Origin of the sequence: Pseudomonas vranovensis DSM 16006 (assembly GCF_000425805.1) — a bacterium.
In the GTDB taxonomy this organism is placed as follows: Bacteria; Pseudomonadota; Gammaproteobacteria; order Pseudomonadales; family Pseudomonadaceae; genus Aquipseudomonas; species Aquipseudomonas vranovensis.
The window spans coordinates 112,973-157,539 of record NZ_KE384455.1; the positions used below are offsets into that span (position 1 = coordinate 112,973).

Consider the following 44,567-nt stretch of genomic DNA (forward strand, 5'->3'; position numbering starts at 1 on the left):
CCGGGATCGAGAACATGATCAGCTTGGTCAGGCCCAGGTTGGAAATCAGCAGCGAAAAGCCGCAGAGGATCACCACCAGGGTGCGGTACGACAGCGGCAGTACCTGGCTGAAGTACTCGGCACAGGCGCAGGTCAGGCCAACCGCCGTGACCAGGCACGCCAGGGCAATCAGCACCGCAAGAAAGCCGCTGCCCAGGGAGCCGAAGGTGTGCTGTACATACGCATGCAACACCGCTGCACCATTGGTCGCGCCAGCGGCGATTTCATGGCTGCTGGCACCCAGCCGGAACAGGCTGATGTACACCAGTGCCAGGCCGACACCAGCGATCAGGCCGGCGATGATGGCATAGCGGGTGATCAGCCTAGGCGACTCGACGCCGCGGGAACGGATGGCGTTGACGATAACGATGCCGAATACCAGGGCACCCAGGGTGTCCATGGTCAGGTAACCATTGATGAAACCTTGGGAGAACGCCGAGGCCTGGTAGGCCGGCTCAGCGTCACCGCTGGTGCCGGCTGGCAGCATGAAGGCGGCAATGCCCAGCGCAGCCAGGGCAATGATCTTTAGCGGCGCCAGGAAGCGCCCCACGGTGTCCAGCAGCTTGCCGGGGTACATCGACACCGCCAGCACAATCACGAAGTACACCAGGCTGTAGAGGAACAGCGCTGTCGGGCTTTCACCCGTCAGTGGGGCCACACCTACTTCAAAGGAGACCGTCGCCGTGCGCGGGGTGGCGAACAACGGGCCGACCGACAGATAGCAGACTGCAGCCAACAGGCCGCCAGCGACTTTGCCGATAGGACTGCTCAATGCGTCCATGCCACCGCCGACCTTGGCCAGGGCGACCACGGTGATGACCGGCAGGCCTACCGCCGTGATCAGAAAGCCCAGTGCCGCCATCCATACATGAGGACCGGACTGCAGGCCGACGATCGGCGGGAAGATGATATTGCCCGCACCGACGAACAACGCGAACGTCATAAAACCAAGCGCCAGGATGTCCTGGCCTTTCAACACTTTCATTAAGGAAATACCACACTTCTGAAATCGGGATTTAGAGAGGGATTTCCCCTTGGGTGAGGGAAAATGTAGCCCGTCCGATGAGACCGGCCCTTTAAAGCATGCCCGAACCCTTTTGGGGTGCGGACACGAAAGTGGAGACAGTGTAACCAAGTTGCACCGGCTACGCACCGCAGACTGACGAGGTGTCCGATGTGCGCATGTGATTGTCGCGAAAGTGACACGACAAAAAGGTACTACCTGGTACAACCACTGGAAGTAGCGGCCTTGTCCCGCGATCAGCGATCCAGAAAGCACAAAGGCCACCCGAAGGTGGCCTTTGTGGCTGGAGCGAAGTGTCAGCCGAAGCTTACTTCTTCACTTCCCAGCCAGTCAGCTCGGCCAGGGCCTTGCCGATGTCTGCCAGCGAACGCACGGTTTTCACACCAGCGTCTTGCAGCGCAGCGAATTTCTCGTCTGCAGTGCCTTTGCCGCCGGAGATGATGGCACCAGCGTGGCCCATACGCTTGCCCGCAGGAGCGGTCACACCAGCGATGTAGGAAACCACAGGCTTGGTAACGTGTGCTTTGATGTAGGCAGCCGCTTCTTCTTCAGCCGAACCGCCGATCTCACCGATCATGACGATCGCTTCGGTCTTCGGGTCTTCCTGGAACAGCTTCAGGATGTCGATGAAGTTGGAGCCTGGAATTGGGTCACCGCCGATACCAACGCAGGTGGACTGACCGAAACCGGCGTCAGTGGTCTGCTTGACGGCTTCATAGGTCAGGGTGCCGGAACGCGAAACGATACCGACCTTGCCTGGCAAGTGGATGTGACCTGGCATGATGCCGATCTTGCACTCGCCCGGAGTGATGACGCCTGGGCAGTTAGGGCCGATCAGGGTAACACCCAGCTCGTCGCACTTGACCTTGGCATCCAGCATGTCCAGGGTAGGAATGCCTTCGGTGATGCAGACGATCAGCTTGATACCGCCGAAAGCAGCTTCCAGGATCGAGTCTTTGCAGAAAGGAGCCGGAACGTAGATGACCGAAGCGTCAGCACCGGTAGCCGCAACGGCTTCTTTGACGGTGTTGAACACTGGCAGGCCCAGGTGAGTGGTACCGCCTTTGCCTGGGGTCACGCCGCCAACCATCTTGGTGCCGTAGGCGATGGCTTGTTCGGAGTGGAAAGTGCCCTGCGAGCCGGTGAAGCCCTGGCAGATGACTTTGGTGTCTTTATTGATCAGGACGCTCATTACTTGCCCTCCGCAGCTTTGACAACTTGTTGAGCAGCGTCGGTCAGGCTGGTTGCCGCAATGATGTTCAAACCGCTTTCTGCCAGTACTTTAGCACCCAGTTCAGCGTTGTTGCCTTCCAGGCGAACAACAACCGGTACCTTAACGCCGACTTCTTTCACAGCGCCGATGATGCCTTCGGCAATCATGTCGCAGCGAACGATGCCGCCGAAGATGTTGACCAGAACGGCCGCAACATTGCTGTCGGACAGGATGATCTTGAAGGCTTCGGTAACGCGCTCTTTGGTAGCACCACCACCTACGTCGAGGAAGTTGGCTGGCTTGCCGCCGTGCAGGTTGACGATGTCCATGGTACCCATGGCCAGGCCAGCACCGTTGACCATGCAGCCGATGTTACCTTCCAGGGCCACGTAGTTCAGCTCGAAGCTGGCAGCGTGGGCTTCACGAGGATCGTCCTGGGACGGGTCGTGGAAGGTTTTCAGCTTAGGCTGACGGTACATTGCGTTGGCGTCGATGTTGATCTTGGCATCGAGGCAGTGCAGGTCGCCGTCGGCCTTGATGACCAGCGGGTTGACTTCCAGCAGGGCCAGGTCGTGTTCCTGGAACAGCTTGGCCAGACCTACGAAAATCTTGGCGAACTGTGCAACTTGCTTGCCTTCCAGACCCAGCTGGAAAGCCAGTTCACGACCCTGGAATGGCTGAGCGCCAACCAGTGGATCGATAGTAGCCTTGATGATCTTCTCAGGAGTGTCGTGAGCGACTTTCTCGATGTCCACGCCACCTTCGGTGGAGGCCATGAACACGATGCGACGGCTCGAACGGTCGACTACAGCGCCCAGGTACAGCTCTTTGGCGATGTCAGTGCAGGATTCGACCAGGATCTTGGTCACTGGCTGACCGTTGGCGTCAGTCTGGTAGGTCACCAGACGCTTGCCCAACCACTGCGCAGCGAACGCCTTGGCGTCTTCCTTGCTGCGAACCAGCTTGACGCCGCCCGCTTTACCGCGACCACCGGCGTGAACCTGGGCTTTGACAACCCACTCGGTGCCACCGATCTTGTCGCAGGCTTCTGCTGCAGCTTCAGGGGTGTCGACTGCGAAACCCTTGGATACTGGCAGGCCGTATTCAGCGAACAGCTGCTTACCCTGATACTCGTGAAGATTCATGCTTTTTACCGTCTTCGTTAGGTACTGCGCTTCGGCGCTGCGCTCTTTCAGAGTGCCGCGCCACCTGTGACCACTTGCCCCCGGTATGCTCCGGGAGTTCGAGTCCGGCGGACGTTCCGCGGTGAGTCATGCACGCAAGACTCACGACGGGCTGCCCGCCGTGGTTTCTTATTGTTTAACGCTTCTTACGGTTGGCTACGTGGATGGCACCGCCATTCACAGCCAGCGCGGCTTCATGCAGCGCTTCGGACAGGGTCGGATGGGAGAAAACCATCATGCCCAAGTCTTCGGCGCTGGTGCCGAATTCCATTGCGATTGCACCCTGCTGCACGAGTTCTGCAGCCGATGGGCCAATCACGTGTACACCCAGGACGCGGTCGGTCTTGGCATCGGCGATGACCTTGACGAAACCACCGGTGTCGTTGGCCGCCATCGCACGGCCGCTGGCCGCGAACGGGAAGGTGCCCACGTTAACCTCAACGCCTTCAGCCTTCAAGGTCTGTTCGGTTTTGCCGACCCACGCGATCTCTGGGTGGGTGTAGATAACCGATGGGATCAGATCGTAGTTCATCTGGGCTTTGTGACCCTTGATGCGCTCGACGACCATGATGCCCTCTTCCGAGGCCTTGTGAGCCAGCATCATGCCACGAACCACGTCACCGATGGCGTAAACGCCCGGTACGCTGGTCGCGCAATGATCGTCGACGAAGATGAAGCCACGCTCGTCGATGGTCACGCCGCTGTCGGCAGCCAGCAGATCAGTGGTCACTGGACGACGGCCGACCGCAACGATCAGCTTGTCGAAGGTGATTTTCTGTTCGCCGTTGGCGTCGGTGTAGGTCACTTCGACTTCAGCGCCGTTGACCTTGGAACCGGTGACGCGAGCGCCCAGCTTGATGTCCAGACCTTGTTTGGTCAGGGTCTTCAGGGCTTCCTTGGAGACAGCAGCGTCAGCGGCCATCAGGAAGGTGTCCAGGGCTTCCAGAACGGTGACTTCAGCACCCAGGCGAGCCCAGACCGAACCCAGTTCCAGACCGATGACGCCAGCACCGATAACGCCCAGGCGCTTAGGTACCGATTGGAATTCCAGGGCGCCTGTGGAATCGACGATGACGTTCTGGTCGACCGGAGCCGGAGGAATGTCGATCGGACGCGAGCCGGAAGCCAGAATCACATTCTCGGCTTCGATGATTTCGGTGGTGCCGTCAGCCTTGGTGACTTCGACTTTCTTGCCAGCCAGCAGTTTGCCGTGGCCCTGGATCGAAGTAACGCCGTTGGCCTTGAACAGGGTGGCAACGCCGCCGGTCAGATTCTTGACGATACCAGCCTTGCGGCCAACCATCGCAGCGACGTCCATCTTGACTTCGCCGGTGGAGATACCGTGGACGTTGAAGCTCTCTTTGGCTTCCTTGTACTTCCAGGAGCTGTCCAGCAGCGCCTTGGATGGAATGCAACCCACGTTCAGGCAGGTACCGCCGAGGGCCAGTTTGCCTTCGCCGTCAACATACTTCTCGATACAGGCAGTCTTCAGACCGAGCTGCGCAGCCTTGATAGCAGCTACGTAGCCGCCAGGACCTGCGCCAATCACTACCACGTCGAATTTCTGGGTCATAAAAGATTCCTTTTAGCTTCAAGCCACAAGCTGCAAGCGGCAAGACGACCGGCTTCTGAGGTGAAGCCTGTCGCTTGCAGCTTGCAGCTGTTTTTTAGATGTCCAGCAGCAGACGAGCCGGGTCTTCCAGCAGGTTCTTGATGGTCACCAGGAAGGTCACGGCCTCTTTACCGTCGATCAGACGGTGATCGTAGGACAGCGCCAGGTACATCATTGGGCGGATCACGACCTGACCGTTAACGGCCATAGGGCGCTGGATGATGTTGTGCATGCCCAGGATAGCGGCCTGTGGCGGGTTGACGATCGGGGTCGACATCATCGAACCGAAGGTACCACCGTTGGTGATGGTGAAAGTACCGCCGGTCATTTCGTCGATCGACAGTTTGCCGTCACGGGCTTTCTTGCCGAAGGTGGCGATGCCGTTCTCGATTTCGGCCAGGCTCATCAGCTCGGCGTTACGCAGAACAGGCACGACCAGACCACGGTCGCTGGAAACGGCAACGCCGATGTCCGCGTAGCCGTGGTAGACGATATCCGAACCGTCGATCGAGGCGTTGACAGCCGGGAAGCGCTTCAGTGCTTCGGTGGCCGCCTTGACGAAGAACGACATGAAGCCCAGGCGTACGCCGTTGTGGGTCTTCTCGAACAGGTCCTTGTACTTCGAACGCAGGGCCATGACTTCGGTCATGTCGACTTCGTTGAAGGTGGTCAACATGGCCATGTTCGACTGTGCTTCGACCAGACGCTTGGCAACGGTGGCACGTACGCGAGTCATCGGTACACGCTTCTCGGTGCGGTCACCAGTGGCGACAACAGGAGCGGCGGCAGCAGCGGTAGGTTTGGCGGCTGGAGCGGCAGCCGGAGCGGATTTCTTCGCTTCGATGGCAGCTACAACGTCTTCCTTGGTGATGCGACCGTCTTTACCGGTGCCCTTGATGCTGTTCAGGGCGATGCCGTTCTCTTCAGCCAGCTTGCGGGCAGCTGGCGCGCCAATGGCGTCTTCGTCCGAAGCAGCAGCGGCTGGAGCAGCAGCGGCAGCCGGAGCGGCGGCAGCGGCTGGAGCGGCGGCAGCAACACCGCCCTCCTCGATCGAACCCAGGACTTCGTCGGACAGGACAGTTTCGCCCTCGCCCTTGACGATTGCGCCCAGCACGCCGTCAGCGGTAGCCAGTACTTCCAGGACAACCTTGTCGGTCTCGATGTCGACGATCAGTTCGTCACGCTTGACGGCTTCGCCCGGTTGCTTGTGCCAGGTGGCAACGGTGCCATCGGCAACCGATTCCGGGAAAGTAGGGGCTTTGATCTCGATAGCCATTATCAGTGGTTCCTTAAATTCGGTTTCTAGTGCGCGATGGCATTAAACAGTGAAGGCATCTTGCAGCAGTTTTTCCTGCTGCTCGGCGTGCATCGAAGCGTAGCCACAAGCAGGTGCTGCCGAGGCATCACGGCCCGCGTACTCCAGAACCAGTTCTTTATTGTGGCGGGTCAGGATACGGCGCATGTGGTGCTGGCTGCTGTACCAGGCGCCCTGGTTCATCGGCTCTTCCTGGCACCACACCACATCCTTGAGATTGGTGTACGGCGCGAGGATCTCGACCAGATCGTCCTCAGGGAATGGATACAGCTGCTCGATACGCACGATGGCGATGTCTTCGCGGCCTTCGGCACGGCGTTTTTCCAGCAGATCGTAGTAGACCTTGCCGCTGCACAGGACCAGGCGAGTGACCTTTTTCGGATCGAGGGTATCGATTTCCGGGATCACGGTCTGGAACGAGCCTTCGGCCAGTTCTTCCAGGGTCGAGATGGCCAGCTTGTGGCGCAGCAGCGACTTCGGTGTCAGTACGATCAGCGGCTTACGCAGCGGACGGATGACCTGGCGACGCAACAGGTGGTAGATCTGAGCCGGCGTGGTCGGTACGCAGACCTGGACGTTGTGCTCGGCGCACAGCTGCAGGTAACGCTCCAGACGTGCCGAGGAGTGCTCAGGCCCCTGCCCTTCATAACCGTGTGGCAGCAGCATGGTCAGACCGCACAGACGGCCCCACTTGTGCTCACCGCTGGTGATGAACTGGTCGACAACCACCTGGGCACCGTTGGCGAAGTCGCCGAACTGGGCTTCCCAGATCACCAGCGCGTTTGGCTGGGTGGTCGAGTAACCGTACTCGAATGCCAGTACCGCTTCTTCGGACAGGAACGAATCGTACAGGTCGAAACGTGGCTGACCTTTATAGAGGTTCTGCAGCGGGATGTAGGTGCTGGCGTCTTTCTGGTTGTGCAACACCGCATGGCGGTGAGAGAACGTGCCGCGACCGATATCCTGACCCGTCATACGAATCGGGTGACCTTCGAATGCCAGGGTGGCGTACGCCATGGTTTCGGCGTAACCCCAGTTGATCGGCAAGCCACCGGCCTGCATCTTCTGGCGGTCTTCGTAGATCTTGGAGACCTGACGCTGAACCACGAAGCCTTCCGGCAACTCCAGCAGCTTGGCCGACAGTTCCTGCAGGGTCTTCAGGTCGAAGCGGGTGTCATGACGCGCGGTCCAGGCATGACCCAGGTACGGACGCCAGTCCACGAACAGCTCTTTGTTCGGCTCTTTGACCAGGCTCTTCACTACGTGCAGGCCGTTGTCCAGCGCATTGCGGTACTCGTCGACCTTGGCCTGGACGCGGTCCAGATCAAGACGGCCGGCCTGGATCAGGCTGTCGGCGTACAGCTCGCGCGTGGTGCGCTGCTTGGAGATCTGCTGGTACATCAACGGCTGGGTGCCATTCGGCTCGTCGGCCTCGTTGTGGCCGCGACGACGGTAGCAGACCAGGTCGATAACCACGTCACGCTTGAACTGCATGCGGTAGTCGACGGCCAGCTGGGTCACGAACAGAACGGCCTCAGGGTCGTCACCGTTAACGTGCAGGATCGGCGCCTGGATCATCTTGGCGACGTCGGTGCAGTACTCGGTGGAGCGCGAGTCCAGCGGGTTGCTGATGGTGAAACCAACCTGGTTGTTGATCACGATGTGCACGGTACCGCCGGTCTTGAAACCGCGGGTCTGCGACATCTGGAAGGTTTCCATCACCACGCCCTGACCTGCGAATGCAGCGTCACCGTGGATGGAGATCGGCAGCACCTTGTCACCAACGGAATCGTTGCGACGGTCCTGACGGGCACGTACCGAACCCTCTACCACTGGCGAGACAATTTCCAGGTGCGAAGGGTTGAACGCCATGGCCAGGTGGACTTCGCCGCCGGCAGTCATCACGTTGGACGAGAAGCCCTGGTGATATTTAACGTCACCGGAACCCAGCTCGACCTTCTTCTTACCTTCGAACTCGTCGAACAGGTCGCGCGGGTTCTTGCCGAAGGTGTTGACCAGCACGTTCAGACGGCCACGGTGGGCCATGCCGATCACAACTTCCTTGGTGCCATAGGAACCGGAACGCTGAATCAGCTCGTCCAGCATCGGAATCAGGCTTTCGCCGCCTTCCAGGCCGAAACGCTTGGTGCCCGGGTATTTGGTACCCAGGTACTTCTCCAGGCCTTCTGCTGCGGTCACACGCTCGAGCAGGTGGCTCTGGATATCTGCCGAGAAAGCCGGGCGCCCACGAACGCTCTCCAGACGCTGCTGGAACCAGCTGCGTTGCTCGGAGTCGACGATGTGGGTGAATTCGGCGCCAATGGTGCGGCAATATGTCTGCTGCAAAGCGTCGAAGATTTCGCGTAGGCTCGCTTCCTCTTTGCCGATGAACAGGTCGCCGGCACGGAAGGTCGTATCAAGATCGGCATTGGTCAAGCCGTAGTGATTGATCGACAGGTCTACTGGCGCAGGGCGCTGCCACAACCCCAGGGGGTCGAGCTTAGCGGCTTGGTGGCCGCGCATACGGTAGGCCTGGATCAGACGCAATACTTCAACCTGCTTCTTCTCGTGTTCACTGCTCACGCTCCCGGCGGAAACCGGTTGGGCGCGGCGCTGGTTCTTTGCCAGCAGTACGAAATGGTCGCGGATTGTAGAGTGCGATACATCGGTAGCGGTGCTGCCTTCGGCGGGCAACTTCTGGAAGTAAGTGCGCCACTCTTCTGGCACAGCGTTAGGGTCGTGCAGGTAGAGCTCGTAGAGCTCTTCCACATATGCAGCGTTACCACCTGAAAGGTGGGCGCTTTCCCACATGCGCTGCATCACGCTTTCTTGCATGCTTGGTCACCCTCGGTTAGGGGACGGATCGGCGAGAGCCACAGCAAGCCTGGAAAAGTCCTAATGCAGCGACCGAACCAAGCCACCAAGGATCCCACAGATTTTCCGGGTACCAGCCCGGAAGCCCCTGCTGGTCTCATATCTTCATAGGTAAAAGCTCGGGCTTTATGAGCCCTTGCTCGAGTTTCACCTTGGTGCGGGCAAAGGCCCGCACCTCGGCGTGCTACGGGTACAACACTTTTGAATCAGGTACCGCTTTGCAGCAGCATGTTACGTACGTGACCGATTGCCTTGGTCGGGTTCAGACCTTTAGGGCAAACGTTTACGCAGTTCATGATTCCGCGGCAGCGGAACACGCTGAACGGGTCGTCCAGCGAAGCCAGACGCTCCTGGGTCTTGGTGTCACGGCTGTCGGCCAGGAAGCGATAGGCCTGCAACAGTGCAGCTGGACCCAGGAACTTGTCAGGGTTCCACCAGAACGATGGGCAAGACGTCGAGCAGCAAGCACACAGGATGCACTCGTACAGACCGTCCAGCTTCTCACGCTCTTCAGGCGACTGCAGACGCTCGATGGCCGGAGCCGGCGTGTCGTTCTGCAGGAATGGCTTCACCTTCTCGTACTGCTTGTAGAAGATGCTCATATCGACGACCAGGTCACGAATCACCGGCAATCCAGGCAATGGACGGATGACCAGCTTGTTGCGCTTGACCACTGCCGACAGCGGCGTGATGCAGGCCAGACCGTTCTTGCCGTTGATGTTCATACCGTCGGAACCGCAAACACCTTCGCGGCAAGAACGACGATACGAGAAACCTTCATCCTGTTCTTTGATCAGCGCCAACACATCCAGCACCATCAGGTCTTTGCCACCGGTATCGACCTGGAACGTCTGCATTTTCGGCGCAGAGTCGGTATCGGGGTTGTAACGATAGACTTCGACTTGCAACATAGCGACCACCCCTTAGTAAGTCCGGACTTTTGGCTCGAAAGCCGGTACGGTTTTCGGCGCGAAGTTGACAGCGCGCTTGGCAACCCGCTTCTCGCCCGGGAAGTACAGGGTATGGCACAGCCAGTTTTCGTCGTCACGGTCTTCGAAGTCTTCACGGGCGTGAGCACCGCGGGACTCTTTACGGACTTCTGCAGCAATTGCAGTGGCTTCAGCGACTTCCAGCAGGTTCTGCAGCTCCAGCGCTTCGATACGCGCGGTGTTGAAGGCCTGGGACTTGTCGTTGATTTTGACGTTGGCGATACGCTCGCGCAGCTGGGCCAGCTGCTCGATACCCTTCTGCATGTATTCGCCAGTACGGAATACACCGAAGTAGTTCTGCATGCAGCTTTGCAGCTCGCGACGCAGGGTAGCCACGTCTTCGCCGGTGTTGCGCTCGTTGAGCTTGTTCAGGCGGCTCAGGGCAACATCGATGTCGGTGTCGCTGGCGTCGAGGTATTCGATACCGTCGGTCAGCGCCTTTTCCAGGTGCAGGCCGGCAGCGCGACCGAAGACCACCAGGTCGAGCAGCGAGTTGCCGCCCAGGCGGTTGGCACCGTGAACCGATACGCACGCCACTTCACCTACCGCGAACAGACCTGGAATGATCTGGTCTTCGCCATTGGCGTCCTGGGTCATTGCCTGGCCATGAATGTTGGTGGCAACGCCGCCCATCATGTAGTGGCAGGTTGGAACGACTGGCACCGGGGCGACGACAGGGTCGACGTGAGCGAAGGTCTTGGACAGTTCACAGATACCTGGCAGGCGGCTGTGCAGTACCTCTTCACCCAAGTGGTCGAGCTTGAGCATCACGTGGTCGCCATCAGGGCCACAGCCGTTGCCGGCAATGATCTCTTTAACCATGGAGCGGGCCACAACGTCACGACCCGCGAGGTCCTTGGCGTTAGGCGCATAGCGCTCCATGAAACGCTCGCCGTGCTTGTTGATGAGGTAACCACCCTCACCACGACAACCTTCGGTAACCAGTACACCCGCGCCGGCGATGCCGGTTGGGTGGAACTGCCACATTTCGATGTCTTGCACCGGGACGCCTGCACGCAGCGCCATGCCGACGCCGTCACCGGTGTTGATCAGGGCATTGGTGGTGGATGCGTAGATACGACCTGCACCGCCGGTGGCCAGTACGGTGGCCTTGGACTTGATGTACAGGGTTTCGCCGGTTTCGATGCAGATGGCGATCACACCGACGAACGCGCCTTCCTGGTTCTTCACCAGGTCAACAGCGTAGTACTCGTTCAGGAAGGTGGTGCCTGCCTTCAGGTTGCCCTGGTACAGGGTGTGCAGCAGCGCGTGACCGGTACGGTCGGAAGCTGCACAGGTACGGGCGGCCTGACCACCTTTACCGTAGTCCTTGGACTGACCACCGAATGGACGCTGGTAGATACGGCCGGTTTCGGTACGCGAGAACGGCAGACCCATGTGGTCCAGCTCGAATACGGCTGCAGGGCCTTCTTGACACATATATTCGATAGCGTCCTGGTCACCGATGTAGTCGGAACCCTTGACGGTATCGTACATGTGCCAGCGCCAGTCATCGTTCGGGTCGGCCGAAGCGATGGCGCAGGTGATGCCACCCTGGGCCGATACGGTGTGCGAACGGGTCGGGAAAACCTTGGTGATCACGGCAGTCTTGTGACCGCCCTGGGCCAGCTGCAGCGCAGCGCGCATGCCGGCACCGCCACCACCGATGATGATGGCGTCGAATGAAATCGTTGGAATGTTAGCCATGAATCAGATACCCCAGAGAATCTGCACACCCCAGACGAAGTACGCGAACATCGCGACACCACATACCGCCTGGAACAGGAAACGTACGGCAGTCGCCGACTTGCCCAGCGCCATCGGCGTCAGGTAGTCGGTGGCAATGGTCCACATGCCGACCCAGGCGTGAGCGCCCAGGGCAACCAGTGCCAGCAGACTGAAGATACGCATCGCGTTGTTGGAGAACAGAGCGTGCCACTGGGCAAACTCGATGCCCGGGTGCGCGACCAGGTATCCGATCAGGAAAATGAAATAAGCCGCGAGAACGACCGCAGAAACGCGCTGCGCCATCCAGTCATAGAGGCCCGAACGCGAGAGGTTCGTGACGTTGGTTACCATATCCAAACTCCTGCCAGCACGATCACCACCACAGAGACGGCGATGATAATTTTCGAGCCCAGTCTTCCGCCTTCCAGCGTTTCACCGATGCCCATGTCCATGATCAAGTGGCGCACACCGGCTACCAAGTGATACAGCAAGGCGGACAGGAGGCCCCATGCCACGAACTTGGCCAGCGGACTGGTCAAGCATGCCTTCACCTCGGCGAAACCTTCCTCCGAACCCAGGGATTTGCCCAATGCATAAAGCATGATGCCAAGGCCCAGGAAGAGGATGATGCCGGAAACACGATGAAGAAATGACGTAACGCCGGTAATGGGGAGTTTGATGGTCCTTAGGTCTAGGTTTACAGGTCGTTGGCTTTTCACGGCTTTTTTCACACTGAAGAGCCCCTAGCAAGCAGGGCAAAGTTGTTGGTAAGTGTACTGGTCAGGTACCCACCACCCAGGGAGTGACGACCCCAGCAACACGGGCTTGCAAGCCCCTGGCGGTCGGGGGCCGATTATAGACAGTTAGGCTACTAATGACAACGCGAAGACCTAGCCCAAATAGCGCATTGCCTTTAATGCACAAAAGGCGTAAACGGGCGGCAATTTCGCGGAAAAACAGCGCTCAGAGCCCTATACAACCATGCTTTAGGCAAATTGACATTCGGATTTATCTCACTATAGTGGTGCGGGCCCTGCGTGGGGGGTCTGTCTGATGATTTCAAGCATTAATAGGAGGCCACATGGCTGACAAAAAAGCGCAGTTGGTCATCGAGGGCGCAGCCCCCGTCGAGCTGCCCATTTTAACCGGCACCGTTGGTCCCGATGTTATCGACGTTAGAGGGTTGGGGGCCACGGGCCACTTCACTTTCGACCCTGGTTTCATGGCGACCGCATCCTGCGAGTCGAAGATCACTTATATCGACGGCGACAAGGGCATCCTGCTGCATCGGGGCTACCCGATCGAACAGCTCGCCGAAAAATCCGATTATCTCGAGACCTGCTACCTGCTGCTCAATGGCGAACTGCCAAATGCCGAGCAGAAGGCCCAGTTCGTCAGCACCGTAAAGAACCACACCATGGTGCACGAGCAGTTGAAGTCGTTCTTCAACGGCTTCCGCCGCGACGCCCACCCGATGGCCGTCATGTGCGGCGTGGTCGGCGCCCTGTCGGCGTTCTACCATGACTCGCTGGACATCAATAACCCGCAGCACCGCGAAATCTCCGCGGTTCGCCTGGTCGCCAAGATGCCGACCCTGGCAGCGATGGTGTACAAGTACTCCATGGGCCAGCCCATGATGTACCCGCGCAACGACCTGTCGTACGCGGAAAACTTCCTGCACATGATGTTCAACACCCCGTGCGAGATCAAACCGATCAGCCCGGTACTAGCCAAGGCAATGGACCGGATCTTCATCCTCCACGCCGACCACGAACAGAACGCCTCGACCTCGACCGTCCGCCTGGCCGGCTCTTCGGGCGCCAACCCGTTCGCCTGCATCGCCGCCGGTATCGCCGCACTCTGGGGCCCCGCTCACGGCGGTGCCAACGAAGCCGTACTGACCATGCTCGATGAAATCGGCGATGTCTCGAACATCGACACCTTCATCGCCAAGGCCAAGGACAAGAACGATCCGTTCAAGCTCATGGGCTTCGGTCACCGCGTCTACAAGAACCGCGACCCACGCGCAACCGTGATGAAGCAGACCTGCGACGAAGTCCTGCGCGAGCTGGGCATCAAGAACGATCCGCAGCTGGAACTGGCCATGCGCCTGGAAGAGATCGCCCTGACCGATCCGTACTTCATCGAGCGCTCGCTGTACCCGAACGTCGACTTCTACTCGGGGATCATCCTCAAGGCGATCGGCATTCCGACCAGCATGTTCACCGTGATCTTCGCCCTGGCGCGGACCGTCGGCTGGATCTCCCACTGGAAAGAAATGCTCTCCAGCCCTTACAAGATCGGCCGCCCTCGCCAGCTGTACACAGGCTACGAGTCGCGCGACATCACCAAGCTGGAAGACCGCAAGTAAGCCTTTGGGCCGAACGCAAAAAAAGGCTGCCCTCGGGCAGCCTTTTTTATGGACCTTGATCGCGGGAAAAGCCCGCGCCCACCGACCCCGCGATCACAGTTGGGCCCAGGACCCAACTTTCTAAAACTGTATACCTACTGCTTCTCAGCCTTCGCCCTCAACGCCTTCAAGGTATTGAACGGCGCATCCACCACAAATTTGTTGGCCAGCCACGACGGCACACTGCCGCCCGGCTCGGTATGCACCTGGTAGGTCACTTCAGTGGTATCGCCCTTGGGCACCAACTTCCAGAAACCTTCGACCTGGGACACCCGCACAAAACCCTTCTCCTCGGGCTGGTACTTGGGCACCCCTTCAAGCTTGCGGGTCAGGCTTCCATCGGCATCCTGAGTAGTGGTGACGTGCAGAACCGAATCCCGCGCTGTAACCGGCCATGGAGTATTGAACTGGGTGTAGGTCCAGGTCTGGTCGCCTTCATGCTTGAGCAATTTTTGCGATTTGCACTCATGGATCCACGCGCAAGCGCCGACCACGTCTTCCTGCAACGCCTTGACCCTGGCCAGCGGCGCCTTGATCACGGTGACGCCGCGGTAGGCCTTGTACTCGGAACCGGCCACTTCGCTCAGCGAAATCTTGATCCCGTCTTCATCCTTGGCCACTTTCCAGTCATCGGCATGCGCTAGCGGCGCCAGCATTGCGCTCAACCCGATGACCAATGCCACTTGCTTAAACGATCCCATTCTATTGTTCCTTATTGTCGAAGATCTGCGTTTCAAGCTGCCGTCATTTGCTCCAGCCAACCAAGAATTCTGATCGCCTCGTCGCGATCACTGCCACACACCTCCACATCGGCCTTGAACCCGCCGCACACCGCTGGTCGCTCGGGCCTGCCGAACAAACCACAGAGATTGGCAACCGACAGATGCAGGCAACGTTCCCCCGCCGGCTTGCCCTTGGGCATGCCGGGGATCGGGGAGCTGATGGAGGGCGCTATGCAGCACGCGCCACAGCCTTCACGGCAATTCATGACAACAGAATCCTCGGTGTAACAAATGATGATTGAACCTGGATAGTACGCGTTTAAACAGGCGTTTGAAATTCTTCGGAGAACGAAAAATCACCAGACATCCGATGACTGATGGGTCATCTCGATTATTGCTTGAACTCGAACTCGATGGCGGCGCCTTCGATTTCCTGACGGGCATCGTTGCGCAGCTGCAGCTGCATCTCGTTGCTCAATAAACGGCCGTTGAGCTGAAATGGGCTATCGGAGGGAGGTTTTTCACCAAATAGATAAGGTAGCAACGGCTTTGGTGTTGCCACCGTATCCTGGGACGCAGGCTTTAGCTCCTTGACCATCTCGACCGGCAGGCTGAGATCAACCCTGGCACTGGGCAGAGGCTCGGGTGCAGGCTTGGAGGACTTTGTCGCCGCGTGCCGCACCGGCGGCTTGGCTTTTTCGGCCGGATGGACTTTTTTCGTCGTCGACGCACCACTCTCTGGCGCCGCCTGAACCATTGCCGGGCCGCTGCCAACCCACACGATCAGCAAACACAGGATCAGGCCCGCACCACGCAACGCTTTCATAAACACCGACGCACATTCCGTAAAGTGTCTATGCTCCGCGCTCCCGAGAAAACTGGCAAGTCAGAAGAAACCGGCAGAACCGGTCTCCTGGCACAGCTGACTGGCCAACATCCCCAAGGTCATCAAGGCACGTTCCGCCTCGCGGTTCCACGGAATACCGCAGTTCAGGCGGATGCAGTGGTTGAACTGTTCTGTGTTGCTGAAGATCAACCCCGGGGCAATGCTGATCCCCTGCTGCAATGCTCGCACATGCAGCTCCTGGGTGTTGACCCGGCCCGGCAAGCTCACCCAGAGAATAAACCCGCCGGTCGGCCGGGTCATTTGTGTACCCTCGGGAAAATGCTGCTGCACCGCCAATTGATAGGCGCTGAGGTTCTTCCGGTACTCCAGGCGGATGTAGCGCAGGTGCCGGTCATAGCCGCCATTTTCAAGATAAGCGGCCACCCCCATCTGGGTCACACTGCAGGCTGAATGGGTCGTGAAGGTCTGCAAGCGCTGGATTTCCGCCTGATACTTGCCTGCGATCATCCAGCCGATGCGCACACCTGGCGACAAGGTCTTGGAGAAACTCGAACAGTAGATCACCCGCCCCAGACGATCGAACGCCTTGAGTGCCTTAGTCTTGCCCTGCTCGAACATCAATTCGCCATAGATGTCGTCTTCGACGATCTGAATGTCAAAATCCGAGGCCAGGCGCAACAACTGCTTCTGGCGATCTTCGGGAATGGTGCCGCCGAGCGGATTACTCAAGCGCGCGGTCAACACCAATGCCTTGATCGACCACTGGTTGGCTGCCAGCTGCAACGCCTCCAGGCTGATACCAGTCGACGGATCGCTGGGAATCTCGATGACCTTGAGCCCCAGCAGGTCTGCCAGTTGCAGCAGACCATAATAAGTAGGCGATTCTGCGGCAATCAGATCGCCAGGCTTGGTCAACACCCTCAATGACATTTGCAGGGCATCGACGCAACCATGAGTGACCACCACCTCACTGGGATCGACCACCACTCCGGCATCGCGCATGCGGATGGCGATCTGTCGGCGCAAGGGTTCAAAGCCCGGACTGAACATATAACTGAAGGCCCGCGGACTATGAAAGCGTGTGACCTTGGCCAATTGCTGGTGCAGCGCGCGCACCGGCAGGTAGTCCACATGCGGCACCGCTGCACCGAACGGGAACACGCCGTCACGCCGAGCCTCGGCCAGTACCTGCTGGATGATACTGCTGCGGGTCACCAGGCCTGGCCGCTCTACCCTGGCGATGTCCGGGGTTTGCGCGGTCAGTGCTGGCGTCTGGTGCACATAGTAGCCGGACTGCGGCCGGGCGCGAATCAGCCCCTGGTCTTCGAGATTGGCATAGGCCTGCAGCACCGTGGCATGACTGACGTTGAGCTGCGAACTCATCTTGCGCACCGACGGCACACGCTCACCCGGCTGATACACACCGCGCCGGATATCTTCGGCCAGTTGCTGGGCGATGCGTTGATAGAGCAGCAAGTTAGTCATGATGGGTTCTCGACACGCAGGCAATGTAGTTATTGTTGTAGGACTCGATTCTCGAGCCAGAATACCGGAACAGTTGCAAAGTGTACTGGGACAGATTGCAGAATAGTAGACAATACAGTTGTGTGACAGCGCCTGCTGTCGACCCTTTCACAGGCCACAAAAAAACCCGACGAGGTCACTCGTCGGGTTTTTTGCAGTACTGCGTCAGCGTGCGGCGCCGAGTTTGCCCTTTTCGTCAGAGAACACAATCTCGACCCGGCGATTCTGCGCCCTGCCCCGCTCCGAGGCATTGGCCTCGACAGGGTACTGGTCGCCATAGCCTTCAACCTGGATACGTTTCTCGTCGACACCCAGATCGACGAGCATATCCGCAACAGCCTGGGCCCGATCGCGAGACAGCTTGAGGTTGTCTTCCGGTGCGCCGGTACTGTCGGTGTAGCCCTCGATACGCACGATACGCTTGGGGTTGAGCTGCAGGAACTGCACCAGCTTGAGCACGGTACGGCTGGCCGAGTTCTTCAACTCTGCACGTCCGGTATCGAACAGCACATCCCCCAAAGTCATCACCAGGCCGCGATCACCTTCGCTGGTGGCCAGGCTGACAATTTGCGCCTCCACCCACTTGCCCTGCTGCTGCACGCTGGCAAGCTTGGCTTCGCGCAGTGCCAACTGGAGACGCTGGCGCTCAAGCTCCAGCTTCGCCAGGCGCTCCTGATTGAGCACCAGGTTGGTGTGCTCGCGAGCGATATCGCTGTAGCGCTCGCTCAGGTAGGCGTAGTGGCGAACATCGGCACCGGTACCCAGGTAAGTGGACAGACGATCGGCACGGGCCAGGGACTCACCGGCACGAATTACATCCCGAGGCGCACTGCGCAACACATCGGAATCGTCCTTGACGGTCTGGAACTTGGCCGCCGCATCATCGAGCGCCGATTCGCTGCGCTGACTGGCACACCCCTGCAGGCCCACGAGGCCGACCAGCAGCAGGGCCGCCATAGGTTTGATCGAACTCACTGCTGCTCCCCCAACTGTTTGCGCAAGCGATTGACGCGCGTTTGCAGCAGGTCCAGCTGCTCTTTGCTCTTGCTGGTCAACACCCGCGCTTCGGCCAGGCGCGCATCGAGCTCGGCCTGCTCGGCACGCATGCGAGCGTCGCGGTAAGCCTCACTGGTCATATTGACCCGAGCCCTGGCCATTTTGTCTTCGGCCAGCTTCAGCTCGGCCACATCATCGGTCGCGCCGACGGCCTTGGCCTGCTCCAGCGCCTGCTCAGACAAGCGAAACTGCTCATTGGGTGCCGGGTCGTTGGCACATCCGGCCAAGGCCAGTAGCGCCAGGGCGGCGAATAGTGGTTGGATTCTCACACAATCTTCCTACTGTTTAGGGGCATCCAGCGGCGCCTGCATCTGCGCTTTCCAGCGCTCGATATTGCGTTGCAGCACCGCCTGAGACACGCCGGAGGCCGGCAATTCTGTCAGCTTTTTTGCCAATTGTCCGCGTATCCAGGCGTCATTACAGGCTGAATTATGGGACAGCGCCACATACAACCCCGGGCGATCCAGAGGCAAGCCGCGCGCCACCAGCTCATTGCCCATACCCAGTGATTGCGCCATGGCCATGCCGGAGTAACGTCCGGCCAGCACGTACTCCACCTGGCCAAGCAACAGCTGCTGGAACGCCTGGGTGAGGTTCTGTGCCGATGAGAGCTTCAAATTGGACTTGGCAAAGGCTTCGAATTCAGGCGTCAGTCGCGACTTTTGCGACAGACTGCCCTGACGCTCGTGCAGATCGGCCAGGCCATCGTAGAGCAGCGGTGAATCGTGACGTGTCCACACCAGGTACTCGTTGTGCATCAGCGGCGGATGCACATAGTCCAAGGCCGTCAGCTCTGCCACCACCAGGGGGGCATCGATCAGCATGTCCACCCGTCCGCTGCGCACTTCTTCAAGGGCCTCGCTGCGGCTGCCAGCGTAGAGAATTTCGACTTTCACCCCAAGCTGCGTCGCAACCTGGTTGAGCAGATCGGCGTTGGCGCCGATCAGATGCCTGGGGTCTTTAGGGTCACGCCACAGATAAGGCGGTGCGTCAGGACTGCCAGTGGCCACCAGGCGCTCGCACTTGCCCACAGCCATTGCCTGCGACGGCAGCAACACCGCAGCGAGCACCAGCGCCGTATTGATCCGGCCAAGCCATCCCATGCAACCGACTCCTTACCCTTCTTGCACAATAAAAAAGCCCGGTCCCACAAGTTGCGCAAGACTGGCTTGTGCAACCCGCCCGGACCGGGCCCTTTATAAGTGAAGCAGCGGGATTAAACCAGCTTCTCCAGCTCAGGTACGGCTTCGAACAGATCAGCCACCAGGCCGTAGTCGGCCACCTGGAAGATCGGCGCTTCTTCGTCCTTGTTGATCGCAACGATCACTTTGGAATCTTTCATGCCGGCCAGGTGCTGGATCGCGCCGGAGATACCGACGGCGATGTACAGTTGTGGCGCAACGATCTTGCCGGTCTGACCGACCTGCATATCGTTGGGTACAAAACCTGCGTCGACGGCAGCGCGCGAAGCGCCGACGGCAGCGCCCAGCTTGTCGGCCAGGGCGTACAGGTGCTTGAAGTTGTCGCCGTTCTGCATGCCGCGGCCGCCGGAAACGACGATTTTGGCAGCGGTCAGCTCAGGACGATCGGACTTGGCCAGCTCTTCGCCAACGAAAGCCGAAGTACCAGCGTTGTGGGCGGCAGCTACGGTTTCGACCGCAGCCAAACCACCTTCAGCGGCAACGGCATCGAAGCCGGTGGCACGAACGGTGATGACCTTGACGGCAGCGTTGGACTGCACGGTAGCGATGGCGTTACCGGCATAGATCGGGCGCTTGAAGGTGTCAGCCGATTCAACCGCAATGATCTCGGAGATCTGGTCGACATCCAGCAGGGCGGCAACGCGCGGCAGGATGTTCTTGCCGTTGGAAGTGGCAGGGGCCAGCACGTGGCTGTAGCCTTTGCCCAGCTCTGCGACCAGCGGAGCAACGTTCTCTGGCAGCTGGTGAGCATAAGCTGCGTTATCGGCAACCAGGACCTTGGCAACGCCAGCGATTTTCGCAGCAGCTTCGGCAACACCACCTACGTTCTGGCCAGCGACCAGCACATGGATGTCACCACCGATCTTGGCGGCAGCAGCAACAGTGTTCAGGGTGGCCGGGGCTACGGCACCGTTTTCGTGTTCAGCGATAACCAGGATAGTCATTTAGATTACCTTCGCCTCGTTCTTCAGTTTCTCGACCAGTTCAGCAACCGACTTGACCTTGATACCCGCGCTGCGAGCAGCCGGCGCTTCGACTTTCAAGGTCTTGTTGGTGGAGGCAGTGGAAACGCCCAGCGCGTCTGGAGTAACGGTCTCCAGCGGCTTCTTCTTGGCCTTCATGATGTTCGGCAGCGACGCGTAGCGTGGCTCGTTCAGGCGCAGGTCGGTGGTGACGATCGCAGGCAGGTTCAGCGCAACAGTCTGCAAGCCGCCGTCGATTTCGCGGGTGACGTTGACCTTGTCGCCAGCAACTTCAACCTTGGAGGCGAAGGTACCCTGAGCGAAACCGGTCAGCGCAGCCAGCATCTGGCCGGTCTGGTTGTTGTCGCTGTCGATGGCTTGCTTGCCAAGGATCACCAGCTGAGGTTGTTCTTTGTCGACCACAGCCTTGAGCAGCTTGGCTACGGCCAGGGAGGTCAGCTCATCGGCAGACTCAACCAGCACTGCACGGTCGGCACCCAGTGCCAGGGCAGTACGCAACTGCTCCTGAGCAGTGGCCGGGCCTACGGTAACGACCACGATTTCGCTCGCAACACCCTTCTCTTTCAGGCGTACGGCTTCTTCTACGGCGATTTCGCAGAAGGGGTTCATGGACATCTTGACGTTAGCAAGGTCGACGCCGGAGTTGTCCGCCTTGACGCGAACCTTGACGTTATAGTCGACCACTCGTTTGACAGCTACAAGAACCTTCATGGATTCCTCGTTACTCTCCGGTGAAAAGAATGTCGCCTGGGGCAAACCCGGCGATTGCGCGTGGGTACAAGGGCACCTCTAAAAACGATTGCAGCCGGTCGAATTCAACCCTGACCCAGCAGTCTCAATTTGACCTCGCAGGAGCAAAACCCGTGGTTCATTTTCTGTCGTGGTGTGTAAACTCCACTACAAAGCGGGTAAAGGCCTCAATGCCCTGCTTTTCGCCTGGTTTTTAGGGGTGCACCTGCATCCGACGGTCAGCCTACGGCGAGCGCAAAACCGCTCGTATCTTGACCGTAACGCCCAATCCGGTCAATACGGCAAACCGGTCAGCTTCAAGCCGCGCTTCTTTGATTTTACTGGCCTGCGGCAAATTCAAACAAACGTTTGTATTGGACCCCGCGAGTGGTGTAGATATAATGCGCGGCCAAGAGAAAGCGGTGTAGTCCGTCATCACTCGAGCTACAGCCCGAGCGCACTCAAAATGACCGCCTGACACCCGCCAACAAAGAAAAACCGATGAGCCTTGAGTAGGAGAGAACCTGTGGAACGCGAATACATGGAATTCGACGTGGTCATCGTCGGCGCCGGCCCGGCGGGCCTGTCCGCCGCCTGCCGACTGAAGCAGAAGGCCGCCGAAGCCGGTAACGAAATCAGCGTTTGCGTGGTTGAGAAAGGCTCTGAAGTCGGTGCCCACATCCTCTCCGGCGCAGTGTTCGAACCACGCGCCCTGAACGAACTGTTCCCGGACTGGAAAGAGCTCGGCGCCCCGCTCAACACCGCCGTCAAACGCGACGACATCTATGTGCTCAAGGATGCTGGCAGCTCGATCAAGGTCCCTGACCTGTTCGTGCCCAAGACCATGCACAACGAAGGCAACTACATCATCTCGCTGGGCAACCTGTGCCGCTGGCTCGCCCAGCAGGCCGAGAACCTGGGCGTGGAAATCTACCCAGGCTTCGCCGCCCAGGAAGCGCTGTTCGACGAGAACGGTGTGGTCCGCGGGATCATCACCGGCGACCTCGGCGTCGACCGTGAAGGCAACCCAAAAGACGGCCTGTACACCCCCGGCATGGAACTGCGTGGCAAGTACACCCTGTTTGCCGAAGGCTGCCGTGGTCATATCGGCAAGCAACTGATCAAGCGCTTCAACCTCGACAGCGACGCCGACGTCCAGCACTACGGCATTGGCCTCAAGGAAATCTGGGAAATCGACCCGGCCAAGCACGAGCAGGGCCTGGTGGTACACACCGCCGGCTGGCCGCTGGATGTGATGGCCAAGGAGAATACCGGGGGTTCCTTCCTGTATCACCTGGAGAACAACCAGGTGGTAGTCGGCCTGATCGTCGACCTGTCGTACGCCAACCCATTCCTGTCGCCATTCGACGAGTTCCAGCGCCTCAAGCACCACCCGGTGATCAGCCAGTACCTCGAAGGCGGCAAGCGCATCAGCTACGGCGCCCGCGCCCTGGCCAAGGGCGGTTTGAACTCGCTGCCGAAGATGGTCTTCGCCGGTGGCGCCCTGATCGGCTGCGACCTGGGCACCATGAACGTGGCCAAGATCAAGGGCAGCCACACCGCCATGAAGTCCGGCATGCTCGCCGCCGACGCAGTGGCCGACGCCCTACTGGCCGGTAGCGAAGGCGGCGACCAGCTCAACACCTACGTGGAGGCGTTCAAGGCCAGTTGGTTGTATGAAGAACTGTTCGCCAGCCGCAACTTCGGCCCGGCCATGCACAAGTTCGGCCCGATGCTCGGTGCGGCGTTCAACTACGTCGACCAGAACTGGTTCGGCGGCAAGCTGCCGTTCACCCTGCACGACACCAAGCCAGACTACGCCTGCCTGAAGCTGGCTGCCGACTCGAAGAAAATCGACTATCCAAAACCGGATGGCAAGTTGAGCTTCGACAAGCTCAGCTCGGTGTTCCTCTCAAGCACCAACCATGAAGAAGAGCAGCCGTGCCACCTCAAGCTTGCCGATGCGAGCATCCCGATCGGCACCAACCTGCCGCTGTACGACGAGCCCGCTCAACGCTACTGCCCGGCAGGCGTATACGAGGTCGTCACTCAGGAAGACGGCGCCAAGCGCTTCCAGATCAACGCCCAGAACTGCGTTCACTGCAAGACCTGTGACATCAAGGACCCTTCGCAGAACATCACCTGGGTCACGCCGGAAGGTGCCGGTGGTCCGACTTACCCGAACATGTAAGCCGGTTGGCAACAAAAAAGCCCCCTCGCCTCGTGGCCAGGGGGCTTTTTAATGCTCGCGGGGCAAGACCGTTCCTACCGCTACCTGCGGGAGTGGACTTGCCCCGCGATAATCTTCAGCATCGCACTACATCTTCCTCGAACGCTGCGACTTCCCGCCCCCCGAAATACATCGCCGTCAATAACCCCACCACCCCCATCACCAGCGCAAACCCCGCACATACCCAAGGGCTCCACGGCATCAACGCGATCAGCATCAGCGGTGTGGTACTGGCCCACAGGGCGTAGGCAATGTTGTAGGTAAAGGAAATACCCGACACACGAATCGGCGCCGGGAACAAACCGACCATCACCGACGGCACCACGCCCACTACACCGCACGCCAAACCCGCCAGGGCATAGGCCACGCCAGGCCATTCCCAACCGCTCACCAGGCTTGCGTACAAGGTGCCAATACCCAACGGCAGCATCACGCTGTAGAACATCAGCGCACGCCAGGCACCGATGCGGTCAACCAGCAACCCCGCCAGCACGCAGCCGATATTGAGAAAAACGATGCCCATGCTGCTCAAGGCAAATGTATGCCCGGCGTCCATGCCAAAGCGCTGCTGCATGATGGTCGGGGTAATCACCACCAGTACCACCACCGCCGAGGTCAGCACGCAGGTCAGCAGCACCGCTGGCGCCAGTGCCCGCCGATGCTCGCGCAGCACGGTGCGCAGCGGAAAGGCCACCGGTTGCTCACGACGTTCGCGCAAGGCCAGGAATACCGGTGTTTCGCTCAACCAACGACGCAGCCACACCCCGACCACACCGAACACACCGCCCAGCAGGAAGGGGTAGCGCCAGGCGTAGTCGAGAATCTCCTCGGCCGTGAACCACTGCGCCAGAGCTGTCGCTGTCAAGGCGCCGAGCAAGTAGCCAAACGTCAGGCCGGCCTGGAGGAAACCCAGGGCATAACCGCGGCGACCCACCGGGGCATGTTCGGCGACGAACACCCAGGCACTGGGTACCTCGCCGCCCACCGCCGCGCCCTGCAGAATGCGCAGGGCCAGTAGGATCAATGGGGCGAAGTACCCGATGTCGGCGTAGGTCGGCATGATGCCGATGAGCAAACACGGCAAGGCCATCATCAGGATGCTCAGGCTGAAGACCTTCTTGCGCCCCAGGTGATCGGCAAAATGCGCCATCAGGATGCCGCCCAGGGGTCTGGCCAGGTAGCCGGTGACAAAAATGCCAAAGCTCTGCAGCAAGCGCAGCCACTCCGGCATCTCTGGTGGGAAGAACAGCTGGCTCAGGGTCAGGGCGAAGAACACGAAGATGATGAAATCGTAGATTTCCAGCGCGCCACCCAAAGCCGCCAGGCTCAAGGTCTTGTGGTCACTGCGGCCCAAGCGAGTCGCTGGCGCAGGCGTGGTGGCTGTCATAGGGGCATCCATCAATCAGTGGGCAAATCAACGCGCACGCCGGCGCGCCTGGGCAAGCGCAAGAGGATAACAAAACGCACCCCAAGGGTGCGCAAGTGATAGCACGGCTCAGGACTGACGGGAGAACGCACTCGCGCCAAAGCTCATCCGTCGTGGTGTATAGGCTGGATGCGGGAGGCGCTCCGCAACACCCGGCAATTGCCCCAGCACCCTGGGCGCATCAATGATGCCCATGAAGGTCTGCAGGGTCTCGTTGTCGGGCACTTTGGGCAGGCTGATGTTCACAGCCTGGCGCTGGGCGTTCGGTATAGCGGGCACCTTCAGGTGCTGGGACTGGTACAGCAAGGCATGCTGGATCTGCGAATTGACCCGGCAGAAACGCTCAAGATCTACACCGACATGGTTGGCCAGGTCGATATTGCCCAGCAACAGGTTGAATGGCTGCAACGCACTTTGCACCAGACGCTGCAGGTCTTCGAAGCACTCCACGGGGGCAATGCGGTAATAGCCCATGCCGTTGAGCATCTTCTCCAGTTGCATCAGCTGCATCGGGTGTTCGTCGGCGATCAGAATCCGCATGGATTTGTTTGGCATCGTCTATGACCAAGGCTTGAGAGCGTTAGTGACGTTCCTTGACCATACTGCGCCAATATTTCAACTACAGGCTGGAGGCGGGCAATCCGCCTGTGAAAGGGTCTTCACTGATAGTTGTAGGGAATCGGCCAGAAATCAAGCAAAGCCAGGACGGAATTTTCAGTACCCCTGGCTCTTGCCCCTAACCCTCCTTCTGACGCGTGCCGACACGGCAATGTTTCATGGCGTTGACGATGTGCTTTTCCACCAGGCTGCGAAAGATCCCCAGGCGCTCGGCAATCTCCGGATGGGACAGGCCTTCGAGCTTTCGCAACAGAAAGCTGTCGCGACACGGTGCGCTCAGCTCATCCAGCGCCCGTGGCATCAGTACCAGTCGCTGGCGCAGTTCCAGGTCCCGGGACGGCGACGGCGACGGCGAAAAGAAACGCTCATCGGTGGCGAGCACCTCCAGCGGCTCGACCTGCCTCAACAAGCCACGGCAATGCCCGTCAATGACCAGGTTCAAGGCCGTACGGTAAAGGATGGCGCGGGGGTGTTCGATGTCGGACTTGCCTGTTCGCTCCAGCGCGGGCGTGTAGGCGCCATGGACAACATCTTCGGCTGCCCGGCGGTTACCCAGGCGGGCACAAAGGAAACTCACCAGTTCTCGATAGTAGTTTTCCAACACAACACCTGGCCGCGACGACGGCATCTTCCTGACTCTGCTAGCGAGTGATCGTATCGAGCAGATATGAATGATGGCAGTTTGCAATAATACAAATTACAATCATTTGCATCTATCGCGCTCCGAACGTTGCGCCACCTGATCACCTGTTGACCGTACCCCGCACCCTTTTCAGCTGGAACCCTGCATGAGACGTCCTTTGAACAAACGCCGCCTGCTACTTTGCGGCCTTGGTCTGCTTAGCCTGAGCGCCCTGCTCGCCTGGAAGACCCTGCCTGCCGGCGGCGACCCGTTGAGTACGGTCAGCGTCACCCGCAATGATATCGAAAGCAGTGTCACGGCACTGGGCACCTTGCAGCCCAGACGCTACGTGGATGTCGGCGCGCAGGCTTCCGGGCAGATCCGCACGCTGCATGTAGAGGTGGGTGACCCGGTCAAAGCCGGCCAACTGTTGGTCGAAATCGATCCCTCGACTCAGCAGGCCCGGCTCGATGCCGGACGCTACTCCATCGACAACCTCAAGGCCCAGCTCACCGAACAGCAGGCCCAGTACCAACTGGCCGAGCAACAGTACAAGCGCCAACGCAACCTGGCCACTGGCGGTGCTACCCGCGAAGAAGACGTGCAAAGTGCCCAGGCCCAGCTCAAGGTTACCCAGGCGCGCATCGACATGTACCGCGCCCAGATCCGCCAGGCGCAGGCAAACCTGCGCAGCGATGAAGCAGAACTGGGGTACACCCGTATCTACGCACCGATGTCGGGCACTGTGGTGGCCGTCGATGCCCGCGAGGGCCAGACCCTAAACGCCCAGCAACAGACCCCCTTGATCCTGCGTATCGCCAAGCTGTCACCGATGACCGTCTGGGCCCAGGTATCGGAAGCCGACATCGGTCATGTCAAACCTGGCATGGCGGCCTATTTCACTACCCTGGCCGGCGGCAAGCGTCGCTGGAACAGCACAGTACGCCAGATCCTCCCGGTACCGCCAAAACCGCTGGACCCCTCCGGCCAGGGTGGCGGCAACCCGGCCAGTACCAGTGGCAGCGGCGCCAGCGGCAAAGTGGTGCTGTACACCGTGCTGCTGGATGTCGACAACCCCGACAACGCCCTGATGGCCGAGATGACTACCCAAGTATTCTTCGTCGCCGGACGCGCCAGCAAGGTGCTGACCGTGCCAGTGGCCGCGCTGGATGACGATGCCAACGCCGAGGGCATGCGTATCGCCCAGGTGCTGGACGCCAATGGCAAGGTCGAGCAGCGCCGGGTACGCACCGGGCTCAGTGATCGCTTGCGGGTACAGGTACTCGATGGCCTGGCCGAAGGTGAGCGGCTTTTGATCGGCGCACCCGTTGCCAGCGGAGGTTGAGGTGAGCACACCGCTGATCGAACTGCGCGACATTCGCAAATCCTATGGCGGGGTCGACACGCCCAAGGTCGAGGTGGTGCGCGGCATCAGCCTGGCCATCCACCCCGGCGAGTTCGTGGCCATCGTCGGCGCCTCCGGTTCCGGCAAATCGACCCTGATGAACATCCTCGGCTGCCTGGACCGCCCGACGTCGGGTGAGTACCTGTTCGCTGGCAAGAACGTGGCCGACCTGGACAGCGACGAGCTGGCCTGGCTACGCCGTGAAGCCTTCGGTTTCGTGTTCCAGGGCTACCACCTGATTGCCTCGGGCTCGGCCCAGGAGAACGTCGAGATGCCGGCGATTTATGCCGGCACACCGGCCGCCGAACGCCATGCCCGTGCTGCCGCCCTGCTTGATCGACTGGGGCTCGCCAGCCGTACCGGCAATCGCCCCCATCAACTCTCCGGCGGCCAGCAACAACGCGTGTCAATCGCCCGGGCACTGATGAACGGTGGCCATATCATTCTCGCCGACGAACCCACAGGTGCTCTCGACAGCCAGAGTGGCACCGAGGTCATGGCCTTGCTCGACGAGCTGGCCAGCCAAGGCCACGTGGTCATCCTGATCACCCATGACCGCGAAGTGGCAGCGCGGGCCAAGCGCGTCATCGAGATCCGCGACGGCCTGATTGTCGATGACTCGACCCGCGAACACGCCATCGAGCAAGGTCATGCCCCCGGCCTGCAGGCTGAAGACCTGCGCCAGCGCCTGGACCAGGGCGCTACCCAGAGCGACGCCTGGAAAGGCGAACTGCTCGAGGCCCTGCAGGCGGCCTGGCGGATCATGTGGATCAACCGCTTTCGCACCGCCCTGACCTTGCTTGGCATCGTCATCGGCGTGGCCTCGGTAGTGGTGATGCTCGCCGTTGGCGAAGGCAGCAAGCGCCAGGTCATGGCGCAGATGGCGGCGTTCGGCTCGAACATCCTCTATCTGAGTGGCAGTGCGCCAACCCTGCGCGAGCCGGCGGGCGTCGTGACCCTGGATGATGTTGCCGCCGTGGGCAGCCTGCCCCAGGTGAAGATGATCATGCCAGTGATCGGCAACACGCTGATGGTGCGCTACGGCAACAACAACCAGTCGTTCTATGTGGGCGGCAACAACATCTTCTTCTCCGAGATTTTCAACTGGCCCGTGGTCAAGGGCAGCTTCTTCACCGAAGCCGACGAACAGTCCGCGGCCGCCGTGGCGGTGATCGGCCAGAAGGTCCGGGAAAAGTTGATGGGCGATCAGGTCGACCCCATCGGCCAGTACATCCTGGTGGAGAATGTGCCCTTCCAGGTGGTCGGTGTACTCGAGGGCAAGGGCGCCAGCTCTGGCGACCAGGACAGCGACGAGCGCATCGTGGTGCCCTACTCGGCCGCCGCCATCCGCCTGTTCGGCAGTCGCGACCCAGAGTACGTGACCATCGCCGCCGCCGACTCGCGACGGGTGGCCGAAACGGAAGCGGCCATCGACACGCTGATGCGCAAACTGCACAACGACAAGCACGACTTTGAACTGAGCAACGACGCGGCGCTGATCCAGGCCGAAGCACGTACCCAGAACACGCTGTCGCTGATGCTCGGCTCGATCGCCGCCATCTCGTTGCTGGTTGGCGGCATCGGTGTGATGAACATCATGCTGATGACCGTGCGCGAGCGCACCCGCGAAATCGGCATCCGCATGGCCACCGGCGCGCGGCAGCGCGACATCCTGCGTCAGTTCCTCAGTGAAGCGGTGTTGCTGTCGATGGTCGGCGGCCTCACCGGCATCGCCCTGGCCGTTCTGATCGGCGGCGTGCTGCTGCTGGCCAACATCGCCGTGGCCTTCTCCCTGACTGCAGTCCTCGGCGCCTTTGCCTGCGCGGTGGTTACCGGGGTGGTGTTCGGCTTCATGCCGGCGCGCAAAGCCGCCCGACTCGACCCGGTCAAAGCCCTTACCAGCGAATAATCCATGAACCTGCCCAGCCGTCTCAGCCTGTTGTCCATCAGCCTGTTCATCGCCGCCTGCAGCGCCACGTCCACGCCACCACAAAGTGGACTGCAAGCGCCGACAAGCTGGCAAAGTCTGGACGCCAGCACCGACCAGCCGCTGCCTGGCGACCATTGGTGGCAAGCGTTTGCCAGCGCACCGCTCAATCAACTGATCGAGCAGGCACGCCTCGGCAGCTTCGACCTGGCCGCCGCCGCAGCGCGCGTTCGCCAGGCCCAGGCCTCGGCGGTGATCGCCGGGGCGCCGTTGCTGCCGGAGGTCACGTTCGGCCTGGACGCCAGCCGCCAGCGCCTGCTGCGCGGCGATGGCTTCGACCAACTCGATGCCAGCGACTATGAGCGAACCAGTACGTCGTTCAACACCCGCTTGAGCGCCAGTTACGAGATCGACTTCTGGGGCGGCAAGCGCGCGGCCCGCGACAGTGCCCTGCATGACCTGGACGCCAGCCGCTTCGATCGCCAGACCGTCGAGCTGACCCTGCTCAGCGGCGTCGCCAACAGCTACCTGCAAAGCCTGGCCCTGGCCGAACAGGTACGCATAGCCCGGCTCAACCTGGCCAATGCCGAGGACGTGCTGCGCCTGGTGCAGACTCGTTACGACTCGGGATCGGCGACCGCCCTGGAGCTTGCCCAGCAACGCAGCCTGGTGGCCGGACAAGCACGCCAGGTGCCATTGTTCGAACAGCAACTGCAAGAAGCGCGTGTCACGCTGGCGACCTTGCTGGGTGAGCCGGTGCAACAACTGGCGCCGATCCAGGAGGTCATCGATGGGCTGCGCTGGCCTGGCATCGGCAGTGGCGTGCCCAGCCACCTGCTCAGCCGCAGGCCTGATATCGCCGCCGCCGAGGCACGCCTGGCGGCGGCCCAGGCGGATGTCACCGTGGCCCGCGCGGCGATGTTGCCAAGCTTTACCCTGGGTGCGGATCTGGGCTCGGGGGCCGATACATTCGCCCGCCTCCTGCGCAGCCCCTACTACACCCTGAGTGCGGGGCTCGCGGCACCGATCTTCAACAATGGTCGGTTGAACGCCGAGCGCGACAAGGCCCGGGCTGTGGAACAGGAGCTACTGGAGCGTTATCGCGCCAGCATCATGGACGGCTTTGCCGATGTCGAAAAAGCGCTGAACGGCATCAGCGGCGTGGACAACCAGCGCCAGTGGCAAGACCAGGAAGTCGAACAGGCGCACATTGCCTTCGCCCTGTCTGAACGCCGCTACCGAGCCGGCGCCGAAACCTTGCTGACGGTGCTTGAAACCCAGCGCACCCTGTACCAGGCCCAGGACCTGCAAGTACAGCTGCGCCTGGCTCGGCTGCAAGGCAGCGTGGCACTGTACAAGGCACTGGGTGGCGGTTGGCAGGCCCGCTAGGCCCCACCTGAGTGTGCCGAAGCGGATCAACCCGTGCGCAGCGGCACCTGCAGCAGCACGCGCAACCCGTCGCTGCGACTGTCGAAGCGCAGGGTACCGGCACAGCGCTGGACAATGGCCTGGACAATCGCCAGGCCCAGGCCGCAACCGCCGCTCTGGCCATGACGCCAGAAGCGCTCGGTCAAGTGCTCCAGGTCCTGCTCGGCAATACCGGGGCCGTGATCGCGCACGGTGAAGGCCACTCGGCCCTTGTCCATGTGTACGGCCAGTTCCACAGGCTCGGTGCCCCGGGTATGGCGCAGGGCGTTGTCCAACAGGTTGCGCAAGGCCGTCACTGCCAGCGGCGCCGGCATGCCCAGATAAACCTGGGCGGCGCCTGGGTCCAGCTGCAGCGCGATGCGCTGCGAATCACCCAACCCGGTGTCCTGAATGGCCTGGCGCGCCACCTGCTCTGCGCTGCACTGCACGCCGTCCTCGAACGACAGGCTGCCCTCCACCCGCGCCAGCAACAGCAATTGCTCCAAAGTCCGGTGCAACCGGTCGGCGCCCTGTTCGGCGTGTTCAAGCGCCTGCTCGCGGATGTCGCCATCGGTCATCCGTGCCACCTGCAGGTGGGTCTTGATCGCGGTCAGGGGTGTGCGCAGCTCATGGGCGGCATCGTCGGTCAGCCGGCGCTCACGCTCGATGGTCTGGGCGATGCGCTGGAACAACTGGTTCTGGGTATCGAGCAGCGGCTGCAATTCGCCGGGCAGGCCACGCACCTGCAAGGGCTCCAGGGCATCGGGGCTGCGCCTGCGCAGGGCATCGCGCATGCGGTTGAGCGGCGCCAGGCCCTTGCCGACACCGATCCACAGCAGCCCCAGGCTCCCGAGCAGGGCGACCAGTACCGGCGCCGAGGCGGCCAGCAGAATCGAGCGGTTCAGCGCCTCGCGCTCCTGATGACGGTCTGCCGTGGTAATGCGTACATCACCACGGTAATAGGTGAAGGTGCGCCAGCGCGCATCATCGATGGTCTGGTCGCGAAAACCGCTGCGATCATCGTTCAACACCTGGTCGTTGCTGTGGTTGCGGGCGATGATTTCACCGCGCAACGAACTGACCTGGCACGCCATGCCATCGGGCACGCTGAGCTGGTCGGCACTGATTTTGGTGCTCTCGCCCTTGCTCACCAGCGGCTGCGGCATCTGGTCGATCAGGCCTGCAACCATACGCGCCGAGGCCACCAGGCGCTGGTCCAGGGAGAACATCATCTGATGGCGCAGATCGCGGAGCATCCAGGCCGCCGCCAGTGCCCAGATCACCACGAAGGCAGCCCCCAGGATCAGGGTCAGGCGTACACGCAGGCTCATGATTGCGAGGTCTCGGGCAGTTGCGCAGGGCCCAGGCGATAACCCAGGCCGCGTACGGTTTCGACAATGCCGTTGCCCAGCTTGCGGCGCAGGTGATGGATATGCACGTTCAAGGCGTTGCTCTCGACCTCGTCGCCAAAACCATAGACGCTGTCCTTGAGTTGCTCGCTGGACAGCACCCGGCCACGGTTGTGCAGCAGCGCCTGCAACAGCGCCTGCTCACGCCGCGACAAATCCACCGGGACACCGCCCAGGCAGGTTTCCCGGCTGCTGGGGTCGTAGCTCAGCGGGCCATGTTCGATGATGTTGACAGCCCTGCCTGCCGACCGGCGCAACAAGGTGTGCAAACGCGCCGCCAGTTCCCGCAGGTCGAAGGGCTTCAACAGGTAATCGTCGGCACCGGCCTGCAGGCCGTCGACCCGGTCGGTGATAGCGTCGCGGGCGGTGAGCACCAGCACCGGCAGGCTGTGGCCCTGCTGGCGCAGGCGCTGGAGCAGCTTGAGCCCGTCTTCGTCGGGCAGGCCCAGGTCCAGGACCATTACATCAAAGCTTGCCGCCTCTAGCAGCGCCTGCGCAGCGCTGGCCGTAGCCACCCGATCCACGGTCATGCCCTGGGCGGCAAGCCCTGCGGCGATGCCACTGGCAATCAGGTCGTCGTCCTCGCAGAGCAGTACGTGCATGGTCGGTCTCGGGGCTAAAAGTGGGCAGTGAAGCGCAGGCGCATTAAGTCAGGATTATGCCGTGCCAGGGCCGGAACGTCGCGGTCGGGCCGACAATCGATGCCGAGCGGTTAACACTCGGTTAATCGAACCCGGCCAGCATCGACCGCTCATCGCACTGCCAAGGCTTCGAGATGCGCGTTTTACTGATTGTCCTGATGTTCGTATTCAGTGGCCTGACCCAGGCCAACCCCTTTGCCAAAAGTGAATTCCTGCCGGTCAACGAGGCGTTCGTGTTCAGCAGCGAACGGCTGGCCAGCGGCGAAATGCGCCTGCACTGGAAAATCACCGACGGCTACTACCTCTACCAGAAGCGCCTGAAGTTCGACGGTCTGCCCGCCGAGCAGCAACCTGCACTGCCAGAGGCCCTGCCCCACCAGGACGAGTACTTCGGTGAAACCCTGGTGTATCGCGGTGAGCTGGAGCTGATTCTGCCCGCCGACGCAAGCGGCCAATTGCGCATGGGCTGGCAAGGCTGTGCCGATGCCGGCCTGTGCTACCCGCCGCAAACCAGCCTGGTCAGCCTGAGCGACACGCCGGCCGACGGGCAGGCGGCTGGGCAAGCCAGCGATCAGGCGCTGGCCGGCGGCTTGCAACAGTCGAGCCTGGCCTGGAGCCTGCTGGCGTTCCTCGGTCTTGGCCTACTACTGGCCTTTACCCCGTGCTCGCTGCCGATGCTGCCGATTCTCGCCGGGCTGGTGCTGGGCAATGGTGTCAGCGCCCGCCGTGGCTGGGCGCTGGCCAGCGTCTATGTACTCAGCATGGCCCTGGTCTATGCCGCCCTGGGCGTGGTTGCCGCGCTGTTGGGTGCCAGCCTGCAGGCCTGGCTGCAACAACCCTGGCTGTTGGGCACCCTGGCAGCGTTGTTCGTACTGCTGGCCTTGCCGATGTTCGGCGCCTTCGAGTTGCAGTTACCCGTCTGGCTGCGTGACCGCCTGGAACGCGCCGGGCATGGCACCAAGGGCGGCAACCTGTACGGCGCGGCGTTGCTGGGCGCCCTGTCGGGGCTGCTGATGGGGCCGTGCATGACCGCGCCGTTGGCCGGCGCGCTGCTCTACATCGCCCAGAGTGGCAACGCGGTGCATGGCGCCCTGGTGCTCTTCACCCTGGGCCTGGGCATGGGCTTGCCACTGCTGTTGCTGGTCACCCTGGGCAATCGCTACCTGCCGCGCCCCGGCCCGTGGATGAACCTGGTCAAGGGCCTGTTCGGCTTCGTGTTCCTGGCCATGGCGCTGTACACCTTGCGCACCGTGCTCGAGCCTTCGCTGTGGCTGGGCCTGGCCGGTGCCTGGCTGATTGCCCTGGCCTGGGCGGCATGGCCGGCGCTGCATAACCTGCGGGCTGTGCGTGCCGCACCCTTGATACTGGGTTTCTGGGGCAGCCTGCTGGTGATCGGTGCCGCTGCCGGTGGCGACGACCCCTGGCAACCGCTACAGCCTTTCCGTGCCGGCAGCGGCACGGTCGCCAGCGTGGCGCACACCGACGCCTTCGCCACCGTGACCCAGCCAGTCGAGCTGCAGCGCGAACTGGATGCGGCCAAAGCCCAGGGCCAATGGGTGATGCTGGACTACTATGCCGACTGGTGCGTGTCGTGCAAGGTAATGGAAAAACAGGTATTCGCCCGCGCCGATGTGCTGGCCGCACTGGACGGCGTACGCCTGATACGCCTGGATGTGACCGCCGATGCCACGCCGAGCCGCGAGCTGATGCAGCGTTACCAGGTGCCGGGCCCACCCAGCCTGATCTGGATCGGGCCGGAGGGCAACGAGCGTCGAGCGCGCCGTATCACGGGTGAAATCGACGCGAAGAGTTTCCTCGAACAATGGGCGCAGACCCGGAGTCAAGGCTGATGCTGACCGTAAACCTCGGGCCGTTGAACATGGCCATGAACCACCTGCTGCTGCTCTGCGCGCTGACGCTGGCCACCCTGGTCGGCTGGCGGGTGGCCAAACGCGGGGGCGACAACCCGGAATCCGTGCTGTTCAGCCTGTTCCTGCTCGGCCTGCTCGCCGCCCGCCTGGGCTTTGTGCTCAGCTACTGGCCGATGTACCGCGATGACCCCCTGCAAATTGTCGACCTGCGCGATGGCGGCTTTCTGCCCTGGCCCGGCCTGCTGGCCGTGGCGGTGGGCGCCTTGTGGCAGGGTTTTCGCCGTCCCACTCTGCGCCGCCCCTTGGGCTGGGGACTGTTCAGCGGTGCGCTGTTCTGGCTGTTGGGCAGCCTGGGCAGTCACCTGTATGAGCAAGGCACGCAATTACCCGACACCAGCCTGCGCAAGGCCGACGGCCAGGCCGTACAGCTGAGCGCCTACCGTGGCCGGCCCCTGGTGATCAACCTATGGGCCACCTGGTGCCCGCCGTGCCGGCGCGAAATGCCCGTTTTGCAGCAAGGCCAGAATGAACGCCCGGACATCACCTTCCTGTTCGTCAACCAGGGTGAATCGCCGCAAACGGTCAGTAACTTCCTCGCCACCACCGGCCTGAACCTGTCCCATGTGCTGTTCGACAGCGGCGGCCAACTGGCCCAGCAGGTCGGCTCCATGGCCCTGCCCACTACCTTGTTCTACAACGCCGACGGTCGACTGGTCGGCAGCCACCTGGGCGAGCTGTCGCGGGCCAGCCTCAGCCACGCCCTGGAATCCTTCGAGCGCCCCGCCGCACCCGCCGTCTCCGACACTTCAAGGAATGACACATGCACGCTTTGCTGAAACTGCCCCTCACGTTCACCCTCGGCCTGCTGGCCAGCCAGGCGGTCATCGCCGAGGACCTGCCCAAGGCGGTCCAGCAGATGGAAGCCAAGGGGGTAAAAATCAAAGGCAGCTTCGACGCGCCCAATGGGCTGCGCGGTTATGCCGGTGAATACCAGAGCCGCGGCATGGCCCTTTACCTGACGCCCGATGGCAAGCACGTACTGGTCGGCAGCCTGTTCGATGAACAGGGCAAGGACCTGAGCGAAGCGCCCCTGGAGAAACTGGTCTACGCCCCGATGGCCAAGGAGATCTGGGCGAAGATGGAAAAGACCGCCTGGATTGCCGACGGCAAGGCCGACGCGCCACGCATCGTCTACCTGTTCAGCGACCCGAACTGCCCGTACTGCAACATGTTCTGGCAGCAGGCACGGCCGTGGGTCGAGTCGGGCAAGGTGCAGTTGCGCCACATCATGGTCGGTATCATCCGTGAAGACAGCCCAGGCAAGTCGGCCGCACTGCTGGCCAGCAAAGACCCGATCGAGGCCCTGCACACTCACGAAAAGGCCGGCAAGGCCAGCACCCTCAAGGCACTGGAGAAGATCCCGGCCGACGTCCAGGCCAAGCTCGACGCAAACCTGGCCACCATGGAAGAGTTGGGCCTGTCGGCCACCCCGGCGATCTTCTACCTCGACGAGCAGCAACAGCTGAAAACCCAGCAAGGTGCGCCACGGCCAGAAATGCTCGGCAAGATCCTGGGTAAACGCTGACAGCCTGAGCGCACGCCCTGGCGCCCAGAACGCCGGCAATGAAGTAGGCCGGAGCTCAATCGGCCCGGGGCTGGCTAACGATGATCTGATACGGCTGGAAGATGCGCAGCAGTTCGCCCTGGTCACGCAATTGCTGCAACAGGCCGGCGAACGCCTCGCCACTGATCGGTGCACCGGGACGTAGCAGTGCATAGTGGTGATAGACCTGGTCAACCCGTTCCGAAGCGCGTAACGCCTGGGCACTCTGCGGATTGCGGGCCTGAAAATCACTCAGGTAGGAACGGGTGACCAGGGCAACATCCGCCCGCCCGCGCTCGACCATCAACAGGTTGCTGTCGTGGGAATAAGTCAGGGTCGCCGTGAAGTGCTCGACCAGGTACTTGGGGTCGGACTTGAAATCGGCGAAGGCGTAGTGATAGCCGCTGTACAGGGCCAGGCGCTTGCCCGTGAGGTCGGAAAAATAGCTTTCGTCGCGCTCGGGCAAGTGCTGGGTGACATACACCTCGGCATCTTCCAGCCCCATGTCCACCGCCACGTGGGGGATCTCCTGCCAGTCCCACTGGGGGTTTTCGAAGATCGCCATGTCGGTGCGACCTTGCTTGAAATCACCAAAGCGCCGCGGGATCGAGGTGGGCACGAGGACGAACCGATAGTGCTGCTGGGCAGCGTTCAAGGCATCGACCAACTGCGGCAGCAAACCGGTGTCGGCGCCTTTCTCCGGGCGCACCGTATAGGGAGGAAAATGCGCCGCGCCGATTTTGACTTCGATTTCCTCGCGTGCCTGGGCTGGTATCACCATCCACAGGGTGGTGAACATGAGCAGCAAGGATCTGGCCTGCGCCATGGGCGTTGGAGTCAAAGCAACACACTCTTTGCGGGTTAGAGCCGAATTGAATCTAAGCTAGGCGTTTTCCGCGCGCGGTACAACAGCCGATTGTGCCAAAAGGCCAGCAAGCGGCATTTCGCCAGGGGATACCCCACAGGCCCGACTTTGGCTACGCTCTAGCGAGTCTTGCAAGGGAGCCTACTATGGGCCATTGGCTGGTGATCGACCTGGAAGCAACCACGGATGACGGCGGTTGGCCAGTCACGGATATGGAAGTCATCGAAATCGGAGCGACGCTGGTCAACCGCCAGGGTCGTGAGGTAGATCATTTCCAGCGTTTCATCAAACCGCGGCGCCGGCCGCAGCTGACCCCCTTCTGCCGAGAGCTGACCCATATCAGTCAGGCCAATGTCGACACGGCGGCGGGGTTCGGCGAGGTGTGGGGGCAATTCGAGCGCTGGATCGGCCATCATCAGGCGCATCTGGAAGCCTGGGTCAGCTGGGGTGATTACGATCGACAGCAACTGGTTCAGGAGTGGCAACTGCACAACCTCCAGAGCCTGCTGGCCAGCACACCCCACATCAACCTCAAGCAACGCTTTGCCAAGGCTCGGCACCTGCAACGGCCACTGGGCCTGAACGGTGCATTGCAGCTGGCCGGATTGCAGTTCAGCGGCCAGCAGCACCGGGCCCTGGAAGACGCCCGCAACACGGCGCGCCTGCTGCCGTTGACCCTGCCGCCAGGCGGCTTCTGAAAGCGGATGACGGCGCCAGGAGCCTTGGGCATACTGGCCAGCCTTTTCAGCCCCTTTTCAGGAGTCGCCCATGTTTAAGGTCAACGAGTACTTTGATGGCACGGTCAAGTCGATCGCTTTCGGCACTGCCGAAGGCCCGGCCACGGTTGGCGTAATGGCCCCCGGCGAGTACGAATTCGGCACCGCCCAGCGTGAAATCATGCACGTGGTGTCTGGCGCCCTGACCGTCAAGCTGCCTGACAGCGACAACTGGGAAACTTTCAGCGCCGGCAGCCAGTTCAATGTGCCTGCCAACAGCAAGTTCCAGCTCAAGGTAGCGGTGGACACTGCCTACCTGTGTGAGTACCGCGGCTGAACCGGGTACTGCACTGACCGGGTGGGGGCGGATTCATCCGCTTCCACCCTCGGTATCATCGCAAAAACGCTGCAACCCTCTGCGCCGCAGTTGCCAGATGATCTGCATGACTGAACCCCGACGCCTTCAACGGCTTCAGGTCATGATCCCCCGCCTCCAGCCAGCACACTTCGATCGCCGGCGATAACACATACTCCTCCACTGCCTGGCGGTTCCCCAGGGCATCTCGCTCGCCCTGAATGATCAGCGTCGGCGTCTTCAGTTCCGCCAAGTGTGCTACCCGTGGCTTTTCCGGCTTACCCGCCGCGTAGAACGGATACCCCAGGCACACCAGCCCATCGGCGCCCAATTCGTCAGCCAGCAGACTGGCCATGCGCCCGCCCATGGACTTGCCGCCAATGGCCAGCGTCCCAGTGGCCAAAGGTCGCACCTGCGCGTACACCTCGCGCCAGCACTCAAGCAGCTTGGCCTGCGTATTCGGCGGCCTTTTGCCACCATCGAGGCGCCGTTGCGCCATATACGGAAACTCGAAGCGCAGTACCCCCAGCCCTTGCGCCGCCAGCCTTTGCGCGATGTCGTCCATGAACCCGCTGTCCATCGGCGCCCCTGCGCCATGGGCCAGGATCAGGCACCGCACAGGTGCGCCATCCCCCTGATTTTGCGGGGCATTCCAGCGCCAGCCGCGGGTTTCGACCAGCTGTGCCCATTGATCCCCGTCAATACCGGCCAGTTGCCCATTACTCATGCTTGCCTCGCTGTTTAGTCTGCCTATAACCGTGGATGGGAACCCATACATGAACACAACCAGCAGTACCGCCTACAACTACAAGGTGGTCCGCCAATTCGCCATTATGACGGTGGTGTGGGGAATCGTCGGGATGGGGCTCGGCGTTTTTCTTGCCGCGCAACTCGTCTGGCCTTCGCTCAACTTCGACCTCCCCTGGACCAGCTTTGGACGCCTGCGTCCACTGCATACCAACGCGGTGATCTTCGCCTTCGGCGGTTGCGCACTGTTCGCCGCCTCCTACTACTCGGTCCAGCGTACCTGCCAGACCACCCTGTTCTCTCCACGCCTTGCCGCCTTTACCTTCTGGTCATGGCAACTGGTAATCGTGCTGGCTGCCATCACGCTGCCGCTGGGTTATACCAGCTCCAAAGAGTACGCAGAACTGGAGTGGCCGATCGACATCCTGATCACCATCGTCTGGGTCGCCTACGCCGTGGTGTTCTTCGGCACCCTGATGAAGCGCACCACCAAGCACATCTATGTGGGTAACTGGTTCTTCGGTGCATTCATCATCACCGTGGCCATCCTGCACATCGTCAACAACCTGGAACTGCCGGTCAGCCTGACCAAGTCCTACTCGCTGTACAGCGGCGCCACCGACGCCATGGTGCAATGGTGGTACGGCCACAACGCCGTGGGCTTCTTCCTGACCGCAGGCTTCCTGGGCATGATGTATTACTTCGTGCCCAAGCAGGCCGAACGCCCTGTGTACTCTTATCGCCTGTCGATCGTGCACTTCTGGGCCCTGATCACCCTGTACATCTGGGCCGGTCCGCACCACCTGCACTACACCGCGCTGCCCGACTGGGCCCAGTCGCTGGGCATGATCATGTCGCTGATCCTCCTGGCCCCGAGCTGGGGCGGCATGATCAACGGCATGATGACCCTCTCCGGCGCCTGGCATAAGCTGCGCAGCGATCCGATCCTGCGTTTCCTGGTGGTCTCGCTGGCGTTCTACGGCATGTCGACCTTCGAAGGCCCGATGATGGCCATCAAGACCGTCAACGCCCTGTCGCACTACACCGACTGGACCATCGGCCACGTACACGCCGGCGCCCTGGGTTGGGTAGCGATGATTTCGATCGGCGCGCTGTACCACATGATTCCGAAAGTCTTCGGTCGCGAGCAGATGCACAGCATCGGCCTGATCAACGCGCACTTCTGGCTGGCCACCATCGGTACCGTGCTCTACATCGCCTCGATGTGGGTCAACGGCATCGCCCAGGGCCTGATGTGGCGTGCAGTGAACGCCGACGGCACGCTGACCTACTCCTTCGTCGAAACCCTGGTGGCCAGCCACCCTGGCTTCATCGTGCGCTTCGTCGGCGGGGCGATCTTCCTGACCGGCATGCTGCTGATGGCCTGGAACACCTGGCGCACCGTGCGTGCTCCGGTGGCCACGACCGCCCCTGCCGCTGCGCAGCTGGCCTGAGGAGACCGAGATGAAACACGAAGTAATCGAGAAGAACGTCTTCCTGCTGGTGCTGTTGATGGTGTTTGCCGTCAGCATCGGCGGCCTGACCCAGATCGTCCCGCTGTTTTTCCAGGACGTCACCAACAAGCCGGTCGAGGGCATGAAGCCCTACACCGCGCTGCAACTCGAAGGCCGCGACATCTACATCCGCGAAGGCTGTGTGCAGTGCCACTCGCAGATGATTCGTCCGTTCCGTGCCGAGACCGAGCGCTACGGCCACTACTCGGTCGCCGGTGAAAGCGTCTGGGACCACCCGTTCCTGTGGGGTTCCAAGCGTACCGGCCCGGACCTGGCCCGTGTCGGCGGCCGTTACTCCGATGACTGGCACCGTGCCCACTTGTACAACCCGCGCAACGTCGTGCCCGAGTCGAAGATGCCAGCCTACCCGTGGCTGGTGGCAAGCCAGGTCGACAGCAGCCACACCGAGACCAAGCTGCGCACCATGCGCACCCTGGGCGTGCCATACACCGATGCCGACATCAGCGGCGCGGTTGAGTCGCTCAAGGGCAAATCCGAGATGGATGCGCTGGTTGCCTACCTTCAGGTGCTGGGCACCGCGATCAAGAACAAGAGGTAAGGGCCATGGACTTGACACTGGATATCGGTCAACTGCGCGGCCTGGGCACCCTCCTGGTGGCCATCGCCTTCATCGGCCTGTCGCTGTGGGTGTTCAACGGTCGGCGCGACCGGGAATTTGCCGAAGCCAGCCTGCTGCCGTTTGCCGACGACCGCCAGGCACCTGCCAATGAACCCGAATCGAGGAGTAACGGGCAATGACCACCTTCTGGAGTACGTACATCAGCGTACTGACCATCGGCAGCCTGATCGGCCTGACCTGGCTGTTGCTGGCAACGCGCAAGGGCGAGAAGCCCGGCACCAGCGACCAGACTATGGGCCACAGCTTCGACGGCATCGAGGAGTACGACAACCCGCTGCCCAAGTGGTGGTTCTGGCTGTTCGTGGGCACCCTGGCTTTCGGGGTCGGCTATTTGATCCTCTACCCGGGCCTGGGCAACTGGAAAGGCATCCTGCCCGGCTATGAGAATGGCTGGACCCAGGTCAACGAATGGCAAAAGGAAATGGACAAGGCGGACGCCAAGTTCGGCCCGATTTTCGCCAAGTTTGCTGCCATGCCGGTGGAGGAAGTAGCCAAGGACCCACAAGCGCTGAAAATGGGTGGCCGCCTGTTCGCCTCCAACTGCGCGGTGTGCCATGGCTCCGACGCCAAGGGTGCCTACGGCTTCCCCAACCTCACCGACAAGGACTGGCGCTGGGGCGGCGAGCCGGACACCATCAAGCAGTCGATCATGAGCGGTCGCCACGGCGTGATGCCAGCCTGGGCGGAAGTGATCGGCGAGCAAGGTGTGGCCGATGTTGCCGGCTTCGTGCTGACCAACCTCGACGGGCGCAAGTTGCCTGAAGGCACCAAGGCCGACATCGCCAATGGCCAGAAGCTGTTCGCCGCCAACTGCGTGGCCTGCCACGGTCCTGAAGGCAAGGGCACCCCGGCCATGGGCGCGCCAGACCTGACTCACCCGCAGGCTTTCATCTACGGTTCAAGCTTTGCCCAGCTGCAGCAGACCATCCGTTACGGCCGCCAGGGCCAGATGCCTGCCCAGCAAGAGATCCAGGGCAACGACAAGGTCCACCTGCTGGCCGCCTATGTCTACAGCCTGTCCCAGGAAGAACCGGCCCAGGGCGAGAGCCTGACTGCCAAGTGAAATCTTCGCGTAACTGAGCCTTGACTCAAACCGCCGCCTCCACCCGGATGCGGCGGTCCCCTTTCCCGCTTGCGACCAAGTGTCGCACCTCCCCCGCCACCCCGCCTTGCACCCGCCTTGAACACAACTAAGCTTGTTGCCACAGCGACCGCAACCGAAGGGCCGATGAACCCCACGGGCGGCGGTGCCAGTTGAAGAATGCGTGCAAAGGTAGATGGGATCGGCTCGACCTCTTCGTCCCCCTTCAGGGCAAACGAAATATGGTCACAGCAAGCCTGACCGATTGGACAAGAATTTGTGGATAACGGTACACATATCAAGCAGATAATTGTGTACACTTCGTCCGCCAACAATGCTCGAAACAGCGGTAGATCGGGCTTTGGCAAAGGTCGGCGCGGGAGCCATCGCGTTGCAATAACCACACGGTTTATACATACTTGCGCCGATTTTTTAACCTACAAAAACACCCAAACCGTGGAACCTTAGAATGAGCACAGCAATCAGTCCGACTGCTTATAACTATAAGGTCGTCCGCCAGTTCGCCATCATGACGGTGGTCTGGGGGATCCTTGGCATGGGGCTTGGCGTCTACATCGCCTCGCAACTGGTATGGCCCCAGCTCAACCTGGACCTGCCATGGACGAGCTTCGGCCGCCTGCGCCCACTGCACACCAACCTGGTGATCTTCGCCTTCGGTGGCTGTGCACTGTTTGCCACTTCTTATTATGTCGTGCAGCGAACCTGCCAGACGCGACTGATTTCCGACAGCCTCGCCGCCTTTACCTTCTGGGGCTGGCAAGCGGTGATCGTCGGTGCGCTCATTACCCTGCCACTGGGTTACACCACCACCAAGGAATACGCCGAGCTGGAATGGCCAATCGCCATTTTGCTGGCCATTGTCTGGGTGACCTATGGCGTGGTGTTCTTCGGTACCATCGTCAAGCGCAAGACCAAGCACATCTACGTGGGTAACTGGTTCTACGGTGCCTTCATCGTGGTGACCGCGATGCTGCACATCGTCAACCACGCGTCCCTGCCCGTCAGCCTGTTCAAGTCGTACTCGGCCTACTCGGGTGCAACCGACGCCATGATCCAGTGGTGGTACGGCCACAACGCCGTAGGTTTCTTCCTGACCACCGGCTTCCTGGGCATGATGTACTACTTCGTGCCGAAACAGGCCGAACGCCCTATCTACTCCTATCGCCTGTCGATCGTGCACTTCTGGGCGCTGATCACCCTGTACATCTGGGCCGGTCCGCATCACCTGCACTACACCGCGCTGCCAGACTGGGCGCAGTCGCTGGGCATGGCGATGTCGATCATTCTCCTGGCACCAAGCTGGGGCGGCATGATCAACGGCATGATGACCCTGTCGGGCGCCTGGCATAAGCTGCGCACCGACCCGATCCTGCGCTTCCTGGTGGTTTCACTGGCGTTCTACGGCATGTCGACCTTCGAAGGCCCGATGATGGCCATCAAGACCGTCAACTCGCTGTCGCACTACACCGACTGGACCGTTGGCCACGTACACGCCGGCGCCCTGGGCTGGGTAGCAATGATCTCTATCGGCGCCCTGTACCACATGATCCCGAAAGTCTACGGCCGCGAGCAGATGCACAGCATCGGCCTGATCAACGCGCACTTCTGGCTGGCAACCATCGGTACCGTGCTCTACATCTCCTCGATGTGGGTCAACGGCATCACCCAGGGCCTGATGTGGCGTGCAATCAACGACGACGGCACCCTCACCTACTCCTTCGTCGAAGCCCTGCAGGCCAGCCACCCTGGCTATATCGTCCGTGCCCTGGGCGGTGCGTTCTTCGCTTCCGGCATGCTGCTGATGGCGTACAACGTCTACCGTACCGTGCGCGCTTCGAAGCCGGCCGAAGCTGAAGCCGCCGCTCAGATCGCTGTAGTTGGAGCTCACTGATGAAGCATGAAGTAGTCGAGAAGAATATCGGCCTGCTGGCCTTCTTCATGGTCATCGCCGTGAGCATCGGCGGCCTGACCCAGATCGTCCCGCTGTTTTTCCAGGACGTCACCAACAAGCCGGTCGA

41 protein-coding genes and 1 pseudogene (1 of these 42 cut by a window edge) are annotated in these 44,567 nt (G+C 61.1%); 16 read left to right on the forward strand and 26 right to left on the reverse strand.

What is annotated here, in order from left to right; all coding sequences use genetic code 11:
- The 10 genes from brnQ to sdhC form a co-directional block, all read right to left on the reverse strand.
- Positions 1 to 1,024: the 5' portion of a branched-chain amino acid transport system II carrier protein gene (gene brnQ, locus H621_RS0121540; protein WP_028945350.1), read on the reverse strand. It extends 290 nt beyond the left edge of the window; only the first 1,024 of its 1,314 coding nucleotides appear in the window; its start codon is at positions 1,022 to 1,024; its stop codon lies beyond the left edge, outside the window.
- Between the two features lie 346 nt (positions 1,025 to 1,370).
- On the reverse strand, positions 1,371 to 2,255 hold the full coding sequence (gene sucD / locus H621_RS0121545; protein WP_028945351.1) for a succinate--CoA ligase subunit alpha: 885 nt from the start codon (positions 2,253 to 2,255) through the stop codon (positions 1,371 to 1,373).
- Positions 2,255 to 3,421, reverse strand: a complete 1,167-nt coding sequence (sucC, locus tag H621_RS0121550) for an ADP-forming succinate--CoA ligase subunit beta (protein ID WP_028945352.1) — start codon at positions 3,419 to 3,421, stop codon at positions 2,255 to 2,257. The genes sucD and sucC overlap by 1 nt, the downstream gene beginning before the upstream one ends.
- A gap of 175 nt (positions 3,422 to 3,596) precedes the next feature.
- A complete protein-coding gene (gene lpdA, locus H621_RS0121555; protein WP_028945353.1) occupies positions 3,597 to 5,033 on the reverse strand; it encodes a dihydrolipoyl dehydrogenase in 1,437 nt (478 codons plus the stop codon).
- 94 nt (positions 5,034 to 5,127) lie between these two features.
- Positions 5,128 to 6,348 (reverse strand): 2-oxoglutarate dehydrogenase complex dihydrolipoyllysine-residue succinyltransferase, encoded by a 1,221-nt coding sequence (odhB, locus tag H621_RS0121560; protein ID WP_028945354.1) that lies wholly within the window; start codon positions 6,346 to 6,348, stop codon positions 5,128 to 5,130.
- A 42-nt stretch (positions 6,349 to 6,390) separates the two neighbouring features.
- The gene (locus tag H621_RS0121565) at positions 6,391 to 9,222 is read right to left on the reverse strand and encodes a 2-oxoglutarate dehydrogenase E1 component (protein ID WP_028945355.1); all 2,832 of its coding nucleotides are present in this window, start codon (positions 9,220 to 9,222) and stop codon (positions 6,391 to 6,393) included.
- A gap of 245 nt (positions 9,223 to 9,467) precedes the next feature.
- Positions 9,468 to 10,172: a succinate dehydrogenase iron-sulfur subunit gene (locus tag H621_RS0121570; protein ID WP_028945356.1), complete on the reverse strand. Its 705-nt coding sequence runs from the start codon at positions 10,170 to 10,172 to the stop codon at positions 9,468 to 9,470.
- Positions 10,173 to 10,184: 12 nt separating this feature from the next.
- Complete coding sequence (gene sdhA, locus H621_RS0121575) at positions 10,185 to 11,957, reverse strand: succinate dehydrogenase flavoprotein subunit (RefSeq protein WP_028945357.1); 1,773 nt, start codon at positions 11,955 to 11,957, stop codon at positions 10,185 to 10,187.
- Positions 11,958 to 11,960: 3 nt separating this feature from the next.
- Positions 11,961 to 12,329: a succinate dehydrogenase, hydrophobic membrane anchor protein gene (gene sdhD / locus H621_RS0121580; RefSeq protein ID WP_028945358.1), complete on the reverse strand. Its 369-nt coding sequence runs from the start codon at positions 12,327 to 12,329 to the stop codon at positions 11,961 to 11,963.
- Positions 12,323 to 12,709 (reverse strand): succinate dehydrogenase, cytochrome b556 subunit, encoded by a 387-nt coding sequence (sdhC, locus tag H621_RS0121585; RefSeq protein WP_174446946.1) that lies wholly within the window; start codon positions 12,707 to 12,709, stop codon positions 12,323 to 12,325. Before sdhC ends, sdhD begins: the two co-directional genes overlap by 7 nt.
- A 350-nt stretch (positions 12,710 to 13,059) precedes the next feature.
- On the opposite strand from sdhC, the gene gltA reads away from it, so the two are divergent.
- Complete coding sequence (gene gltA, locus H621_RS0121590; protein ID WP_028945360.1) at positions 13,060 to 14,349, forward strand: citrate synthase; 1,290 nt, start codon at positions 13,060 to 13,062, stop codon at positions 14,347 to 14,349.
- Between the two features lie 134 nt (positions 14,350 to 14,483).
- Here gltA and H621_RS0121595 read toward each other — a convergent pair whose 3' ends face one another.
- The 9 genes from H621_RS0121595 to H621_RS0121630 all read right to left on the reverse strand — a co-directional run bounded on the left by H621_RS0121595 (position 14,484) and on the right by H621_RS0121630 (position 21,433).
- Positions 14,484 to 15,089, reverse strand: a complete 606-nt coding sequence (locus H621_RS0121595) for an START domain-containing protein (protein WP_028945361.1) — start codon at positions 15,087 to 15,089, stop codon at positions 14,484 to 14,486.
- A 32-nt stretch (positions 15,090 to 15,121) separates the two neighbouring features.
- Entirely contained in the window at positions 15,122 to 15,376 is a 255-nt protein-coding gene (locus tag H621_RS28270) for a YkgJ family cysteine cluster protein (RefSeq protein WP_084168024.1), read from the reverse strand.
- 125 nt (positions 15,377 to 15,501) lie between these two features.
- On the reverse strand, positions 15,502 to 15,936 hold the full coding sequence (locus tag H621_RS0121600; RefSeq protein WP_028945362.1) for a hypothetical protein: 435 nt from the start codon (positions 15,934 to 15,936) through the stop codon (positions 15,502 to 15,504).
- 60 nt (positions 15,937 to 15,996) lie between these two features.
- Positions 15,997 to 17,442, reverse strand: coding sequence for an aminotransferase-like domain-containing protein (locus H621_RS0121605; protein ID WP_028945363.1), 1,446 nt, complete (start codon positions 17,440 to 17,442; stop codon positions 15,997 to 15,999).
- Between the two features lie 204 nt (positions 17,443 to 17,646).
- Complete coding sequence (locus H621_RS0121610) at positions 17,647 to 18,438, reverse strand: OmpA family protein (protein ID WP_036990307.1); 792 nt, start codon at positions 18,436 to 18,438, stop codon at positions 17,647 to 17,649.
- Positions 18,439 to 18,452: 14 nt separating this feature from the next.
- Positions 18,453 to 18,806, reverse strand: coding sequence for a DUF4398 domain-containing protein (locus tag H621_RS0121615; RefSeq protein ID WP_028945365.1), 354 nt, complete (start codon positions 18,804 to 18,806; stop codon positions 18,453 to 18,455).
- 9 nt (positions 18,807 to 18,815) lie between these two features.
- On the reverse strand, positions 18,816 to 19,640 hold the full coding sequence (locus H621_RS0121620) for a substrate-binding periplasmic protein (RefSeq protein ID WP_036990277.1): 825 nt from the start codon (positions 19,638 to 19,640) through the stop codon (positions 18,816 to 18,818).
- Positions 19,641 to 19,753: 113 nt separating this feature from the next.
- Positions 19,754 to 20,683: an electron transfer flavoprotein subunit alpha/FixB family protein gene (locus H621_RS0121625; protein ID WP_028945367.1), complete on the reverse strand. Its 930-nt coding sequence runs from the start codon at positions 20,681 to 20,683 to the stop codon at positions 19,754 to 19,756.
- Complete coding sequence (locus H621_RS0121630; RefSeq protein WP_028945368.1) at positions 20,684 to 21,433, reverse strand: electron transfer flavoprotein subunit beta/FixA family protein; 750 nt, start codon at positions 21,431 to 21,433, stop codon at positions 20,684 to 20,686.
- Between the two features lie 544 nt (positions 21,434 to 21,977).
- On the opposite strand from H621_RS0121630, the gene H621_RS0121635 reads away from it, so the two are divergent.
- On the forward strand, positions 21,978 to 23,642 hold the full coding sequence (locus H621_RS0121635) for an electron transfer flavoprotein-ubiquinone oxidoreductase (RefSeq protein ID WP_028945369.1): 1,665 nt from the start codon (positions 21,978 to 21,980) through the stop codon (positions 23,640 to 23,642).
- A 115-nt stretch (positions 23,643 to 23,757) separates the two neighbouring features.
- On the opposite strand, the gene H621_RS0121640 is transcribed toward H621_RS0121635, so the two are convergent.
- The 3 genes from H621_RS0121640 to H621_RS0121650 form a co-directional block, all read right to left on the reverse strand.
- Complete coding sequence (locus tag H621_RS0121640; RefSeq protein WP_028945370.1) at positions 23,758 to 25,068, reverse strand: MFS transporter; 1,311 nt, start codon at positions 25,066 to 25,068, stop codon at positions 23,758 to 23,760.
- Positions 25,069 to 25,176: 108 nt separating this feature from the next.
- Positions 25,177 to 25,662, reverse strand: coding sequence for a response regulator (locus H621_RS0121645; protein WP_028945371.1), 486 nt, complete (start codon positions 25,660 to 25,662; stop codon positions 25,177 to 25,179).
- A gap of 181 nt (positions 25,663 to 25,843) precedes the next feature.
- Complete coding sequence (locus tag H621_RS0121650) at positions 25,844 to 26,326, reverse strand: sigma-70 family RNA polymerase sigma factor (RefSeq protein WP_028945372.1); 483 nt, start codon at positions 26,324 to 26,326, stop codon at positions 25,844 to 25,846.
- A gap of 187 nt (positions 26,327 to 26,513) precedes the next feature.
- Between H621_RS0121650 and H621_RS0121655 the strand changes: the two genes are divergently transcribed.
- The 3 genes from H621_RS0121655 to H621_RS0121665 are packed head-to-tail and all read left to right on the forward strand — an operon-like array spanning position 26,514 to position 31,068.
- A complete protein-coding gene (locus tag H621_RS0121655; protein ID WP_028945373.1) occupies positions 26,514 to 27,692 on the forward strand; it encodes an efflux RND transporter periplasmic adaptor subunit in 1,179 nt (392 codons plus the stop codon).
- Position 27,693: 1 nt separating this feature from the next.
- On the forward strand, positions 27,694 to 29,661 hold the full coding sequence (locus tag H621_RS0121660; RefSeq protein ID WP_028945374.1) for a MacB family efflux pump subunit: 1,968 nt from the start codon (positions 27,694 to 27,696) through the stop codon (positions 29,659 to 29,661).
- A 3-nt stretch (positions 29,662 to 29,664) separates the two neighbouring features.
- Positions 29,665 to 31,068 carry an efflux transporter outer membrane subunit gene (locus tag H621_RS0121665; protein WP_028945375.1) on the forward strand — a complete coding sequence of 468 codons (1,404 nt, stop codon included), beginning with the start codon at positions 29,665 to 29,667 and terminating at the stop codon, positions 31,066 to 31,068.
- Positions 31,069 to 31,094: 26 nt separating this feature from the next.
- Here H621_RS0121665 and H621_RS0121670 read toward each other — a convergent pair whose 3' ends face one another.
- Together H621_RS0121670 and H621_RS0121675 are read right to left on the reverse strand one after the other, a co-directional pair.
- Positions 31,095 to 32,417, reverse strand: coding sequence for an ATP-binding protein (locus tag H621_RS0121670; RefSeq protein ID WP_028945376.1), 1,323 nt, complete (start codon positions 32,415 to 32,417; stop codon positions 31,095 to 31,097).
- Positions 32,414 to 33,097, reverse strand: coding sequence for a response regulator (locus H621_RS0121675; RefSeq protein ID WP_028945377.1), 684 nt, complete (start codon positions 33,095 to 33,097; stop codon positions 32,414 to 32,416). The genes H621_RS0121670 and H621_RS0121675 overlap by 4 nt, the downstream gene beginning before the upstream one ends.
- 173 nt (positions 33,098 to 33,270) lie before the next feature.
- On the opposite strand from H621_RS0121675, the gene dsbD reads away from it, so the two are divergent.
- From dsbD to dsbG, 3 genes are read left to right on the forward strand one after another with little or no spacing between them, the layout of a single operon-like run.
- The gene (gene dsbD / locus H621_RS0121680; RefSeq protein ID WP_028945378.1) at positions 33,271 to 34,986 is read left to right on the forward strand and encodes a protein-disulfide reductase DsbD; all 1,716 of its coding nucleotides are present in this window, start codon (positions 33,271 to 33,273) and stop codon (positions 34,984 to 34,986) included.
- Positions 34,986 to 35,843, forward strand: a complete 858-nt coding sequence (locus tag H621_RS0121685; protein ID WP_028945379.1) for a prolipoprotein diacylglyceryl transferase family protein — start codon at positions 34,986 to 34,988, stop codon at positions 35,841 to 35,843. The genes dsbD and H621_RS0121685 overlap by 1 nt, the downstream gene beginning before the upstream one ends.
- Complete coding sequence (gene dsbG, locus H621_RS0121690; RefSeq protein WP_028945380.1) at positions 35,828 to 36,592, forward strand: thiol:disulfide interchange protein DsbG; 765 nt, start codon at positions 35,828 to 35,830, stop codon at positions 36,590 to 36,592. The genes H621_RS0121685 and dsbG overlap by 16 nt, the downstream gene beginning before the upstream one ends.
- Before the next feature lie 55 nt (positions 36,593 to 36,647).
- On the opposite strand, the gene H621_RS0121695 is transcribed toward dsbG, so the two are convergent.
- On the reverse strand, positions 36,648 to 37,451 hold the full coding sequence (locus H621_RS0121695; RefSeq protein ID WP_028945381.1) for a substrate-binding periplasmic protein: 804 nt from the start codon (positions 37,449 to 37,451) through the stop codon (positions 36,648 to 36,650).
- A 170-nt stretch (positions 37,452 to 37,621) separates the two neighbouring features.
- Here H621_RS0121695 and H621_RS0121700 point away from each other — a divergent pair, with 170 nt between their 5' ends.
- Complete coding sequence (locus H621_RS0121700) at positions 37,622 to 38,173, forward strand: 3'-5' exonuclease (protein WP_028945382.1); 552 nt, start codon at positions 37,622 to 37,624, stop codon at positions 38,171 to 38,173.
- A 70-nt stretch (positions 38,174 to 38,243) separates the two neighbouring features.
- The gene (gene ppnP, locus H621_RS0121705; protein ID WP_010225980.1) at positions 38,244 to 38,528 is read left to right on the forward strand and encodes a pyrimidine/purine nucleoside phosphorylase; all 285 of its coding nucleotides are present in this window, start codon (positions 38,244 to 38,246) and stop codon (positions 38,526 to 38,528) included.
- Positions 38,529 to 38,583: 55 nt separating this feature from the next.
- On the opposite strand, the gene H621_RS0121710 is transcribed toward ppnP, so the two are convergent.
- Positions 38,584 to 39,273 (reverse strand): alpha/beta family hydrolase, encoded by a 690-nt coding sequence (locus H621_RS0121710; RefSeq protein ID WP_028945383.1) that lies wholly within the window; start codon positions 39,271 to 39,273, stop codon positions 38,584 to 38,586.
- 49 nt (positions 39,274 to 39,322) lie between these two features.
- Between H621_RS0121710 and ccoN (H621_RS0121715) the strand changes: the two genes are divergently transcribed.
- From ccoN (H621_RS0121715) to H621_RS29035, 6 genes and pseudogenes are all read left to right on the forward strand, one after another.
- Entirely contained in the window at positions 39,323 to 40,747 is a 1,425-nt protein-coding gene (gene ccoN, locus H621_RS0121715) for a cytochrome-c oxidase, cbb3-type subunit I (RefSeq protein WP_028945384.1), read from the forward strand.
- A gap of 10 nt (positions 40,748 to 40,757) precedes the next feature.
- Positions 40,758 to 41,366: a cytochrome-c oxidase, cbb3-type subunit II gene (gene ccoO / locus H621_RS0121720; RefSeq protein ID WP_028945385.1), complete on the forward strand. Its 609-nt coding sequence runs from the start codon at positions 40,758 to 40,760 to the stop codon at positions 41,364 to 41,366.
- Positions 41,367 to 41,371: 5 nt separating this feature from the next.
- The gene (locus H621_RS0121725) at positions 41,372 to 41,566 is read left to right on the forward strand and encodes a cbb3-type cytochrome oxidase subunit 3 (protein WP_371919709.1); all 195 of its coding nucleotides are present in this window, start codon (positions 41,372 to 41,374) and stop codon (positions 41,564 to 41,566) included.
- Positions 41,563 to 42,510, forward strand: a complete 948-nt coding sequence (gene ccoP, locus H621_RS0121730; protein WP_028945387.1) for a cytochrome-c oxidase, cbb3-type subunit III — start codon at positions 41,563 to 41,565, stop codon at positions 42,508 to 42,510. Before H621_RS0121725 ends, ccoP begins: the two co-directional genes overlap by 4 nt.
- A gap of 487 nt (positions 42,511 to 42,997) precedes the next feature.
- Positions 42,998 to 44,440, forward strand: coding sequence for a cytochrome-c oxidase, cbb3-type subunit I (gene ccoN, locus H621_RS0121735; protein ID WP_028945388.1), 1,443 nt, complete (start codon positions 42,998 to 43,000; stop codon positions 44,438 to 44,440).
- A pseudogene (locus tag H621_RS29035) lies at positions 44,440 to 44,567 on the forward strand (cytochrome-c oxidase, cbb3-type subunit II); the annotation flags it as partial. The gene ccoN (H621_RS0121735) and the pseudogene H621_RS29035, both read left to right, overlap by 1 nt.

Bases quoted from the DNA above. Each gene is read 5' to 3' on its own strand.
- lpdA (WP_028945353.1), bottom strand. From the start codon at position 5,033: ATGACCCAGAAATTCGACGTGGTAGTGATTGGCGCAGGTCCTGGCGGC.
- ppnP (WP_010225980.1), top strand. From the start codon at position 38,244: ATGTTTAAGGTCAACGAGTACTTTGATGGCACGGTCAAGTCGATCGCT.
- H621_RS0121570 (WP_028945356.1), bottom strand. From the start codon at position 10,172: ATGTTGCAAGTCGAAGTCTATCGTTACAACCCCGATACCGACTCTGCG.
- H621_RS0121700 (WP_028945382.1), top strand. From the start codon at position 37,622: ATGGGCCATTGGCTGGTGATCGACCTGGAAGCAACCACGGATGACGGC.
- H621_RS0121675 (WP_028945377.1), bottom strand. From the start codon at position 33,097: ATGCACGTACTGCTCTGCGAGGACGACGACCTGATTGCCAGTGGCATC.
- gltA (WP_028945360.1), top strand. From the start codon at position 13,060: ATGGCTGACAAAAAAGCGCAGTTGGTCATCGAGGGCGCAGCCCCCGTC.
- H621_RS0121725 (WP_371919709.1), top strand. From the start codon at position 41,372: ATGGACTTGACACTGGATATCGGTCAACTGCGCGGCCTGGGCACCCTC.
- H621_RS0121630 (WP_028945368.1), bottom strand. From the start codon at position 21,433: ATGAAGGTTCTTGTAGCTGTCAAACGAGTGGTCGACTATAACGTCAAG.
- H621_RS0121625 (WP_028945367.1), bottom strand. From the start codon at position 20,683: ATGACTATCCTGGTTATCGCTGAACACGAAAACGGTGCCGTAGCCCCG.
- H621_RS28270 (WP_084168024.1), bottom strand. From the start codon at position 15,376: ATGAATTGCCGTGAAGGCTGTGGCGCGTGCTGCATAGCGCCCTCCATC.
- dsbD (WP_028945378.1), top strand. From the start codon at position 33,271: ATGCGCGTTTTACTGATTGTCCTGATGTTCGTATTCAGTGGCCTGACC.
- H621_RS0121600 (WP_028945362.1), bottom strand. From the start codon at position 15,936: ATGAAAGCGTTGCGTGGTGCGGGCCTGATCCTGTGTTTGCTGATCGTG.
- ccoO (WP_028945385.1), top strand. From the start codon at position 40,758: ATGAAACACGAAGTAATCGAGAAGAACGTCTTCCTGCTGGTGCTGTTG.
- ccoN (WP_028945388.1), top strand. From the start codon at position 42,998: ATGAGCACAGCAATCAGTCCGACTGCTTATAACTATAAGGTCGTCCGC.
- ccoP (WP_028945387.1), top strand. From the start codon at position 41,563: ATGACCACCTTCTGGAGTACGTACATCAGCGTACTGACCATCGGCAGC.
- dsbG (WP_028945380.1), top strand. From the start codon at position 35,828: ATGCACGCTTTGCTGAAACTGCCCCTCACGTTCACCCTCGGCCTGCTG.
- sdhD (WP_028945358.1), bottom strand. From the start codon at position 12,329: ATGGTAACCAACGTCACGAACCTCTCGCGTTCGGGCCTCTATGACTGG.
- ccoN (WP_028945384.1), top strand. From the start codon at position 39,323: ATGAACACAACCAGCAGTACCGCCTACAACTACAAGGTGGTCCGCCAA.
- sucD (WP_028945351.1), bottom strand. From the start codon at position 2,255: ATGAGCGTCCTGATCAATAAAGACACCAAAGTCATCTGCCAGGGCTTC.
- sucC (WP_028945352.1), bottom strand. From the start codon at position 3,421: ATGAATCTTCACGAGTATCAGGGTAAGCAGCTGTTCGCTGAATACGGC.
- odhB (WP_028945354.1), bottom strand. From the start codon at position 6,348: ATGGCTATCGAGATCAAAGCCCCTACTTTCCCGGAATCGGTTGCCGAT.
- sdhA (WP_028945357.1), bottom strand. From the start codon at position 11,957: ATGGCTAACATTCCAACGATTTCATTCGACGCCATCATCATCGGTGGT.
- H621_RS0121610 (WP_036990307.1), bottom strand. From the start codon at position 18,438: ATGGCGGCCCTGCTGCTGGTCGGCCTCGTGGGCCTGCAGGGGTGTGCC.
- H621_RS0121595 (WP_028945361.1), bottom strand. From the start codon at position 15,089: ATGGGATCGTTTAAGCAAGTGGCATTGGTCATCGGGTTGAGCGCAATG.
- H621_RS0121640 (WP_028945370.1), bottom strand. From the start codon at position 25,068: ATGACAGCCACCACGCCTGCGCCAGCGACTCGCTTGGGCCGCAGTGAC.
- H621_RS0121710 (WP_028945383.1), bottom strand. From the start codon at position 39,273: ATGAGTAATGGGCAACTGGCCGGTATTGACGGGGATCAATGGGCACAG.
- H621_RS0121645 (WP_028945371.1), bottom strand. From the start codon at position 25,662: ATGCCAAACAAATCCATGCGGATTCTGATCGCCGACGAACACCCGATG.
- H621_RS0121685 (WP_028945379.1), top strand. From the start codon at position 34,986: ATGCTGACCGTAAACCTCGGGCCGTTGAACATGGCCATGAACCACCTG.
- H621_RS0121565 (WP_028945355.1), bottom strand. From the start codon at position 9,222: ATGCAAGAAAGCGTGATGCAGCGCATGTGGGAAAGCGCCCACCTTTCA.
- H621_RS0121665 (WP_028945375.1), top strand. From the start codon at position 29,665: ATGAACCTGCCCAGCCGTCTCAGCCTGTTGTCCATCAGCCTGTTCATC.
- H621_RS0121605 (WP_028945363.1), bottom strand. From the start codon at position 17,442: ATGACTAACTTGCTGCTCTATCAACGCATCGCCCAGCAACTGGCCGAA.
- H621_RS0121655 (WP_028945373.1), top strand. From the start codon at position 26,514: ATGAGACGTCCTTTGAACAAACGCCGCCTGCTACTTTGCGGCCTTGGT.
- H621_RS0121620 (WP_036990277.1), bottom strand. From the start codon at position 19,640: ATGGGATGGCTTGGCCGGATCAATACGGCGCTGGTGCTCGCTGCGGTG.
- H621_RS0121670 (WP_028945376.1), bottom strand. From the start codon at position 32,417: ATGAGCCTGCGTGTACGCCTGACCCTGATCCTGGGGGCTGCCTTCGTG.